The following is a 40,596-nucleotide window of genomic DNA, read 5'->3' as shown; positions in this document are numbered from 1 at the left end:
CGTCAGATGGGCGGCCCTGATGTGCGTCACGCTTGCGGGCGGTGGATGCGCGACCGCGCCGCTCGAACGCGGCGGCACGCTCAGGAGCTACGACCGGATGTCGGACGCCAACGGGCTGATCACGAAATCCCAGATACGCGTGAACAAGAAGGACGTGCTGGCGGCGAAGACGGTCCGGATTGCATCGACCGTCTTTCCCGCACGCAGCGATGTCCCTTTGAATGAAAAGGAACGGCGTCTGGTGGCGAACGCCATCAGCCGCGAACTGTGTCTGCGCTTGAGCGAACGCTTCCGCATCGTGTCCACGGACGACGACGCGGATCTCACGGTGCAGGCGACGGTCACTCATGCCACGCCGACCAGCCCGACCGCCTCCGGCGCTTCGAAAGCCCTGTCGATCGCCAAGACCGTAGCCCTTCCCGCCGTGCCTGTGCCGGTACCGAGGCTTCCGGTCGGGCTCGGCAGCCTGTCGGTCGAGGCGGAGGCGCGCGACTTCGCCGGATTTCAGAAGGCGGCCATGGTCTGGGGGCGCAGCGCCAATTCCTTCTCGAACTCTCCGCGGGTCGCCAACGAGGGCGATGCATACGATCTCGCGGCCGATTTCGGCGCCGATTTCGCCAAGCTGGTTGTGACCGGAGAATCTCCGTTCGGCGGTGTGCCCGCGCTGCCTCCCATCGAAAGCATTCCCGTGCGGTTCGGCGGCGCGCCGAAATATGTCGCGTGCGAAGCGTTCGGGCGGTTTCCGGGAATCACGGGCTTTGCGGGGCAGGGACTCGGCCTGCCGCCCGCCTGGACGGATTCCGGTGCCAAGGACAATCCGGCTCCGGCACCAGCGCCCGAGCTGAATCCAGGGCCGACGCTCACGCAATGATTTGGACGCATTACCGGCCGCGAAGGCTCGCCCTTGGCCGCCGATCCCTGCAGGTCTTGGCCGCTATCCTGACGCTGTTGCTGGCGGCGTGCGCGTCGACCCCGGATATCCCCCACACCTATCGTCCGGCACAGCCGCCCAGCGCCCAGGCCGTGAAGGAGGGCGTCAGGAAAGGCGCGACCGCAGCCAAGCTGACCGGCGGACTCGAGACATCCGCCGTCCGTCGTACCGACCACGGGCCGGGATCGTACTTTGTCTGCGTGAGGCGGAGCGACCCGTCAGCGGACGGAGCCGCTTATTCGGTGTTTTTCGACAATGACGACTTCAAGGGGATCCAGAGTTCGGTGATTTCCGAGGCCTGCGAAGCCGGACCATGGGTTCCGTTCAAGTGATGCCTCGATACGAGGGCGGTCGGAACGGACGCCTCCGCCGACGGGCGTCACCGGCCCGGTTCCGTGCCCCAAATTCCTCCCAATCGGTGGTCACTAAGCGCCTTGGGGGAGGCCTCTGCCTTCCGTGGTGGGACTGATGGTTGATTTGAGGCGACTGGTCGTGCTGGCAGCGGTGGCGCTGCTCGCCTTGAGCCCCGGCATGGCCGCGGCGTCACCTGCCAAGACGAAGCCCGCCGCGGTCGCGACCGCCGCTCCGCCGCCTCCACCGGCCGAGCCGCTGCCGCCGCCGAAAATCTACCTGTTCCGTGGCGCCATGGGGCCGATCTTCTCGACCGGCATGGACCGGCTCAGCGAGAAACTGACGCAGGCCGGATTTTCGGCCGACGTCTACGAATTCACCATCTGCCGATGGATCGGCGATCGTGCCATCTCCAGCTACAAGGAGTCGCCGGCGCCGATCGTGCTGATCGGGCATTCGATGGGCGGGCTGTGCTCGGTCGTGATCTCCGAGATGGCAGCCAAGGAGAACATCCCGATCAGCCTCGTCATCACCATCGATCCCGCGCATGCGACCGGCGACGTGCCGCTCAATGTCGAGCGCTTCATCAACATCTTCCTTTCCGACACCGTGCTCGGCGGCGGCGATGTGGTGGCGGTGCCCGGCTTTCGCGGCCACTATGCGAGCTACGACCTGAAGCAGAACTCGCGGGTCACCCACATCAACATCGAGAAGTCCGACGACATCCATCGCCAGATTATCGACATGGTGACGCAGTTGCCGCGGATTCAGGCCCAGGTCGATGCCGTGCCGCTGCGCTACCGCGTGCCCGGGGATACGCTGGTCGAATTGTGGGATAGCGGCGTGCGGCTTCCGGTGCGCCGGGGTGACACCATGGAAAGCATCGCCGCGGCCAATCGCGTGCCGCTGTGGTCGCTCGCGCAGAGCAACTCGCTGCCGGAGAACGCACCGCTCACCCCCGGCCAGTCCATCATCGTGCCGCGCCACCTGACGCCGCCCGAGCCAGCGGCCGCGATGGTGACGCCGAACCGGCGGTAGGCCGCCCGACCAAGCTCACACGATCAAATCGTGCGCAACATGGGGCTCGACTGAACCGCCGATATCGTGAGTGCCATGGTGCATTGGCGAAACCTCGGCGTCTTGCGCGGCATCACCATGTCCGCCGGCTTTTGTGGCGTGGTCGTGATGATCGAGCGGCGATGGGACATCGTCCGCGAATGCGATGGTCGATCTCTCGATCGCCGGCTTCAGGAATTTGAAGGAATCGCCCAGCCCGTGCGGATCTGCCTGCGAGTTTCCGTGTGAGCCGGGCGCGCCATCAGCCGCAGAATGCGGTTGAGAATGAGGCCCGTCGTGCGCCTCAGCTGAAGCATGACCGTGTTCGCTGGCTTGCGGAGGATTCGAATGAGCGCTGCCGCCGTTCCCGAGGCCTTTCGGGGGGGCGGCATCAAGCCCACTTCCGCTATCGGCAGCGCGCGCATGACCGGGAGCCTCCGCGGCCTTGCCATGACTGGAATGTTGGTCGGTCGCAAGAAGCGCATCCGGCACGATGAAAGAGACATCCAACACGGGATGACTTTCCTCCGCGGTGCCGCCCGCGCCAATTCCGATCAAATGGGTGCTGTGGTTGATCGCGGTGTCTTCGAACATAAATTTGAAGGAGTCCATCGATAGCGAAACGCTGGCCGGCTCCGGGCTCGTGGCTTGCGTCGTAGTTTCGTCCCGGGTGGAAGAGGTGGTCTCGTCGATCCACCTGCTCCGAGTTTGATCGGCATCGAGGCGATAGCTCACATCCACCGTTTGAGCGGTCGAGCCTCCGTCGAAGGAGAGGGGGCTGCTACTGTCCGTCGTGCTGGCGGCGACCTCCGAGGTGCTGATCGTAACGGAGGCCGTGTCGCCTTGCACTGCCACGGTTGGATCGATGGTGTCGCTCACAGCCTGCGCCGGCGCCGCGGCTTGGTCCACGACGAAATCCGATGAATCGATGGACGCGACACCCTGGAGATGAACTTCCAGCAGGCTGGAATCGCCGATCTGGAGAGTTTGATCGGTCGGATTGACATACACGATGGTTTCATTGGCTGAGCTGTCGTAGATCCAGGCGATGGTGTGAGCCGGCACGGACGTGCTTGACGCGGTCAATGCCAGGATCACGAATCCGAGCGCGCCGATGGCCGTCAGATCGATCCTGTCGGCTCCCGATCTGAAATCAGTGATCGTATCGAACCGGCCTGCACTGGAATCTGCCGCCGACAGATAAGCGAAGACATCATCGCCATTGCCGCCCGTGAGCTTGTCCGCACCGAGCCCCCCGATGATGGTGTCGCTGCCGTTGCTGCCGTCGATATTGTCCCGTCCGGAGCCGCCGTAGATGAGGTCATCCCCGTTGTTGCCCTTGATCGCATCGTTGCCCGATCCGCCAAAGATAGTGTCGTTCACGCCGGTGCCGTTGAGGGTGTCCTCACCGGCGCCTCCGTAGATCGTTTGGGGAACGTTGCCGCCGCCGGCGATGCTGTCGCCTCCAGGCGTGCCGTAGACAAACGGGGGATCGGATACGACGGTGGCTCCTGTTGCCAGATTGTCGAAGTCGTTGGGGTCGGCATCGCTGGCGCCGTGGATGGAGATCGTCACCTCCTGGGTGGTGCCGTCGATGGTCGTTACCGTGAAGTGATCGGTGAGCGTATCGCCGACATCGAGTGCGTCCACCACGCCGTTGTTGTTGTCGAGCGTATAGGTCCATACGCCGGACGCGGTCATCGTGAAGGCGCCGTAGCCGCCGTCGCTCGCAGTGCGCGATGTCACGGCCGTGAAGGTGTTGGCTGGATTGTCGACGTCGCTATCGGCGAGCGCGCCGGTCGCGAACGGGATACCAGAGGAGATGCCGCCGGCTTCGAGCACCGAGCCCGTCGTGGCTCCGGAAATGACGGCGGCGTCATTCGTGCCCTTGATCGTGATTGTCACCACCTGCGGCGTGCCGTCGACGGTCGTCACGGTGAACTGATCGGTCCGGGCATCCCCGACATTGAGGGCTTGCACCGTGCTGTTGGTGTTGTCGAGCGTGTAAGCCCAGGTGCCCAGCGCCGTCATCGTGAAGGTCCCGAAGCCGCCCGCGCTCGTCCTTGGCGTGCTCACCGGGGTGAAGGTGTTGGACGCATTGTCAGGATCGGTATCGGTCAACGTGCCGGTCGCAGTCGGCGTGCCAGGCGTCGCATTGGCCTTACCTCCGGCCTCGATCACCGATCCGGTCGCCGTTCCGGAAATGACGGCCGCATCGTTGCTGCCGTTGATGGTGATCGTCACCGCCTGTGCCGTGCCGTCCGCCGTGGTCACCGTGAAGCTGTCGGTCAGCGTGCCGCCGGTGTTGAGCGCCTGAACCGCGGCGTTGGCATTGTCGAGTGCATAGGTCCACTCGCCGGCCGCGGTGATCGTGAAGCTGCCATAGCCATGCGCGCTTGCCGTCGGCGCGCCGACCGCCACGAACGTGTTGGACGGGTTGTCGAAATCCGCGTCGACAAGCCTGCCGGTTGCGACGGGCGTGCCGGGCGAAGCGCCGCCCGCCTCGACGACTGAACCGGTCGCGGTGCCGGAGACGACGGCGGCGTCGTTGCTGCCCAGGATCGTGACCGTCACGACTTGCGGGGTGCCGTCGATGCTGGTCACCGTCAGGGTATCGGTCAGGGTATCGCCGGCGCGCAAGGCCTGTACTGTGCTGTTGCTGTCGTCGAGCGTGTAGGTCCATACGCCGCCGGCCGTCATCGTGAAACTGCCGTAGCCGCCCGTGCTCCTGGCCGGCGAGCTGATCGCCGTGAACGTGTTGGGCGGGTTGTCGACATCCGTGTCTGTGAGCGTGCCGGTCGCGGTCGGCGTGCCGGGCGCCGCATTGGCGACGCCGCCCGCTTCCACCACCGTGCCGCTGGCGTTGCCTGAGATCGTGGCAGTGTCGTTGACGCCGTTGATGGTGATGGTGAAGGCCTGGCTTGTCGAGAGCCCGCCGTCCGAGACCGTGATGACGAAGCTCGTGGTCGTCGGCGACGACAGGGCATTGATAGCAGCGCCGTTCGGARCAAAAATGTAGGCGCCGGACGTGCTATTGAGATGAAGGGTGCCAAACGGACCGGTCTGCGCGAGATCGTATGTCACGCCGTTCAGGACCGTGTTGCCGGCCGTCCCGCCGCTGAGACCGAAGGTCAATGGCGTATTGAACGGGCTGCTGGCGGTGAAGGTACCGCTTGTCGCGGTGAACTCGTCGAACCTGATCGTGTCGATCTCGACTGGCCCGGCCGTCACGCTCAGTATCGGCGGCGGCCGCTCAATAAGGGGGAGCTCGAACAGCGGCAGCGGCGGAGCCAGCTTCAACGGCGCGGTCGCGTCTTCCGACGTGAAATTGATGTGCTGCAGCGAAAGCGAATCGCCGAAAGGCGGCGTGCTCGATCCTGTTGGGCCCCGCGCAAGATTTGCGAGCACGTCGCGTTGAGCCGCCTGCAACTCCTCCATTCGCGCGGCACTGTTGGTAACCTGGTTCACGCTGACCGAGGAGCCGATCCTGTGCAGGACGATTGTCTCGCCTGGATCTTCGACGATGATGTGTCGCGGCACCGGCTCCTTGGTGATGAGTTCGAAGGCGCCGTGCTGCAGGTGCTTGTAAGTGATCTTGTCCTCATCCAGAAACGTGGCGTCCGGGTCTGCGGCGAGGGCGTCCTTCATCATGGAAAAAGTCAGCGCCGCAAGCGTCAGGATGCCGTATCCACTGGCATGGGAGCGGCTGCGAACGCTTCCAATGGGCGTGTCGACCGTCAGGGTACCGCTGTTGGCCAGCCGGCCGGTCGCGAAAGCAAAGCGTCCGCTGCTGAGCGCAACGACGGTCGAACGCGACGCGCCGTCGGACTCGCAGGCAAATTCGCGCAGCTCAATGCAAGCTCGGCTGGAGATATTGAATACGGTGTCGTCGAGAAGCCGAATTGCGACCTGCCCATCCGCGGCAGTTTCGATTACGTCACCACGACAGACAAGGTCCCCAGAGCTGACCTGAGTCGCCGCGCCGCCATCGCGCCTAAGAGCAGCGCAACCAAGCGCTGTCTGAACCATGCCGATGATCTGGAGAGGCAGAGCCGTAACAGCCCCATCCCGGGGGGCAACGCCCAGAGCGACTAACATTGTTTTGGCCTCGCATGCCGATTAACTCGGGCTCAGCGCGGTGCCGCGGTCTTCTTGTCGATTTTGCCTACGCCGCCGGGGCAGATATTGGCGTTGGCAACCCAGGCCTGCACGCCGAAAACGTCTGATGAAAAAAGATCTCTATGGGTGTAGCCAAGACTCTATGGGTGTAGAAGACGATGACAGTTCGCGCGAGATACCGCGTCTGGACGCGAACGTAGATTGTCTCTCAGGAATAGCCGACGACTGAGCCGCGCGAAATGTGGCGCAGTTCCGGTGGCGAGGCAAACGGCTTGGAGCTGACATCGAAGGCAAAAATGAGGTACCCCCTTTGGAGGGTTGGTCGGGCGCGATTCAGGTCGTAGATGCTCGCAATGCACGACGTGCGGGCCTAGCCGGGCGTCCAGGGCCAATCAAGCGGGTACGCGAGCAAGATCTTCTCGGAAAGGGCGGGTCATGTGCAGGCACAGGATTGCAGCTTTGGTGGCTGGTTTCGTTTTGGCAGGCGCGAGTGTTCTTGCCGAGCCGGTGCAGGCTCAAGTCAGTCCCTTGAAGCCCGGCCTTCAGGATGTGGCGCCGAAACCGATCGGAAAGGTCATGGCCGTCACGGGTTCGGTCACGATCGAGCACGCAGGTGCGGTCCTCGTCCAGGTGAACCTTCCCGGTCAAGCCGCTCCAGCCAAGGCCGGCGATGTCGTGTATCTGCGCGACGTAGTGCGAACCGAAGCGGACAGCCGGGTCAGCATCAACTTCAATGATGGTTCGTCGTTCAATCTGTCGAGCAACGCGCGGATGACTCTGGATGAGTATCTGTACGAGCCCGATGGCAAGTCCAACTCGACGTTTTTCAATCTCACCAGGGGGACAGCCACCTTTGTCGCCGGCCAGGTCGCGAAGACCGGCGATATGAAGGTCGACACGCCCGTTGCAACGATGGGAATCCGGGGGACCACGCCGCACGTCGAAGTGTCGGATGACGGCACGGTCAAGTTTTCGACTCTCATCGAAGAGGGCAAGAGCAAGCTGCTCAAGAGGCGCGTCACGGCCGCGGCGCGGCAGCCCGAACAGGAGGCCGGTCCGAGGCTGAATATCTGCCGGGGATGCTGAAGCGGTATTCGGGCGAGCATCGTCTCCCCTCCCTGTCGCGGCATGCGAAACATCCGAGGTGGTGTTCCGTCAACTTCAGCGAGGCCTGACACGGACATGACCATGAGGGCCGCCATCATCGATAGCGCAGCGCTTGTGCTCGTGTTGCTGCTGCTCGGCTCGCCGGCGGTGGCGCAGCAGAAAAGCAACCGTCTTGGCGGTATCGAGCAGTGCAACGGTGCGGACCGCATCCCGGCGCAAGCCCGCATCACCAGCTGTACGGCGCTGATCAATTCGGGTGATATCAGAGCGGACGCGCTGGCTCTGGCCTACAACAATCGCGGCAACGCTTATGTCGCGACAGCGGACTACGACCGTGCGATCGGCGATTTCGATCGGGCGATCGAGCTCGCATCAGGTTACGTCAAGCCGGTGAATAATCGCGGCGTGGCCTATCTGAAGAAGGGCGCATATGATGACGCGATCAAGGCCTTCGATGAGGCCATCAAGCTCAACCCCGGTTATGGCAGCGCCTTCGCCAACCGCGCGGAGGCCTACCTGAAATTGAACCAGTATGATCGGGCCGCACGGGATTTCGGCGAGGCTATCCGCCTCGATCCGGATATGACGCTGGCATGGAGCGGACGCTGCTGGACCCGGGCGGTCATCGGCGATCTGCAGGCCGGGCTCGACGACTGCGACAGGGCGATTCGGTCGGGATTGAACGATGCCGCGACATACGACTCACGTGCGCTGATCCATCTGAAGATGGGCCAACTCGCCGCCGCCATTGACGATTACAATTCGGCGTTGCGCGTGGCGCCAAACTTGGCCAGCGCGCTCTATGGGCGCGGACTGGCCAAGCTCAGGCAGGGTGACAAAGCCGGCGGCGACCGCGACGTCTCGGCAGCAAGGGTCATCGAGGCCAAGGTCGGCGACGAGTTCGCCCGCCGTGGCGTGCAGTGAACTGCAGGACTGGTCCACTGGACATCGCATCGTTGTTGGTGACTTCGAGGGGCTCGACGCTCCTCGCGCCGAGCCTCCCGGTCCGGCACCGAATGTCCCTCCGATCGCCTGCTCTTTAGCACCTGCTACACGTTCGAGCCGTGGATGGCGTCGATCACGGCGTCGGTCACCTCTTTCGTCGTCGCCTTGCCGCCGACGTCGGGCGTCAGCACGCCGGCCGCGCAGACCCGTTCGACAGCCTTCATCAGCCGCACCGCGGCGTCCTTCTCGCCGAGATGCTCGAGCATCTGCGCACCGGTCCAGAACGTCGCGACCGGGTTGGCGATGCCCTTGCCGGTGATGTCGAAGGCCGAGCCGTGGATCGGCTCGAACATCGAGGGAAAGCGGCGCTGCGGATCGATGTTGCCGGTCGGCGCCACCCCGAGGCTTCCCGCCAGCGCGCCGGCGAGGTCGGAGAGGATGTCGGCGTGCAGATTGGTCGCCACGATGGTGTCGAGGCTCTTCGGATGCAGCGTCATGCGCACGGTCATGGCATCGACCAGCATCTTGTCCCAGGTGACGTCGGGGAATTCGGTCGCGACCTCGGCCGCGATCTCGTCCCACATCACCATGCCATGGCGCTGCGCGTTCGACTTCGTCACGACGGTCAGGAATTTGCGCGGGCGCGACTGCGCGAGCTGGAACGCGTAGCGCATGATCCGGGTGACGCCGACGCGGGTGAACACCGCGACCTCGGTGCCGACCTCCTCGGGGAGGCCCTTGTGGGCGCGGCCGCCCATGCCGGCATATTCGCCTTCCGAGTTCTCGCGCACGATCACCCAGTCGAGATCGCCGACGCCGACATTGCGCAGCGGCGAGGCGACGCCGGGCAGGATCTTGGTCGGCCGCACATTGGCGTATTGGTCAAAGCCCTGGCAGATCGGCAGCCGCAGGCCCCACAGCGTGATGTGATCGGGCACGTCGGGCGCGCCGACCGCGCCGAAATAGATCGCGTCGAACTTCTTCAGCTCGGTGAGGCCGTCGGCCGGCATCATCACGCCGTGCTTCTTGTAATAGTCCGAGCCCCAGTCGAAGGTCTTGATGGTGAAGGCGAGGTCGCCGCTGCGTTTTGCAAGTGCCTCCAGCACGCGTACCCCGGCTGAGATGACCTCGGGGCCGATGCCATCGGCGGGAATGGCTGCGATCGAATGGGTGCGCATGAAGATGCTCCGTTTGGGATGTCAGTGGGATTGCGTGACGGGTTCGACGCGTGCGGTCTGCGCGCGCGACAATAGCAGGGTCAGGACCGCGGAGAGAACGAGCAGGCCGCTCACGAAATAGAGCCCGCCGACGAAGCTGCCGGTCTGGTCCTTGATCCAGCCGATCATGGCCGGCCCGACGAAGCCGCCGAGATTGCCGATCGAGTTGATGGTGGCGATGCCGGCTGCTGCCGCAGGACCGGACAGGAACAGCGTCGGCATGCTCCAGAGCGGCGGCTTTGCCGAGGAGATGCCGATATTGACGAGGGCGAGCGCGACCAGCACCGCGACCACGCCGGCGGCAAGGCCGGCATAGGCGAGGCCTGCGGCCGCGAGCAGGCAGGCCAGCACGACGTGCCAGGTGCGCTCGCCGGTGCGGTCCGAATGCCGCGCCCACAGCACCATGGCGACGACGGCGGCGGTTGCCGGCAGCGCATTGAGGAAGCCGACCTGGAGCGAGGACAGGCCGAACTGCTTGATGATCTGCGGCGCCCAGACCCCGAGCGTATAGAGGCCGGCCGAGGTGCCGAAATAGATCAGCGACAGCGCCAGCACGCGCGGATCGGCCAGCCCGCGCCAGACGCTGTGGCTCGCGGTTGCGGCCTTGCTGGTGGTCTCCGCATTCATGGTCTCGACCAGCCAGCGCCGCTCGTCGTCTGCGAGCCATTTTGCCTTCTCGGGGCGGTCGGTGAGGAATGCCAGCACGACGAAGCCGAGCAGCACCGCCGGCAGCGCCTCGAGCACGAACAGCCATTGCCAGCCCTTGAAGCCGAGCAGGCCGTCCATCTCCAGCAGCGCGCCGGAGACCGGCGAGCCCAGCACGGTCGAGAGCGGCGCCGCCGCCATGAACAGCGCGGTCACCGCGGCGCGCTGGCGCGCCGGGAACCAGTAGGAGAGATAGAGGATGATGCCGGGAAAGAAGCCGGCTTCGGCCACGCCGAGCAGGAAGCGCAGCACATAAAACGACGTCGGGCCCTGCACGAAGGCCATGGCGGCCGAGACGATGCCCCAGGTGATCATCACCCGCGCGATCCAGATCCGTGCGCCGACCTTGTGCAGGATGATATTGGAGGGCACCTCGAACAGGAAGTAGCCCCAGAAGAAGATGCCGGCGCCGAAACCGTAGACGGTCGACGACAGGCCGATGTCCTTGTTCATCGTCAGCGAGGCGAAGCCGATGTTGACGCGGTCGATGAAGGCCACGAAGTAGAGCAGCATGATGAAGGGAACGATCCGCCACGTGATCTTGCGCAGCACGCGCGTCTGAATCTCGCTCGCCACCTCGGCCTCCCTGATTCCCGGTTTTCGTTGTGTGGCAGCGAGCCTAGGCGGGGTTACGAGGCGGACTCAATTGGCGCTGGTTTATACAAAAAAATGATATAATCCTTGAAAGGTGAAGCGCACGGCCATCGCAAGAGAGATGAGTGTTGGACGCACTAAAGCCACCACAGCGTCATGGCCGGGCTTGTCCCGGCTATCCACGCTCTTCCTTGCGGCACAACGAACGTGGATGCCCGGGACAAGCCCGGGCATGACGACCTCGTGTAAATCCTAACATGCGATTGCCTAGGCGAGACGAGAGGACCTTCAATGGAATTGCATCAGCTCCGATGCTTCGTGGCGGCGGCCGAGCAGCTGCATTTCGGGCACGCGGCACAGCAGCTTCAGATGCTGCCCTCCGCGCTCGGCCGCCAGATCAGGCTGCTGGAGGAGGACCTGGGCACGCGGCTGTTCGCACGGACGACGCGCGCGGTGGCGCTCACCGAGGACGGCGCGACGCTGCTGCGCGATGCGCGTGCCATCCTCGCCCGGGTCGAGGCGGTCGAGAGCAATTTGCGCAACCGCTCGCGCGCGGGTGCCGCGCGGCGGCTGCGGGTCGGAGCCATCGACAGTGCGGCGGCTGGGCTGTTGCCGCCACTCTTGCGCGACTTCCGCGACAAGCATCCGGAGGTCGCGGTTCAGCTTCTCGAAGACAAGACGATCCGGCTGCTGCCAAAGATCCTGACAGGCGCGCTCGATCTCGCCTTCGTCCGCCCGCCGGACAGTGCGGACAAGCGGCTCGAATTCCGCGATCTGCTCCATGAGACCGCGATCGTGGCATTCCCGCAGCGCCACGCGCTCGCCGAACGCAAGTCGATCACACTGGCGCAGATCGCCGACGAGCCGATGCTGGTGCCGGACCGCCGCTCGCGACCGCACAGCCATGACCTCACGATAAAACTGTTCGAGCAGGCCGGGCTGACGCCGCGCATCGTGCAGGTCGCCGACGAGAAGCAGACCATCATCCATCTGGTGGCAACCAAGCTCGGGGTCGCGATCGTGCCGCGCTGGACGACGCGGATGGCGGTCTCCGGCGTGCGCTTCGTATCGCTGCGGCCGAAGCAGAGCGGCCCCGTCGGCCGGCTGCCTCTTGCCGCGGCATGGCTGCGCGGCTCGCGCGACCCGGCCCGCGACGCGATGCTGTCGGTGCTCGAGGCGCGCCTCAACAGCTATGCGCGGGGGGCGTGAGGAGCTATGACATGGACTGGACAGAAGGTGTGATGCGATGACCGACACGAAAGCGCCGAGCGAATTGCGGGTTGCCATTGCAGGGCTGGGGTCGATCGGCACCAAGATCGCGACCGCGCTCGATCAGGGCATCGAAGGACTGACGCTGTCGGCCGTGGCGGTGCGCGATCCCGCGAAGCATCGGGCGTTCCTCGATAGCCTGCGGCATCCGCCATCCGTGCTGCCGATCGACCAGCTCGGCGAGGCCGCCGACATCGTGGTCGAATGCGCGCCGAGCAGCCAGCTGCGCGCGATCGTCGAGCCCGCGGTGAAGCGCGGCAAGGCCGCGGTCGTCGTCAGCGTTGGCGGATTGCTCGACAATTTTGATCTCGTCGATCTTGCGCGGGCCAATGGCGGCCGCATCATGGTGCCGACCGGCGCGCTGATCGGGCTCGATGCCGTCAACGCCGCGGCCATCGGCACCATTCATTCGGTGAAGATGGTGACGCGCAAGCCGATCGACGGCCTGAAGGGCGCGCCGTTCATCGTCGAGCACAATATCGATATCGACAATCTGCGCGAGCCGCTGAAACTGTTCGAAGGCACTGCGCGCGAGGCCGCCAAGGGTTTTCCGGCCAATCTCAATGTCGCGGTCGCGCTGTCGCTCGCCGGCGTCGGACCCGACCGCACCCAGGTGCAGATCTGGGCCGACCCGACCGTGACGCGCAACGTTCACCGCATCGAGGTCGAGGCGGATTCCGCGCGCTTCTCGATGGCGATCGAGAACATCCCGTCCGAAAATCCCAAGACCGGGCTGATCACGGCACTGTCCGTGATCGCGCTGCTGCGCAAGCAGCGCGCCACGCTCTGCGTCGGGACGTGATGGGTTGAGACTGGATTAGCCCAGACGGCGGTGCGCTCCCTCTCCCGCTTGCGGGGGAGGGCTGGGGTGGGGGTGTCTCCACAATGAAGAACCCCCAAGAGGTGAGAGCCCTCACCCGGCGCTCCGCGCCGACCTCTCCCGCAAGCGGGAGAGGTGCAGGGAGCCCGTGGCGCCTATCTCGACATATTTCGTCTTACGCCCCCGTCACGCGCCAGATCACGTTGCCGACGTCGTCGGCCATCAGCAGCGACTTCTTGTCGGGGCCGATCACGACGCCGACCGGGCGGCCGTAGGATTCCTTCTCGTCCGGCGCCAGGAAGCCCGACAGGATGTCGCGCGCCGGGCCCGAAGGCTTGCCGTTCTCGAACGGGATGAACACCAGCTTGTAGCCGGAGAGCGTGCTGCGATTCCACGAGCCGTGCTGGCCAATCGCCATGCCGTCGGGGAAACCGGGCAGCGTGCCCGCGGGCACCCAGCACAGGCCGAGCGAAGCGGTGTGGCCGCCGAGCGCATAGTCGGGTTGAAGCGCCTTGGCGACCATCGCCGGATCCTGCGGCACGCGATCGTCCACCGTCTTGCCCCAGTAGCAATAGGGCCAGCCGTAGAAGCCGCCGTCGCGCACCGAGGTCAGATAGTCCGGCGGGGTCTCGTCACCGAGCCCGTCGCGCTCGTTGACGACGGTCCACAGCACGCCCGTAGTTGGCTCCCAGGCGAGGCCGACCGGATTGCGCAGGCCGGCGCCGAAGATGCGGTGCGTGCCTGCGACGAGGTCGAGCTCGTAGACCGCGGCGCGGCCTTCCTCGACCTCCATGCCCATCTCGGCGATGTTGCTGAGCGAGCCGACGCCGGCATAGAGCTTCTTGCCGTCGGGGCTTGCCAGCAGGCTGCGCGTCCAATGGCCGCTCGGCTTGAAGGTGGTGAGCCGCTTGCCCGGCGCGGTGATGTGGTCGGCATTGGCGACGTAAGGAAAGGCCATCACGCCGTCGGTGTTGCCGACATAGAAGGTGTCGCCGACCAGCGCCATGCCGAACGGCTGGTTGAGATTCTCCATGAAGGCGCCGCGATGCTCGGCAACGCCGTCGCCGTCCTTGTCGCGGAGCAGCGTGATGCGGTTGGCGGAGACGCCGAGCGCCGCGGCGCGCCGCATCGTGGCCTGCATCGCGTAGTGAAACACGCTGCGCGGGGCACCTGCGACCTGCGTCGATTCCGCGATCAGCACGTCGCCGTTGGGCAGCACGTCGATCCAGCGCGGATGGTCGAGCCCGATTGCGAACGCGTTGACCTTGAGCCCGGGCGCGGCCGTCGGCTTCTGCCCTTCGCTCCAGCCGCGCGCGGTCGGCATCTTCAGGGTCGGGATGGCGCCTTGCGGCTTGGCTTCGGGAATGGCGGGCGCCTGGCCCCAGGCGGGCGCGGGCTGGGTGCCCGTCAGCTTCCGCCATTGCAGAGCGATGCCGCCGAGGAGCGCAACGAACTGCGCAAAAATGCTGGAAAAGGTCATGAGAAGCCCCTGTCGAACCTGCGGCACAGTCCAACGCCGGATTGCTCCAGGCCCCGCGCGGGCCCAGGCCTGATCGTCGACCTCTCCAGGTCAACGATGGATGTCGTCGTGCCTCATTGCGCGCGCATCCAACTGGGTGGCGGTAAAAAGGTCAACCTGTGCGGGCTCGGATCGGGCCGTTTATGGCGCGGATGGCGGCACGCCGAATTTGCATGGCAAGGATGCAGGCGCTGATGCAGTCGCGCACGCTGCCTCCTCAACGTCGTCCTGGCGAAAGCCAGGACCCATACCGCGAGGTCTATCGATTGGGGTAGTAGGAGTACCGAACGACGAGTCGTCGCCAAACTCCTCCCTGGGGTAATGGGTCCTGGCATTCGCCAGGACGACATCGGAGGATGTGGCCGCTTGTTACGTCACCGCGGCGGCAGAAACGGGATGATCATGGGGACGCGGCGGCAATAGGCGCCGTAGGCGTCTTCGCCGAGCTCCTTGGACAGGAACACCTCTTCCATCCGCCCCTTCTGCCACATGCCGAGCGAGATCAGGATCGCGCCGAGGATCGCGGTCACGGTGCCGACCGCGATGCCGGTCGCGAGCATGCCGGCGATCAGGCCGGTATAGATCGGATGGCGCACGATGCCGTACGGGCCGGTGTCGATGACGCGGTGGTCTTCCTTGTGGGTGATGGTGTTGGACCAGAACTTCCCGAGATGCAGCCGTCCCCACCAGGTGAACGAGATGCCGGCAAGCACGATCAGGGCGACGATATAGACGCCGGCATTGCCGAACACCCAGAGCGGCTTCTCGCCCAGCACTTCCGCCGTCCACGGCGTGAACAGGATGCCGCCGATCAGGATCGGCAGGCGATAGCGCCCCGACTCCAGCGTCATCACCTGCTTCTGGGTGCGGCCCTGCCAGAACGAGGCGCCGACCCAGCTTGCAAGCCAGGCCAGCCAGATCAGGGCGAGCAGTTGCGTCGGCCAGGTCGTGGTCCAGCCACCCCAGGCGACAGAGAGAAGCTTGCTGAAATCGAAGGACATGCGGAAAGGTTCTTTGGGTTGGGCGGCAGCTCAGCTGGCGCGCGAGGAGAGCGCGCGATGCTCGATGGCGCCGGAGACGGGCTCGCCGCCGCGGGCGAGCAGATGGGTGATGGTTTCGCGCAAGACCGGCTCGATCGGGCGCGGCGAATAGCCGAGCTCGTTGCGGGCTTTGCCAATCGAAAGGTCGCTCGCGGCAAGCGCGATGCGCACGCCCTCGGCGGTGCCGTTGGGCGGCCGGCGCGTGATGCGATCGGCGACATATTCGAGCATGATGCCGGAGAGCTCGGCGATCTTGCCGGGCACGACGACCGGGAACTGGCGGCGGCCGCTCATCGCGGACATCATCCGCAGGATCTGGCCGAGCCGGACGCAATCGCCGCCGAGGATGTAGCGCTGGCCGATGCGGCCGCGCTCCATCGTCAGCACGAGGCCCATGGCGACGTCGCGGACGTCGACGAGATTGACCAGGAAGTTGAGGTGCGGCTGCACCTTCTTCTGGAGGAAGTACCACAGCATCGCCGTCGGCGGTGTCAGATTGTGGTCGGCAGCACCGATCGGCATGGTCGGCGTGCCGATGACGAGCGGGAAGCCGGCGGAAGCGGCCTTCGCCGCATGATGCTCGGCGAGCGACTTCGATCGCGTATAGGCGCCGGGCATCGCATCGGCCGGCTGGAGCGCCTCTTCGGCGGCGGCGCCGTTGAGATCCGAATAGGGGAACAGGATCGATTCCGTCGAGCAGTGCAGGAAGCGCGACACGCCGCGCTTCATCGCGGCCGCGAGCACGATTTCGGTGCCGCGGCAATTGACGTCGTGAAAGTCCTGCTTGTTGGCGACCCACATCCCGGGCAGGCCGGCGAGATGGTAGGCCTGATCGACGCCGGCAAACGCGGCATCGACCGCGGCGCCATCCAGCACCGAGCCATGGGCATATTCAACGTCCGCGTTGGCCGCGGCCGGCGGACGGACATCGAGAATGCGTACCCGCTGCCCACGGGCGCGGAGCGCTTCGACGAGATGATGTCCGATGAAGCCACTGCCACCGGTAACCAGTACGAGAGCCATGAAGAAAGTTTGCTGTTCCGCTCTTGAAGCTATCGGGTTGAAAGGGAATTGGTCGGAAGAGGCGCCAAAATCGCGGCAAGGTCGCGACGGAAGCCCAATGCAATGAATAATTTTGCCATGACAAACATCGGTCCTAGCAGGAAATGGGTGGGGTGGTCGACCATCGAGGGCTGCCGTTCCTCGAACACCCGATGGCCGACGATCTGCGCCGCGACGCCCAGGGCGATCAGCACGGCAAAAATCGACCACATCATGGCAATCGAGACCTGATTGCCGATCGCGGTTGCGACCGAAAGCAGCACAATCATCGCCGCGAGGATGCCCAGCCCAATTCCGGCATCCAGCATCAGCCAGTAGGCCAGCACCGGCAGGGCCAGAATCACCGCCAGGCTCACCTCGATCCCGAACACATTGAAATGCACGAGCGTCAGCGGCAGCACGGCGCCGATGAAGAGCAGGAGGATTCCGACCACGTGCATGGCGCAGTTCCAGGGATCGCGATGATATTCGACGTAATCGGCCAGTTGGCGTTGAAAAGAGCCAGCCATCTTGGTCTCGCGCAGCATGGGGTCGGGAAGGGACGAAAAAAGCCTATAGCATCTGACCGGGCGGTGCACAAACCGGCGCTTTTGTCGCGCGAAACACTGCTGTTGCGCTGTGAGACAGGTCACAAAACGTCAGGACTTCAAGGGGTTCCGCCCGGCGCCGAGGCGCGCGCGCTCAGTGCTTCTTGGCGGGTTTTTTCGCCGCAGGCGCAGGTGCCGCAGCCGGATGCGCGGGCGCCTCTTCCGGCACCTTGGCATAGGTCAGGATCTGCAACTGGCCGTTGACGGGCGAGGTCGGCTTGGCGCGGTCGAGGAACTGCTCCTCACCGAGGCCGATCGGGTGCAGCCGCTTGGTCGAGATCTTGAACGTGTTCACCAGGACGTCACGGATCGCGTCGGCCCGGCGCTGGCTCAGGATCGCATTGGCTTCCCGCGTCTTCGAATTGGATTCGACATGGCCGACGATCAGGAACGTGTAGGGCAGCAGCGAGGCATGAACCAGCGCGTCCGCGATGCGGCCGACGGCCTGGTAGGACGTGGGCTGGATGATCGGCGTGTCGGCGTCGAACTGGATCTGCGCGGTGAAGGTCGGCAAATTGGCGAGGTCGGGCGCGATCAGCGGCCGGTTCACCGGTCCCGGATCGTTCTTGATCCTGGCCTTGGCACGCTCCATCACCTGCTGCTTCAGCGCTGGCAAGTCGACCTCGGCGGCCTGTTCGAAATGGTTGAGCTTGCCGACGATGTCGTCGCGGGTCGGCGGCGCCGTCTGCGCGCTTGCCGCGCCCGCGAGCAGGGTAAGGCCAAGACCAATACCAAGACCAATACCAAGAGCGATGCCAAATCCGGCGGTGGTCAGCCCGGTTGCGCGCATCATCGATATCCCGCGTCGTCAACGGCCTTCAGGCAGTTGTTGCTGATGCCCTTGGGCGTCGAGACCAGGCAGGGGACCGACTTGCTGGTCTCCTTGGTCGAGCCGCCGCAGACCTTGACGATCTCGCGCTGGCAGGCGTTCGCCACCGTGACGCGCGCGGCGACGCGCTTCTGGATGGCGTCGAAGGCGCCGAGATAGTCGCTCTGGCACTGCGGCGACAGCACGTCGCGGTTGCGGGACAGGCACTCCTTCAGGCGGGTCGAGTCCGGATTGACGCCGCGGCAATTGGCGACGATTTCCGCACCGCAACTTTTCGCCAGCAGCCCGATCGAATCGCCAAAGCTCATGGTCTCCGCCGCCGCAAGCGACGGCATACCCAATGCCAGCAAGATCAGTGTGATGGAGCCCCGGACCATGAGCGCATCTGATACGGGGAAGTTCGCGGTGGTCAAGGGCTGTTCGGGCGAGAACTGTCGACAGCCCGATCGGTGCGGCGAACGGTCCTCACTCGGCGGCGTGCGCGCGGGCCGGTAGTTCGATCAGGGCGACCATGTAGTTCCTGAGGTCGTCGGCAACGTCTGGATCGGCCTTGAGCTCGGTCAGCGTCCTGGGTGGGGGAAGCTGGCGGCCATCCCCATTCAGATCTTGCGCGTAGAGCTCGAGAGCCTCGGGCGCGTTATGTAAGGCCTCGTCGATATCGTCGCCGCCGGAAATGCAGCCGGGCAGGTCGGGAAACCACACGCCAACGGCATGGTCCGGGCCAGCGTCCTCGATAATGGCAATGTAATGAGCCATGTCGACCTCAATCGGGCTTCCAACCCGCTCCTTTATAGATGGCACGGACCAAGGCCCTTTCCCAAGTCCTTCTTGGGGGGCGGAATGACAAGCGTTTCGCCCGAGATGGGACTTTTGAACACGTGGTGTGAGCCGGTCACGCGCACCAGCTTCCATCCCTCTCGCTCCAGGCGACGAATGATATCGCGGCTTGCGGTCAGCATGACGTCCCCAAAAGAATCATCTGACCAAAAAGCTAGATCATGACACGCGGCGTTAACTGGGCGAGAGGCGACCGGCTCACGCCCGCTGCACAAAGCTGTCCACGACCTTCTTCTCGCCGGCCTTGTCGAAGGCGATGGTGAGCTTGTTGCCGTCGATCTTGGTGACGCGGCCGTAGCCGAATTTCTGGTGGAAGACGCGGTCGGACAGCGTGAATTCCGAGGTCGTGCCGGTCGATTTCGCCACCAGCTCGCCCTCGATCGTCATCGGCCCGCGGCGGCGCGACGAGAAGCTGCCGAAATCGGGCGAGGACGAAGCGGTCGAAAACGACGAGGCCTCTTCCTCGAAGCCGCCGCCGCTATTGCGTCCGCCGCCCCGGTTGCGGTTGGCCTGTGAACGATTGGCCTGGGCGCGCTGCCAGCCCGGGGTCGTATAGCTCGAGCCGAAGGCTTCCATGTCGTCGAAGCGCGAGGCGCCGTAGCCACCGGCGCCGCCCCAGCCCGAACCGCCCTTGGATTCCGTGATCTCGACATTGGCGGCGGGCAATTCGTCGAGGAAACGCGACGGGATCGTGGTCGACCAGGTGCCATGGATGCGCCGGTTGGTGGCAAAATAGAGTTTTGCACGGCGGCGGGCGCGGGTCAGGCCGACATGGCCGAGCCGGCGCTCTTCCTCGAGGCCCGCGCGGCCCTGCTCGTCCAGCGTGCGCTGGCTCGGGAACAGGCCTTCCTCCCAACCCGGCAGGAACACGTTGTCGAATTCGAGCCCCTTGGCCGAATGCAGCGTCATCAGCGACACCGCGTCGTCCTCGGCGCCGCCCTCGCGGTCCATCACCAGCGAGATGTGCTCGAGGAACCCTTGCAGGTTCTCGAACTCCTCCATCGAGCGCACCAGCTCTTTCAGGTTCTCCAGCCGGCCCGCGGCGTCGGCCGAGCGGTCCTTCTGCCACATCTCGGTATAGCCGCTCTCGTCGAGCACGATCTGGGCGAGATCGGTGTGCGCGGTGACCTCGCGCTGGGCGCGCCAGCGGTCGAACTGGGCGACGAGATCGCGCAAGCTTCCGCGCGCCTTCGGCTTCAATTCGTCGGTCTCGACCACCGCGCGCGCCGCCTCGAACAGCGGAATGCGACGCTTGCGGGCATGATCGTGCAGCATCTGCACGGTGGCATCGCCAAGCCCGCGCTTGGGCGTGTTGACGATGCGCTCGAAGGCGAGATCGTCGGCCGGCGAGTTGATGACGCGCAGATAGGCCAGCGCGTCGCGGATTTCGGCGCGCTCGTAGAAGCGCGGGCCGCCGATGACACGATAGGGCAGGCCGAGGGTGACGAACCGGTCTTCGAATTCGCGCATCTGGAACGACGCGCGCACCAGGATTGCGATCTCGTTGAGCTTCTCGCCGAGCCGCTGGAGCTGCTCGATCTCCTCGCCGATGCCGCGGGCTTCCTCTTCCGAATCCCACGCGCCGGTCACGGTGACCTTCTCGCCCTCGACGTCCTCGGTGCGCAGCGTCTTGCCGAGCCGGCCTTCATTGTGTGCGATCAGATGCGAGGCGGCGGCGAGGATGTGGCCGGTCGAGCGGTAGTTGCGCTCGAGGCGAATGACCTTGGCGCCGGGAAAGTCGTGGTCGAAGCGCAGGATGTTGTCGACCTCGGCGCCGCGCCAGCCGTAGATCGACTGGTCGTCGTCGCCGACGCAGCAGATGTTTTTGACGTGGGGCGTGGCAACCGCCGGATGCTCCGTCATTCCGGGGCGATGCGCAGCATCGAACTCCGGTGCGCGATTGCGCACCTGAGAATCTCGATCGTCGGACTCATCTCCGGATTCCGGGTTCGGCTCTTCGAGCCGCCCCGGAATGACTGCCTTGGTGGCCGCCGGCGCCTGCGACAGCAGCCGCAGCCACAGGTATTGCGCGACGTTGGTGTCTTGGTACTCGTCGACCAGGATGTATTTGAAGCGCTGCTGGTACTGCCGCAGGATATCGGGGTGCTCGCGGAAGATGCGGATGTCTTCGAGCAGCAGATCGCCGAAATCGGCGGCGTTCAGGATCTTCAGCCGTTCCTGGTAGCTCGCATAAAGCTTGCCGCCCTTGCCGTTGGCGAAGACGGCGGCTTCGCCGGCAGGGACCTGCGACGGCGTCAGGCCGCGGTTCTTCCAGCCGTCGATCAGGCCGGCCAGCATGCGCGCCGGCCAGCGCTTGTCGTCGATGTTGTCGGCCTGGAGCAGCTGCTTGAGCAGCCGGACCTGGTCGTCGACGTCGAGCACGGTGAAGTTGGACTTGAGCTGCGCCAACTCGGCATGGGCGCGCAGGATGCGGCCGCCGATGGAGTGGAAGGTGCCGAGCCACGGCATGCCTTCCACCGCGTGGCCGAGCATCTGGCCGAGCCGGTGCTTCATCTCGCGGGCGGCCTTGTTGGTGAAGGTCACCGACAGGATCTCGCCCGGACGGGCACGGCCCTGGCTCAGGATGTGGGCGATGCGCGTGGTCAGCACGCGCGTCTTGCCGGTGCCGGCGCCGGCCAGCACCAGGACCGGGCCGTCCAGCGTCTCCACCGCCTCGCGCTGCTCGGGATTGAGCCCGGACAGGTATTTCGGCCCCACCGAGGCGCGCGCGCGCGCGGCGATGCCGCCGGCCGCGGGCTGGTGGTCGGAGACGTTCTGGGAGGTGATCTTGCTTGGCTCGGTCATGCGAATCATTGGCCCACGATGGCACCGCGCCGTCGCGGGAGGGAGCCTTCATAACAGGGATTGCCGCCTATATGGGGCGGCGCGGAGGGGTTTTCCACGTACGCGGACGACCGATTTGTTCCTGCCGGGCGTGCGAATTTCTGGCTTCAGCGGGCAGGAACCATCGTTCCGCGTCGGTGATTGTTTCCGCAAGTGAGGCGCGCCAGCCGCGCCGATCGCAGACAGTCATCGAAACAGAGGTTTTGACCATGCTTAGCTGGGTTGTGACGTTTCTGGTCATCGCACTGATCGCCGGTATTCTGGGCTTTGGCGGCATCGCCGGCGCGTCGATCGAAATCGCCAAGATCATCTTCTTCATCGCGATCGTGCTGTTCCTGGTCTCGGCCGTGGTCGGCCTCGTCCGCGGACGCACCAGGGTCTAGCGCCGCAAGTCCCTCATGGTGAGGAGCGCGAACGCGCGTCTCCCGGACGATGCTTCGCATCGCCTAGAGAACCATGAGGCCCGACTGTGGCCTTGCATCCTTCGAGACGCCCGCTTCGCGGGCTCCTCAGGATGAGGAGTTAGAGCACTACCGCTGCGAGGGCATCGCCACGTTTCGGCCGATGCCCTCGGGCCGGGCTAAGGCGCTGTGGGCCGTGGCGACCGCAGCGATGCGCGGCTGGATATCGGGCGGAAACGGCGCAACCCGCCGCGCATTCATGTCCATGTGCAGCGACATGTTCTCCGAAGTCGCCGACAACCATCCTTCCGTTGCGTGCCTCATCTCCTCGAACGTGTGCAGCCGCTTGTCGTCGGCTTCCAGTAGCCAGACCAAAATCCGCACGGGATCGCCGAGGTGGATTTCGCGCAGATAGCGCACATGGCATTCGGCGGTGAAGGTCGAGCCGTGGCGCTCTTTCTTGTAGACCGGACCGATCCCGAGCTCGAGCCAGAACTCGTCGATCGCCCGGTCGAACATCACGTTGTAATAGGCCATGTTGAGATGGCCGTTATAGTCGATCCATTGCGGCTCGATCTGCATGATCGAGGCGCGGAACGGCTCGGCCTTTTGCTCGCCCTTGGGCGCAGATGCAGTCTCCGGCATGTTTCCTTCCCAAGCTATGCGTCCGGTCGCTTGACTTGACCGGTGAGATGTCCTTTGCCACGGTTTGTCTGTCGGGAGGAATGTCCGTGGGTACGACCATCACCAATAATCCGCCGCGGCCGGAGCCGAAAGCCCTCGCGAGCGCACTGGAGCAGCTTGCCGCACGCTTCGGCAACCGCCTCATCACCTCGCAGGCCGTCCGCGAGCAGCACGGCCACACCACGACGTGGATCCCCAACCAGCCGCCCGATGGCGTGGTGATGGCGCAGGAAACCGCCGACATCCAGGACGTGGTGCGGATCTGCGCCAGGAATCGCGTGCCCGTCATCGCCTTCGGCACCGGCACCTCGCTCGAGGGCCAGGTCAACGCGCCCGCGGGCGGCATCTCGATCGACCTGCGCGACATGAACAAGGTGCTCGCGGTGCATGCCGAGGACCTCGACTGCGTGATCCAGCCCGGCGTCACCCGCAAGGCGCTGAACGAGCATCTGCGCGACCAGGGCTTGTTCTTCCCGATCGACCCCGGCGCGGACGCTTCGCTCGGCGGCATGGCCTCGACCCGCGCCTCCGGCACCAACGCGGTGCGCTACGGCACCATGCGCGACAGCGTGCTGGCGCTGAAAGTGGTGCGCGGCGACGGCGAGATCATCACGACCGGCACGCGCGCGAAGAAATCGTCGGCCGGCTACGACCTGACGCATCTGTTCATCGGCGCTGAAGGCACGCTCGGCATCATCTCCGAACTCACGATCCGCCTGCGCGGCATTCCGGAGACGATCGCGGCCGGCGCGGTGTCGTTCGAGACCGTGCACGGGGCGTGTCAGGCCGTGATCCTGGCGATCCAGACCGGCATTCCCGTGGCGCGCATCGAGCTGCTCAATGCCGCGCAGGTGAGGGCCTGCAATGCCTATTCGAAGCTGACGCTGCCCGAGACGCCGCTGCTGCTGATGGAATTCCACGGCAGCGAGATCGAGGTCGGCGAGCAGTCCAAGGCGTTCGGCGAGATCGCAAAGGATTGCGGCGGCGGCGACTTCTCCTGGACCACCAAGCCCGAGGATCGCACCAAGCTCTGGCAGGCGCGGCACGATGCCTATTGGTCGGTGAAGGCGCTGCGGCCCGGCGACAGCATCGGCGTGGTCGCGACCGACGTCTGCGTGCCGATCTCGCGCCTGGCCGAATGCGTCGGCGAGACCGAGGAGGATCTCAAGCGCCTCAACCTGCTGTCGCCGATCGTCGGCCATGTCGGCGACGGTAATTTCCACTGCTCGCTTGTCTGCGACACCAATGATGCCGACGAGATGGCGCGCGGCGAGGAGTTCATGCATCGCCTGGTCGAGCGTGCGCAGGCGATGGACGGCACCTGCACCGGCGAGCACGGCATCGGCCAGGGCAAGCAGAAATACCTCAAGGCGGAACTCGGCCCCGAGGCGCTCGATGCGATGCGGGCGCTGAAGACGGCGCTCGATCCGCTCAACATCTTCAATCCCGGCAAGATCGTGCCGGAGGCGTAGCGCAGCCTGCTGCATTGCGGTCGCGGAACTTTCCGCAGCCAGGCCGGTTCCAATTCCGTCAGCTTCCGATGCCTCAATGGCGCGGCTCTGCGGGAGGATGCGATGTTGCGACCGGTCATTGGAATTGCCGTGATGGCGCTTGCCTGCATGCTGGCGGGCACGGCTCTGGGAAAGGGCGGAGGCGGCGGACACGGCGGTGGGCACGGAGGCGGACACGGCGGCGGTCATGGTGGCGGTGGCCATCACGGAGGTGGCCATCATGGCGGCGGCCATTTCGGCGGTCACGGTTTCGGGCACGCGCATGGCGGTGGGCATCATGGCGGGATGCGGTTCGCAACCGGAGCTCGACGGGGTGGTCCGAACTTCGGTCAGATCCGCAATGCCGGCGTCCGTCCGGCGAATTTCCGTAATGCCCTCAACGCCCACTCCAGCGCGTTCCGCAACGGCCGGCTGATCAGCAATCCGGCGGCGCGGGCCCAGATCGCGGCTGCGGCCGCACTTGCCGGCTGGCATGGCGCCAGCAGCGGATGGTGGCAACATGCGGGGGGCGGCTATGGCTGGGTCGGACCGCTGTTCTGGCCATTCGCCTATAACGACCTCTACGACTACACGATCTGGGGCGATGGTCTCGGCTTCTGGGGCTACGGCTATCCGGACATCTATGCCGGCATGTTCGGGCCCTATGGCTATGATGGTCTCTCGGCCTATCTGCCGCAACGTCCGCAGGGACGACGGCAAGCGCGAGGCGTTGCGCTCGATCAGCTTTGCGGCAGCGACCGCCGCGAAATCGTCGGCGTGCCGATCGACCAGATCGCAGCCGCGGTGCAGCCGACGGACGCGCAAGGCGCAAGCCTCGACGAGCTCGGCAATGCCTCGATCCTGGCGGCAGGAATCATCCGCGCGTCATGTCCAACGCAAGTCGCGGCCACGGCGCCCGGTCGTCTGGCGGCGATGCAGCAGCGCGTCGAGGCGATGGTGAAGGGCGTCGAGCTGGTGCAACCGGCGCTCGACAAATTCTATGGGGCGCTCACCGACGAGCAGAAGGCCCGTTTCAATGCGTTGGCCGAGGATCAGCGCCGGGTCGCGGCCCCAAGCGACGCCAACGCATCGCTGGTCCAGAATTGCGGTGCGCCTGTCGGGCTCGATTGGCCAGGCGCCGAGATCGACGCGCGGCTCCGTCCCAGCGAGACCCAGCGTGCTGCTCTGCAAGTGCTTCAGGATACCAGCGCCAGGGTCAAGGATGCGCTCAAGGCAGCGTGCCAGCCCAGCGACGTGATGACGCCGCCGGCGCGCATGGCCGCGGTTCACAAGCGGCTCGATGTGATGCTGGACGGCGTCAAATCGGTGCGCGCCGCGCTTGAGGATTTCTATGGCACGTTGAGCGACGAGCAGAAGGCGCAGTTCGAGGCGATCGGGCCGCGTCGGACGTCGTGAGCGCGGAACAAGGTCTGGCGGAAAAACCGTCTCGCCGATCTCGTGGCGGTTCTTTATGCTGGGCGGAACTGAAGCACGACAATGCGGTGGCGGGAAGACCACGGGTGGCGAGGTGATGGAGTGGTTCGCAAGGAAGAAGGCGGGGGACGTCTGGGACGAGGCGATCGCGGCGCCGCTCGGCGACATCGAGGCCGCCGAGCGCATCCGCGCGATTTGTGAGGCTGCGGCCGCCAGTGCGGCGGCTTCCTTGCGCAACGACAAGCGTGAAAGCGAGCGTTACGAACGCGCGGCGAAAGTCGCGATGGAAATCGCGATGAAGATCGCGGACGGCCTGATGCGCGACGACGCCGTCCGTCGCATCGTCGACCTCTGCATGAAGGCCAACGACGTCAAGACCGCGCAGATCCTGTTTCGCGCGATCCACGCCAGCTGGATCCGCGAGGCGGTGCAGCGGGATTACCCGACGCTGTTGCAGTAAAGACTGATCGTCGCCACGAAGAAGGTGCGCTCCCTCCCCCGCCTGCGGGGGAGGGCTGGGGAGAGGGTGTCTCCGCAATCGAGAACCCCCAGAGGAGAAAGCCCTCACCCGGCGCTCCGCGCCGACCTCTCCCGCAAGCGGGAGAGGTTACAGCGAGTTCGCGGCGCAGCCTGCGTGAACCAAAGCTATTCCGCTTTCGCCAGTTTCCGCACGGCCTCGTCCACGCTGTGGAAGACGTGGTCCCTGGGCAGCGCATCGAACAGTCTGAAGCGCTCGAACGCGTCCTGCGCACGCACCGACTCCAGCCGTGCCAGCGCCACAAGCACGCCCTGTTCGCTGCATGCCTTGAAGATTTCGAGCAGGATCTGCGCGGCGGTGAAGTCGATCTCGACCATGCCGCTCGCCTCCAGCACCAGCAATTGCGGGGTGGACGTGCCGAGCACCTTGGTCACGTCGCTGCGAAAGCCAGGCGCGTTGAGGAACGACAGCGGCGCCTGAAGCCCGATCACGGCGACGCCGGCGATGCGTTCGCCGGTGATGTGCGGATGCGCCGGCCACCAGATCGTGGTGCCCGGCACGCGCTCGAACTCGACCAGCCGCGCGCGCGTCGTGCTCCAGATGCCGTGCAGCAGCGACAGCACGATGCCGAGGAACGCGCCCTGCTGGATCGGCAGCACGATGATCAGCGCGGCGGTCGCGACGATCAGCAGGAACTCGCTGAAGGACTGGCGATAGATCGTGACGATCTGCTTGACGCGGATGATCCGCAGCGCCACGAACAGCAAAATGCCGCCGAGCGCCGCATCAGGAACGTGCCGCAGCAACCCCGTTCCGAACGCGAGCAGCGCCAGCACGATGGCCGCGGCGGCGAGGCCCGCGAGCTGCGATTGTCCGCCGGTCTCGGCGACGATCCCGGTCCGCGGCGGGCTGGCATTGACCGGAAACGCCCCGAACAGGCCGGCCAGCACGCTGCCGGCGCCGGCGCCGAGAAAATCGCGATCGACATCGGCGGGCTTGTCGGGATCGGACGGGAACGACCGCGTGGTGGCCGCGGTCTGCACCATCACGACCACGGTGACCACGAAGGCGAGCGGCACCAGGCGAACCCATTGCTCCGGCGCAAGGTCGGGCAAGGTCGGCCGCGGCAGCGTGCCCGGCACCGCGCCGACGACGCTGACGCCCTTGCTTTCGAGACCGAGCCCGATCACGGCGAGCGTCGCGGCCACGAGCCCGATCAGCGCGCCGGGAATCTTGGCGCTGACCTGCTCGGAGATGAAGACCACGGCCAGCACACCGAAGCCGATGACAAGCGTGAAGGGATTGCTGCGTCCGAGCTCGCCGGCGAGCACGCCGATGCGATCGAGCGTCGGTCCGCTCGGCGACCCAAGTCCCAGCACGCCCGGCAATTGCGATACGATGATGTGGACGGAGATGCCGGCGAGGAAGCCGACCATCACCGGCACCGACAGCAGATTGGCGATGCCGCCGAGGCGGAAGGCGCCGCCGGCGAGCATCATCGCGCCAACCATCAGCGCCAGCGCGATGGCGAGCCCCTGATATTCGGGCGAGCCGGCGACGGCGAGCGCGGCAAGCCCGCCGGCGAAGATCGGCGTGATCGTGGAATCGGCGCCGCAGGACAGGAAGCGGTTGCCCCCGAGCATCGCAAAGCCGAGCGATCCCGCCATGAAGGCGAAGAAGCCGATCTGCGGCGCGAAGCCGCCGAGCCGCGCGGTGGCCATCTGTTCGGGGACCGCGATCGCCGCCAACGTCAGCCCCGCCAAGAGATCGCCGGGCAGGGAATAGGACGCGAGCGACCGGAACAGCGGCCATGCGCGCTCTTTCGATCCTTTGGCGTGGGCGTCATGCGGCATCGAGGTCCCCGGAAAGCCTGTATCGGTCGATCAGACTACAGCATTTCCGGATCGGAGAGTGGCGGTTGGCGCGACTTCTCCGTCATCAACAAGAATKTCCGCAAGCCATGGGCTTGCGGACATCTCTTCTCAGCGCGGGCGGAAGCTCAGTACCGGCCGCGGTCGTTGTGATAGTCGCCGCCGCGGCCGCCACCCATTCCCATGCCGAGTCCGATACCAATGCCGATGCCCTGCATGATGGCGCCGGGCGGCGGGCCGCGATCCGGCGGCGGGGCGCGCTCGTAGACCACTTCGTCAGGCGGCGGCCGGCGCTTGGGCGGCACGTCGACGACCTTGCGCTTCGGCGGGGTCTCATCGACCTTGCGCTTCGGCGGCGTGTCGTCGACGCGCTTCTTGATGATGGGCGCAACCGCCGGGTTGACCGGGGTTGCCGGCGTCGACGGGGCCGAGCACGGGCAGGTCGGAGCCATCGCGACGGCGATCGGAGCAGGGGGCGCTGCGGCCACGACCGGCAAGACGTAATTGCGGTTCTGCACGCGGAGCAGCAGCCTGCGCGCGGTTGCAGCCAGGTCGCTGTTGTCCCAGTTCGCCAGATAGGCTTCGAACGAGGCGCGGGTGTTGATCGCGGTGGCGCGCTCCCACGCCAGCATCTGGCGCCGGCGCTCAAGAACCATGCGCAGGCGCGGCGTGAAGGACGCCTGCGTGTACAGCTCGACATAGGCCTGATAGGCGGGCACGGTGTCGTCGGCAATCACCAGCTCATAGGCGGCCTTGGCGTCCTTGCCCTGGAGATCCTTGCGCCAGTCCTCGACGCTGCGCGTGACGCTGGCAAGTGCCATCGAGCCTGAGCCGGGAACAGAAGCTTGCTGGCCGCTGCTGTCGCCGAAGAACTTGAAGTCGGTCGTCAGCGACGAGCTTTCCCACGGGATCTGCCGCCCCTCGGTCGATTGCGCCACCGCGATGCGGATGCGCTTGAAGACTTCCTCGATCGGCAGATTGGGCTGCTTGGCGACGGTCAGCGCCGCGGTGGTGTAGGGGCTGTCGATGCCGGAGCCGTCCTCGGCCTCCGCGCCGGGCGAGGTCGAATAGGAGATGAAGGAGCCGGGCGCGCCGGCCTTGGTGTCGACGATCGCAAGCCCGTGGCCGGCGCCGCTGAGCGCGGGGAAGGGATTGTTGCGGCAGGCATCGAGCATGAAGATGCGCGCCCGTGTCGGCAGCGCGCCGAGCGTGTTGAGCAGGTCGTTCAGCCGCACGCCCTGGAGCGGAATGTCGGCCTCGCGCTTGGGATCGAGATCGACCGGCACCAGATAGTTCTCGCCGTCGATCTGCAAGCCGTGGCCGGCATAGAACACCAGCGCGACGGTGTCGGCGCCGCTGGCGCTGACCTTGCCGGCGAAATCCGAGATCGCCTGGCGCATCTCGTTCTGCGCCAGATTGGAGGCCGTCGTGACGTTGAAGCCGGCATTGCCGAGCAGTTCCGTCATGCCTTTGGCGTCGTTGGCGGCGTTGGGCAGCTCCGGCACGGTGCGATAGGCCGATTGGCCGATCACCAGCGCAAGCCGCGCTTCGGCCGCGGCATCGGTCGGCGTCATCAATTGCGAGAGGGCCAGAAGGCCGGAGGCAAGAAGCAAATTGCGAAAGACTGGACGGCGCATGGTGTCACCTCCATCGGCAATGCGCGCGATGATGGCACCATTTCTAGGACGCCGCCACGAGCCTGTCTGTGCACTGGATCACGCTGCGCGCTGCGTCAAAATGGGGCAGAGCGACTGTCGAAGCTGACGCGCCAGGCCGTACGCCGTCACGGCAGTCCACGATCCCAGGGCGGTTCGGGCGAAAAGCGCGCGGCGAGAAAGTCGATGAAGGCCCGCACCTTGGCCGGCGGACGGCGGTCGGGCAGGTAGACCGCATGCACGGCGGAGGTCTGGATCTCCGGCTGGTCGAGCGGAAGCGCGACGAGCGTGCCGGCGCGCAGATCGTCGGCGATGATGAAGGTCGGCTGCCGCGCCAACCCCAGGCCGGCCAGCGTCGCGGCGCGCAGCGCATCGCCATTGTTGGCGCGCAGATTGCCGCTGACCTGGACGCGGATCTCGCCGTCCGCACCGAACAGCCATTCCGCCGCGCTCGCCTGCTGCGAAAGCGTGTAGCCGAAGCAATTATGCGCGGCGAGGTCGGCCACGCGGCGCGGCGTGCCGTGTTTCGCCAGGTAAGACGGTGCGGCGCAGACCACGAGGCGGTTCGGCGCGAGCTTTCGCGCCACCATGCTGGAATCGCGCAGCTTGCCGATGCGGATCGCGAGGTCCCAGCCTTCGTCGGCGAGATCGACCAGGCGATCGTTGAGGCCGAGCTCGATCGTGACCTCGGGATGGCGGTCCGAGAATTCCGCGATGAGCGGCGCGATCTGCCTTGTGCCGAACACGACGGGCACGTTGACCCGCAGCAGACCGCGCGGCTCGACGCGCTCGCGCGCGATCGCGGCGTCGGCGGTCTCCATGTCGGCGAGGATGCGCTCGGAGGATTCAAGATAGAGGCGTCCGGCCTCGGTGATGGATAGCCGTCTCGTCGTGCGATGGAACAGCTTGATCCCGAGCCGCCCCTCCAGCGCCGCCACATGCTTGGTGACCATGGTCTGCGACAGGCCCATCGCCCTGGCCGCACCTGACAGGCTGCCGATCGCCGCCACCTTGGCGAAGACTTCCAGGCTGGTCAGGCGGTCGAGCATCGATCTCACTCCCATGGTGTGAGGTATATTTCCAAAATAGCAGATTATCGTTCGATTGAGAATAGATCATAGCTCGGCCAGCAAAAGGAGACCGCTATGATCGATTCCCGTACCGCTCCCTACGCCGCGCTGGTGCTGCGCGTGACGCTGGGTGCGCTCTTTCTGGCCCATGCCAGCCTGAAACTGTTCGTTTTCACCCCGGCCGGCACGGCAAAATTCTTCGGCAGCCTCGGCTTCCCGCCCGAGCTCGCCTATCTCATCATCACGGTCGAAGTGCTGAGCGGCATCGCCCTGATCCTCGGCGTCTGGACCCGCTATGCCGCGCTCGCCGGCATTCCGATCCTGCTCGGAGCCATCTTCACGGTGCACGGCGCCGCCGGCTTCTTCTTCACCAACCCGAAGGGCGGCTGGGAATTCCCCGCCTTCTGGGCGATCGCCTTGGCGGCGCAGGCCCTGCTCGGCGACGGCGCCTACGCGCTGCGGCCGTCGCGTGACGTCGAGGCGGCGAGCGGGCCGTTGAGCGCCGCGCATTCGCGCTGAGGTCACGGCATCGGCGTCCAAACCCGAAGCTGCGGGCGCGATCCCGCAGCTTCTGCGTTTCTGTCGCGCGCCAAATCAATCAATATGCGTTCGGCATTGATCCATACCTGAATTGGATCGATCCGCGTCTATCTTGCCCAGCGGGTCTTTCGGCGGCCGGGCCTTCCCACGGCATTTCGCCAAAACATCGGCAAACACAGGCCTTCCGCCGCGATCTCCACCGGAACGCCTGCGCCCTGCGCCCCTCGTTGCATCGCCGGCCGAACCCTTGCCTGCGCCGTCGCTTTGGCCATACAGTCGCGCCAACACGCCGTGACAACGATCGCGGCTGCAAAAAAATGACTTGGGGAGAGACAGCCATGACGATCGTGCCTGTGAGCCGTCGCGCATTCATCAAGTCGTCGACGGCGGTGACCGCCGGCCTCGTGCTCTCTCCCGCCATCATCGGCCGCGCCGAAGCCGCGACGATGAAGCTGAAATGCTCCTCCTCGCTGCCGAACGATCCGAAATACGCCAACGGCCGCGTCTACTACGACAATCTGGTCAAGAACCTGAAGGCGAACGGGCTCGGCGAGCAGATCGAGGTCGCCTTCTTCCCGGACAACCAGCTCGGTCAGGAAATCGACGTCATCAATTCGGTCAAGCTCGGCGTCATCGATCTCATGCTGTCGGGATCGTCGATCTCGGCCAATCTGGTGCCGCTGGTCGGCACCTTCGATCTCGGCTTCCTGTTCTCGAGTTTCCCGCAGCAGACCAAGGCATTCGACGCCGGCGCCGCCAAGCCGATCGAGGACGCGCTGCTCAAGGGCGGTAACATCCGCATCATCGCCTGGGCCTATAATTTCGGCTCACGCAGCGTATTTGCAAAGAAGCCGGTGAAGACGCCGGAGGATCTCGCCGGCCTCAAGATCCGGACGCTGCCAAATCCCGTCATCACGGAATGCCTGCGGCTGATGGGGGCCGCCGCAACGCCGCTGGCGTTCGGCGAAATCTACACGGCGTTGCAGGCCGGCGTGCTGGATGGGCTGGAGCACGACCCGCCGACGATCCTCGCCAGCAAGTTCTTCGAGACGGCAAAATTCTATGCGCTGACGCAGCACAATTTCTCGCCGCTCGCGATCTACTTCAGCGACATGACCTACAACCGCATGGATCCGAAGCTGCGCGACGGCTTTCTCGATGCCGCGAAGAAGGCTGCGGCCGACACGCGCATTCATGGGCTTGCGGTCGAGAAGGAGGCGCTGACGGCCTTGACCGAGAAGGGCGTGACGGTGGCCGAATGCGACCGCGAGGCGTTCAAGAAGCGCGTGGCGCCGCAGACGGAAAACTTCATGAAAGCGCGGCCGGAATCGAAGCCGGTCATCGACATCATCCGCGCGACGCAAGCCTGATGTCGGTAATGACAGGTGCCGCATCCCTCTCGGGCGGCCGCCAGGGGAGCATCACCCTTCTGCTTCGCGTGAGCGATGGGATCGCGGCCGTGCTGCTGGCGGCCGACCTCGTGGTGGTGTGCGCCTCCGTGCTGCTGCGCTTTCTCTTCAACGCGCCGGTCGAATGGTCGGACGACGTCGCGCGCGGATTGATGGTCGGCTCGGCCTTCTTCGGCGCGGCGAGCGCGCTGGCGCGCGGCGAAAATGTCGGCGTGTCCTTCTTCCGCGATCTGGCACCGGTACGGCTGCGCGTGCTGATCGATGCGGCCAGCGCGCTGCTGGTCGTGCTGATCTCGGGCTACGTCGCCTATCACGCCATCAAGCTGGGCTCGCTGACGGCGGGCCAGACCACCGGATCAGGATTGCCGCTGGAACTCACCTTCTATCCGATGGGCATCGGTGCGCTGTTCATGACGGTGTTCGCGATCGATCAGCTCTGCGCCCGGCCGCTGCCCGACATCGTCAGGGGCCTCATAGCCGTCGCCGTCGCGACCGGCCTCTACCTCGCCTGGGATTATCTGTCGCCGTCGTCGGTGCCGTCGGCGGGCACGCTGATGCTGATCGGCTTCTTCGTCACGCTGTTCGGCGGCCTGCCGATCGGCTTTGCGCTGGCGCTCGCCGCGCTGATCTTCATCTGGGTCGAAGGCGCGCTGCCCGGCGTCATCTTCGCGCAGCAGATGGCGCGCGGCATCGACAATTTCGTGCTGCTGGCGATCCCGTTCTTCATCCTCGTCGGCTACCTCATGGAAGCCAACGGCATGTCGGTGCGGCTGATCGAGCTGTTGCAGCGCGCGGTGGGGCGCATGCGCGGCGGCTTGAACGTGGTGATGGTGGCCTCGATGGTGCTGTTCTCGGGCATCTCGGGCTCGAAGATGGCCGATGTCGCCGCCGTCGGCTCCGTGCTGATCCCGGCGGCGCGCCGCTCGAAGCAGAATCCCGGCAGCGCGGTGGCGCTGCTTGCGGCCTCGGCGGTGATGGCGGAGACCATTCCGCCCTGCATCAATCTCATCATCCTCGGCTTCGTCGCCAATCTGTCGATCGGCGGCCTGTTCATCGCCGGGCTGCTGCCGTCGGCGCTGATGGCATTGGTCCTAATCGTGGTCTCCATCATCTTCGGCAAGCGCCCGGCGGCGGTCGAGGAGGTGGAGCCGCAGATTCCGGTGTCCGGCCTGTGGAGCGGCGCGCTCGCCTCGTTCGGCCTGATCTTCATGATCTTCTTCGGCTTCAAGAGCGGTTTTGCGACGGCCACGGAAATCTCGGCCTTCGCCGTGGCCTATGCGCTCGTCGTCGGCAGCCTGGTGTTCCGCGAGCTCAGCTTCAAATCGGCCGCGCACAGCTTCGTCCAGGCGGCGACGCGGGCGGGCCTGGTGCTTTTCATCGTCGCCGCCGCGCAGTCGCTCGCCTTCACGCTGACCTTGCAGCAGGTGCCGCATGCAGTCGGCGATTTCATGCTCGGATTGTCCAAGACCAGCGGCACCTGGCTGTTCATCCTGCTCGCGATCGCCGTGCTGATCGTGATGGGCTCGGTGCTGGAAGGCGCCGCTGCGCTGATCATCTTCGGGCCGCTGCTGCTGCCGGTCGCCGTGCAGCTCGGCGTCGATCCCCTGCATTTCGGCGTCGTGCTGGTGATCGCGATGGGCATCGGCCTGTTCGCGCCGCCGCTTGGGCTCGGACTCTATGGCGCCTGCCTGATCGGCAACGTGCCGATCGAGCAGACGGTGAAGCCGATCATGGGCTATCTCGGCCTCTTGTTCCTCTGCCTGCTCGTGATCGCGTTCGTGCCGTCGCTCTCCACCGCGCTGCCGCGCGCGTTCGGCTATTGAAGGAGTCTTGTCGTGAAGGTCTTGCGGTGAAGGTGCTGTTGGCTCACACGCCGGAGATGCGGCGGAACTACTACGGCGATCGCAGCCTGAACGGCCTGCGCGCGGTCGCCGAGGTGATCCTGCACGAGAGCGATGATACGCTGGGCTCATCCAGCCTCGTGCGCGCGGCGAAAGATGCCGACATCATCGTCGCCGATCGCATGACGGAAGGCCGCGGCGAGATCTTTGCGCAGCTGCCGCGCCTCCGCGCCTTCGTCCGCTGCGCCGTCGATATCCGCAACGTCGATGTCGAGGCCGCCTCGCAGGCCGGCGTGCTGGTGACCCGCGCCGGCCCCGGCTTCGTGCAGGCGGTGGCCGAGCTCGCGCTCGGCTTCATGGTCGATCTGTCGCGCGGCGTATCGCGAGCGACGGCTGATTACCAGGCCGGGCGCAAGCCCGAAGCACGAATGGGCCGCCAGCTCGCGGGCAGCCGGATCGGCATCATCGGCTATGGCAGCATCGGGCGCTACCTCGCCGAAATCGCCAAGGGGCTGCGCATGGAGGTGCTGGTCTCCGACCCCTTCGCAACCGTCAGTGACGGCGCGATCAGGCAGGTCGCACTCGACGAGCTCCTCTCCGCCTCAGACTACGTCATCTGCCTTGCGGTTGCCAACGAGCAGACCGAGAAGCTGATCGGGGAGGCGGCGCTGGCACGCATGCAGAAGCATGCCGTCTTCATCAATCTGTCGCGCGGCAATCTCGTCGACGAGGCGGCGCTGGCGCGCGCGCTATTGGAGAACCGCATCGCGGGTGCCGCGATGGATGTCGGCCGCGCGCCCGACCAGATGCCGACGCCGGAACTGGCAAGGCTCCCGAACGTGATTGCCACGCCGCATGTCGGCGGGCTGACGCCGCAGGCGATCGAATACCAGTCGTTGGAAACCGTGCGGCAGGTCGAGGCGATCGTGAAGGGCGAGATCCCGCAGGGCGCGGTGAACGCCGAGCGCTGGACGGGGCGGCCCTGACGACTCTGCCTTGAACCTCATCCCGGCCGGCGGCGTCAAAGTTCCGTGCCGTCGGGAAATGGTTCATGGGGCCCCTGAGGTTGAGGAGATGAAGTTTCTGACCACTGCGGCGTGGGCGGTCCTGGTCGGCGTGCTGCTGAGCGCCTGCGCCAGCCTCACCTTTGATGACGACAACAAGCCGCCTTACGGCCAGTCAAACGGCAAGAAGTCCGATCGCTAGGAGCCAAGCGGTTGCAGTAGGGACCGTGCGCCCCTACAGCCGGTCGACTGCCCTGAACGTCCCGTCCTTCTGGATCACCGTCAAAAACACCTTCGGGGGTGTGTCGATTGCGTGCGTGCCGACGGTGACGAGGCTACCGCTGATGTCGAAGCGGCCGATGTCGTTGATCACGCGCAGCAGCCCCGCCCGGGTCGGGTTCGGCCCGGCCTGGTCCAGCGCCGCCGCCGCGAGGCGGCCGGACAGATAGCCTTCGAGCGACACGAAGTCGGGCGCAAGCGTCGGGTCGAACGCCTGCTGCGCCGCCTGGTAGTCGGCGACGAGCTTCAACGAGCGATCCCAGGGAAACGGCACGACCTGCGAGACGATGACGCCTTCGCCCTCGGGGCCGAGTTCGCGGGCCAGCGCGTTTGCGCCGACGAAGGAGACGTTGACGAAGGTCGGATGGAAGCCGCTGCGGTGCGCGAGCTTGATGAATTCGGCGCAGGGACCGTAGGTCCCGACCATGACGATGGCCTCCGGCTCGGCGCGCCTGAGCATCCGCCAGGCCGAGCCGACCGCGCGGGTGTTGCGCTCGAAGGTGCCTTCGGCGGCAAGCTCGAGGCCGCGCCTGGCCAGCGCGGTCTTCACGCCCGCAAGACCGTCGCGGCCGAAGGAATCGTCCTGGTAGAAGATGCCGATGCGGGTGAACCGGCGATCCTCGGTGAGGTGCTTGATCCACGCTTCGGCCTCCGCGCCGTAACTCGCGCGAATGTTGACGACGTTCGAGAGCTCGAGGTCGCGCAGGAATTCGGCGCCGGTGAACGGGCCGATGAAGGGGACGTTCCGGGCGCTGGTGATCGGGATGGTCGCCATCGCGGTCGGCGTGCCCACCGCGCCGATCAGCGCGAACACCTTGTCGTTCTCGATCAGCCGCAGCGTCTGCGCCACCGAACGGTCGGGATCGTAGCCGTCGTCGCGGCTGATCAATTGCAGCTTGCGGCCGTGGACGCCGCCCTTCGCATTGATCTCGGTGAACGCCGCGACGATGCCTTGCCGCATGCGCTGTCCGAGCGCCGAGGAAGGACCTTCGAGCGCGGCGGCCTGACCGAACAGGATTGCATCGTCGCTGACGCCGGTCTCCTCGCCTCTGGCCGCGAACGGAACCGTGGCCAGCAGTGCGAAGGCCAGCACGATGCGTATCGCGGATCGAGATCGTCTCATGAGCGCTTGCCGAATGCAGAAGGAACGTCGGAAATGATAGTCGGGCGGGCTGAACGGCTCGCTAACCCGCGACGCGTCGACGGTCCGTAGGACTTCGGGGAAAACCGGCAACTTACTGTCAGAGTGCCGCCATTCGCGCGGCACTTCGTTAACTAAGCAGCACAATGCGGAGCAGCCCGGTTGCGAAGTTGGGCAGTTCTTAACCGCGATCCTGTTCCGATAGTCACTCCGGCGGCTCAACCAGAGGTTCGGTCTGTCGCGGAGAGGGGGCGGTGGTTTCAGGATGGGCGATCGCGATCAGAATGATCAGGATCGGAGACGTATGACCGGACGGTGGCGGCTTGCGCCGCTGTTCGGACTGTATCGTCCCGCGCTGGTCGCGGCCGGCGTCGGACTCCTGTTCTCGCTGGTCGGCGCCGCCGCGGTGGGGCGATGGGAGGACCGCGTCAACAAGATCGAGTTCGAGAACGCGGCCGAGACGGAAGCCATCGTCATGCAGCATGGCATGAACGAGTACATCAGCAGGCTCGTCGCGCTGCGCACCCTGTTCGAATCGAGCAACGAGGAAATCACCCGCAGCGAGTTCGAGACCTTCAGCGCACGGCTGTTCGAACGCCATCCCGGCATGCTGCGCATCGCCTGGTTGCCGCGGATCAACCGCAAGGAGCGCGCCGAATACGAGGCCGCCGCGATCGCGGACGGCGTCTCCGGCTATCGCATCAAGTCGCTCCAGGGCGATGGCTTCGACGTCGCGCCGCAGAGCGACGAATATTTTCCGGTGTTCTATTCGACCCAGCCCAAGACGTCGCTCGTCTACGGCATGGACTACGCGACCGTTCCGGACCGCCGTGCCGCGCTCGAGCGGGCACGGGACAATGACCGGATCGCGTCGCTGCGGGCGGAGCTCTACGGTCCCCGGGAGAACGGCCAGCTGCCGAACGTCCTGGTCATGGTGCCGGTCTATGCCAAGGGCACCTCGCGCGATGCACTCGCCGACCGGCGCCGTAACCTGGCGGGATTCGTCGTCGGCATCTTCGACCTGCCGCTGCTGATGCAGTCCATTCGCGTGACGACCGGAGCGAGCCCCGCCGTCAGCGTGAACGTCTATCCGCCCTTCACGGGGCAAATCGTCAGCCTGGAGCAGGCGCTGCCGGATTATTCGTCGGCCGCCACGGCCCCGCAGTCGATGCGCGACGTCGCGCGCGCCCTGCACTGGTCCGGCCATCTCAAGATCGGGGACACCGACTGGCAGGTGCGCGCGATGCCGACGGCCGGCGGGTCGCTTGCGACCAGCTACGACCGTGCCATCGCGGTGCTGATCGTCGGCATGCTCCTGACCGTGTCGCTTGCGACCTATCTCATGCTCGCAAGCCGCAATTCGCGGCGGCTGTCGCTGGCGAACCGGCGGGTGCTCGAGCTTGCCCAGACCGACATCCTGACCGGGCTGCCGAACCGCGCCTTCTTCCTCGCCCGCCTCGACGAGCTCAACGATCAGTTGGAGGACAGCGGTCCGACGTTCTCGATCCTGATGCTCGATCTCGACCGCTTCAAGAACGTCAACGATTCGCTCGGTCACGGCGCCGGCGACGCGCTGCTGCGCCAGGTGGCACAGCGCCTGAAATCCGCGTTGCGGGCGAACGACGTGCTGGCGCGGCTCGGCGGCGATGAGTTCGCGATCATCCAGGAAGGCTACGAGGATCAGCTTGTGTGCCCGACCGAGCTGGCGGCGCGGATCGCCAAGCTGGTGGCCGAGCCTTTCCTGTTGCCCGGGCATCGCGTGGAGATCGGCACCAGTATCGGCATTGCGATCGCGCCGGATCACGGCCGCGACCAGGAGCAGTTGCTGAAGAAGGCGGACCTCGCGCTCTACCGCTCGAAATCGGCCGGCCGCAATTGCTTCACCATCTATGACGAGGCGATGTCGGCCGAGCTCGAGGCCCGCAACACGCTGGAGGGCGATCTGCGCGACGCCATCGCGCGCTGCCAGCTCGAAGTTCACTACCAGCCGTTCGTCGATGCCGACAGCGGCGCGCGCCGCGGCTTCGAGGCGCTGGTGCGCTGGCGGCATCCGGGCCGGGGTCTGATCCCGCCGGACCAGTTCATTGCGCTGGCCGAGGAGACCGGGCTGATCGTGCCGCTCGGCGAATTCGTGCTGCGGCGCGCCTGCGCCGACGCGGCGTCGTGGCCGTCGGGGCTCAGGGTGGCCGTCAACCTGTCCCCGGTGCAGTTCAAGGAAGCCGATCTGTTCGAGGTGATCCGTGCGGCGCTCAGGGATTCCGGACTGCCGCCGCAACGGCTCGAGATCGAGGTGACTGAGTCGGTCCTGCTGGAGCGCGGCGTCGAAAATCACGCCTTCATCGAGCGGCTCAAGGGCATCGGCATCGAACTCGCGCTCGACGATTTCGGCACCGGCTATTCGTCGCTGAGCTATCTGACCGCGTTCCCCTTCGACAAGATCAAGATCGACAAGTCGTTCATCCGCAACCTCACCCATCAGCCGCGCAGTTCCGCCATCATCTCCTCGATCGTGACGCTGGCGCGCGGCCTCGACATGTCGGTCACCGCCGAGGGGGTCGAGACCCGCGAGGAGTTCGAGCGGTTGAAGGCGCTCGGCGTCAACTTCGCGCAGGGCTATCTGTTCGGCCGACCGCAGCCGATCGAGCGGATTCTATTCGACGCGCCCGCCGAACGCTCGCGGCTCGACGCCGCCTGATCTCGCCGCTCGGCCGGCATGCGCGGAAAGCGCTTGACCCGGATATCCCGAGATGGTCCCAAGGATCGTCCAGGGATGAAATGCACAAAATGCGGCTTCCGTTCTTCTACGGCTGGGTCGTGGTCGCGGTGACCTTCGTCACGATGGCCATCGGCGTCAACGCGCGCACCGCCTTCTCACTGTTCTTTCCTCCCATCATCTCCGAATTCGGCTGGGAGCGCGGCGTCACCGCCGGCGCATTCTCCTTTGGCTTCGTGGTGTCGGGCGTGGTCAGCCCGCTGATCGGGCGGCTGATGGATCGCGCCGGGCCCCGCGCGGTGATGGAGCTCGGCGTCGTGCTGATGGGCGGCGGGCTGCTGCTGGCGCCGCTCACCAGCGCGCCCTGGCATCTCTATTTGACCATCGGCGTCATGGTCGGCGCCGGCAGCGTCTGTCTCGGCTATTCCGGCCAGTCGCTATTCCTGCCGAACTGGTTCATCCGCAGCCGCGGCTTTGCCATCGGCATCGCCTTCGCCGGCGTTGGCATCGGCTCGGTGACGCTGCTGCCTTGGGTGCAGCACATGATCGAACAGACCGGCTGGCGTACCGCCTGCACCGCGATGGGCCTGATCGTCCTGGTCGTGCTGGCGCCGATCAACCTGTTGCTGCGCAAGCGGCCCGAAGACATCGGCCTTCAGCCGGACGGCGACGCAGCGCCGTCCGCGGGTGCCGCAAGGCCCGTCTCCAACATCGTCGATCCGGTCTGGGTCGGCACCGACTGGACGCTGCGGCG

Annotated in this window: 35 protein-coding genes; 18 read left to right on the top strand and 17 right to left on the bottom strand. The window is 65.7% G+C overall.

Features of this window, described 5'->3' with window-relative positions; translation table 11 throughout:
• Positions 1-19: 19 nt before the first annotated feature.
• The 3 genes from ACXJMY_RS33260 to ACXJMY_RS33250 all read left to right on the top strand — a co-directional run bounded on the left by ACXJMY_RS33260 (position 20) and on the right by ACXJMY_RS33250 (position 2,320).
• Positions 20-871: a DUF3313 domain-containing protein gene (locus ACXJMY_RS33260; RefSeq protein WP_456623580.1), complete on the top strand. Its 852-nt coding sequence runs from the start codon at positions 20-22 to the stop codon at positions 869-871.
• A gap of 56 nt (positions 872-927) precedes the next feature.
• Positions 928-1,263, top strand: coding sequence for a hypothetical protein (locus tag ACXJMY_RS33255; protein WP_456623576.1), 336 nt, complete (start codon positions 928-930; stop codon positions 1,261-1,263).
• Positions 1,264-1,399: 136 nt separating this feature from the next.
• The gene (locus ACXJMY_RS33250) at positions 1,400-2,320 is read left to right on the top strand and encodes a LysM peptidoglycan-binding domain-containing protein (RefSeq protein WP_456623575.1); all 921 of its coding nucleotides are present in this window, start codon (positions 1,400-1,402) and stop codon (positions 2,318-2,320) included.
• A 15-nt stretch (positions 2,321-2,335) separates the two neighbouring features.
• Here the strand turns inward: ACXJMY_RS33250 and ACXJMY_RS33245 are convergent, their stop codons facing one another.
• On the bottom strand, positions 2,336-6,367 hold the full coding sequence (locus ACXJMY_RS33245) for a VCBS domain-containing protein (protein ID WP_456623574.1): 4,032 nt from the start codon (positions 6,365-6,367) through the stop codon (positions 2,336-2,338).
• 552 nt (positions 6,368-6,919) lie between these two features.
• Between ACXJMY_RS33245 and ACXJMY_RS33240 the strand changes: the two genes are divergently transcribed.
• Together ACXJMY_RS33240 and ACXJMY_RS33235 are read left to right on the top strand one after the other, a co-directional pair.
• On the top strand, positions 6,920-7,543 hold the full coding sequence (locus tag ACXJMY_RS33240; protein ID WP_456623573.1) for a FecR family protein: 624 nt from the start codon (positions 6,920-6,922) through the stop codon (positions 7,541-7,543).
• Positions 7,544-7,645: 102 nt separating this feature from the next.
• Positions 7,646-8,488: a tetratricopeptide repeat protein gene (locus ACXJMY_RS33235; protein ID WP_456623572.1), complete on the top strand. Its 843-nt coding sequence runs from the start codon at positions 7,646-7,648 to the stop codon at positions 8,486-8,488.
• 125 nt (positions 8,489-8,613) lie between these two features.
• Here ACXJMY_RS33235 and ACXJMY_RS33230 read toward each other — a convergent pair whose 3' ends face one another.
• Positions 8,614-9,687, bottom strand: coding sequence for a tartrate dehydrogenase (locus ACXJMY_RS33230; protein ID WP_456623571.1), 1,074 nt, complete (start codon positions 9,685-9,687; stop codon positions 8,614-8,616).
• Between the two features lie 21 nt (positions 9,688-9,708).
• Positions 9,709-11,007, bottom strand: a complete 1,299-nt coding sequence (locus ACXJMY_RS33225; RefSeq protein ID WP_456623570.1) for an MFS transporter — start codon at positions 11,005-11,007, stop codon at positions 9,709-9,711.
• A gap of 309 nt (positions 11,008-11,316) precedes the next feature.
• Here ACXJMY_RS33225 and ACXJMY_RS33220 point away from each other — a divergent pair, with 309 nt between their 5' ends.
• Positions 11,317-12,234 (top strand): LysR substrate-binding domain-containing protein, encoded by a 918-nt coding sequence (locus tag ACXJMY_RS33220; RefSeq protein ID WP_456623569.1) that lies wholly within the window; start codon positions 11,317-11,319, stop codon positions 12,232-12,234.
• Positions 12,235-12,271: 37 nt separating this feature from the next.
• Positions 12,272-13,096, top strand: coding sequence for an aspartate dehydrogenase (locus ACXJMY_RS33215; RefSeq protein WP_456623568.1), 825 nt, complete (start codon positions 12,272-12,274; stop codon positions 13,094-13,096).
• Positions 13,097-13,289: 193 nt separating this feature from the next.
• Here the strand turns inward: ACXJMY_RS33215 and ACXJMY_RS33210 are convergent, their stop codons facing one another.
• From ACXJMY_RS33210 to ACXJMY_RS33170, 9 genes are all read right to left on the bottom strand, one after another.
• Positions 13,290-14,594: a PQQ-dependent sugar dehydrogenase gene (locus tag ACXJMY_RS33210; RefSeq protein WP_456623567.1), complete on the bottom strand. Its 1,305-nt coding sequence runs from the start codon at positions 14,592-14,594 to the stop codon at positions 13,290-13,292.
• Between the two features lie 413 nt (positions 14,595-15,007).
• Entirely contained in the window at positions 15,008-15,634 is a 627-nt protein-coding gene (locus tag ACXJMY_RS33205) for a methyltransferase family protein (RefSeq protein WP_456623566.1), read from the bottom strand.
• 30 nt (positions 15,635-15,664) lie between these two features.
• The gene (locus tag ACXJMY_RS33200) at positions 15,665-16,696 is read right to left on the bottom strand and encodes an NAD-dependent epimerase/dehydratase family protein (protein ID WP_456623565.1); all 1,032 of its coding nucleotides are present in this window, start codon (positions 16,694-16,696) and stop codon (positions 15,665-15,667) included.
• Positions 16,697-16,725: 29 nt separating this feature from the next.
• On the bottom strand, positions 16,726-17,262 hold the full coding sequence (locus ACXJMY_RS33195) for an Mpo1 family 2-hydroxy fatty acid dioxygenase (RefSeq protein ID WP_456623564.1): 537 nt from the start codon (positions 17,260-17,262) through the stop codon (positions 16,726-16,728).
• 154 nt (positions 17,263-17,416) lie between these two features.
• Positions 17,417-18,112 carry an OmpA family protein gene (locus ACXJMY_RS33190; protein WP_456623579.1) on the bottom strand — a complete coding sequence of 232 codons (696 nt, stop codon included), beginning with the start codon at positions 18,110-18,112 and terminating at the stop codon, positions 17,417-17,419.
• On the bottom strand, positions 18,112-18,528 hold the full coding sequence (locus ACXJMY_RS33185; RefSeq protein WP_456623563.1) for a hypothetical protein: 417 nt from the start codon (positions 18,526-18,528) through the stop codon (positions 18,112-18,114). The genes ACXJMY_RS33190 and ACXJMY_RS33185 overlap by 1 nt, the downstream gene beginning before the upstream one ends.
• Before the next feature lie 88 nt (positions 18,529-18,616).
• Positions 18,617-18,907 (bottom strand): type II toxin-antitoxin system HicB family antitoxin, encoded by a 291-nt coding sequence (locus tag ACXJMY_RS33180; protein WP_456623562.1) that lies wholly within the window; start codon positions 18,905-18,907, stop codon positions 18,617-18,619.
• A 32-nt stretch (positions 18,908-18,939) separates the two neighbouring features.
• On the bottom strand, positions 18,940-19,110 hold the full coding sequence (locus tag ACXJMY_RS33175; protein WP_456623561.1) for a type II toxin-antitoxin system HicA family toxin: 171 nt from the start codon (positions 19,108-19,110) through the stop codon (positions 18,940-18,942).
• A gap of 76 nt (positions 19,111-19,186) precedes the next feature.
• The gene (locus ACXJMY_RS33170; RefSeq protein WP_456623560.1) at positions 19,187-21,802 is read right to left on the bottom strand and encodes an ATP-dependent helicase; all 2,616 of its coding nucleotides are present in this window, start codon (positions 21,800-21,802) and stop codon (positions 19,187-19,189) included.
• A 239-nt stretch (positions 21,803-22,041) separates the two neighbouring features.
• Between ACXJMY_RS33170 and ACXJMY_RS33165 the strand changes: the two genes are divergently transcribed.
• On the top strand, positions 22,042-22,215 hold the full coding sequence (locus ACXJMY_RS33165) for a DUF1328 domain-containing protein (protein ID WP_456623559.1): 174 nt from the start codon (positions 22,042-22,044) through the stop codon (positions 22,213-22,215).
• 147 nt (positions 22,216-22,362) lie between these two features.
• On the opposite strand, the gene ACXJMY_RS33160 is transcribed toward ACXJMY_RS33165, so the two are convergent.
• Positions 22,363-22,878 carry a thioesterase family protein gene (locus tag ACXJMY_RS33160; protein WP_456623558.1) on the bottom strand — a complete coding sequence of 172 codons (516 nt, stop codon included), beginning with the start codon at positions 22,876-22,878 and terminating at the stop codon, positions 22,363-22,365.
• Positions 22,879-22,964: 86 nt separating this feature from the next.
• On the opposite strand from ACXJMY_RS33160, the gene ACXJMY_RS33155 reads away from it, so the two are divergent.
• The 3 genes from ACXJMY_RS33155 (at position 22,965) to ACXJMY_RS33145 (ending at position 26,301) form a co-directional block, all read left to right on the top strand.
• A complete protein-coding gene (locus ACXJMY_RS33155; RefSeq protein ID WP_456623557.1) occupies positions 22,965-24,389 on the top strand; it encodes an FAD-binding oxidoreductase in 1,425 nt (474 codons plus the stop codon).
• A 102-nt stretch (positions 24,390-24,491) separates the two neighbouring features.
• The gene (locus tag ACXJMY_RS33150; protein ID WP_456623556.1) at positions 24,492-25,823 is read left to right on the top strand and encodes a Spy/CpxP family protein refolding chaperone; all 1,332 of its coding nucleotides are present in this window, start codon (positions 24,492-24,494) and stop codon (positions 25,821-25,823) included.
• Between the two features lie 115 nt (positions 25,824-25,938).
• Positions 25,939-26,301, top strand: a complete 363-nt coding sequence (locus tag ACXJMY_RS33145) for a hypothetical protein (protein ID WP_456623578.1) — start codon at positions 25,939-25,941, stop codon at positions 26,299-26,301.
• 185 nt (positions 26,302-26,486) lie between these two features.
• Here ACXJMY_RS33145 and ACXJMY_RS33140 read toward each other — a convergent pair whose 3' ends face one another.
• The 3 genes from ACXJMY_RS33140 to ACXJMY_RS33130 all read right to left on the bottom strand — a co-directional run bounded on the left by ACXJMY_RS33140 (position 26,487) and on the right by ACXJMY_RS33130 (position 30,894).
• Entirely contained in the window at positions 26,487-28,172 is a 1,686-nt protein-coding gene (locus tag ACXJMY_RS33140) for a SulP family inorganic anion transporter (RefSeq protein ID WP_456623555.1), read from the bottom strand.
• A gap of 146 nt (positions 28,173-28,318) precedes the next feature.
• The gene (locus tag ACXJMY_RS33135) at positions 28,319-29,827 is read right to left on the bottom strand and encodes a caspase family protein (RefSeq protein WP_456623554.1); all 1,509 of its coding nucleotides are present in this window, start codon (positions 29,825-29,827) and stop codon (positions 28,319-28,321) included.
• A 146-nt stretch (positions 29,828-29,973) separates the two neighbouring features.
• Complete coding sequence (locus ACXJMY_RS33130; RefSeq protein WP_456623553.1) at positions 29,974-30,894, bottom strand: LysR family transcriptional regulator; 921 nt, start codon at positions 30,892-30,894, stop codon at positions 29,974-29,976.
• A gap of 96 nt (positions 30,895-30,990) precedes the next feature.
• On the opposite strand from ACXJMY_RS33130, the gene ACXJMY_RS33125 reads away from it, so the two are divergent.
• The 5 genes from ACXJMY_RS33125 (at position 30,991) to ACXJMY_RS33105 (ending at position 35,911) form a co-directional block, all read left to right on the top strand.
• Positions 30,991-31,434, top strand: a complete 444-nt coding sequence (locus tag ACXJMY_RS33125; RefSeq protein ID WP_456623552.1) for a DoxX family protein — start codon at positions 30,991-30,993, stop codon at positions 31,432-31,434.
• 359 nt (positions 31,435-31,793) lie between these two features.
• Entirely contained in the window at positions 31,794-32,825 is a 1,032-nt protein-coding gene (locus tag ACXJMY_RS33120) for a TRAP transporter substrate-binding protein (RefSeq protein ID WP_456623551.1), read from the top strand.
• An 8-nt stretch (positions 32,826-32,833) separates the two neighbouring features.
• Positions 32,834-34,687: a TRAP transporter large permease gene (locus ACXJMY_RS33115; protein ID WP_456623577.1), complete on the top strand. Its 1,854-nt coding sequence runs from the start codon at positions 32,834-32,836 to the stop codon at positions 34,685-34,687.
• 26 nt (positions 34,688-34,713) lie between these two features.
• Positions 34,714-35,691, top strand: a complete 978-nt coding sequence (locus ACXJMY_RS33110) for a hydroxyacid dehydrogenase (RefSeq protein ID WP_456623550.1) — start codon at positions 34,714-34,716, stop codon at positions 35,689-35,691.
• 88 nt (positions 35,692-35,779) lie between these two features.
• Positions 35,780-35,911 carry a hypothetical protein gene (locus ACXJMY_RS33105; protein ID WP_456623549.1) on the top strand — a complete coding sequence of 44 codons (132 nt, stop codon included), beginning with the start codon at positions 35,780-35,782 and terminating at the stop codon, positions 35,909-35,911.
• 33 nt (positions 35,912-35,944) lie between these two features.
• On the opposite strand, the gene ACXJMY_RS33100 is transcribed toward ACXJMY_RS33105, so the two are convergent.
• Positions 35,945-37,111 carry an ABC transporter substrate-binding protein gene (locus ACXJMY_RS33100; RefSeq protein ID WP_456623548.1) on the bottom strand — a complete coding sequence of 389 codons (1,167 nt, stop codon included), beginning with the start codon at positions 37,109-37,111 and terminating at the stop codon, positions 35,945-35,947.
• 322 nt (positions 37,112-37,433) lie between these two features.
• Between ACXJMY_RS33100 and ACXJMY_RS33095 the strand changes: the two genes are divergently transcribed.
• Both ACXJMY_RS33095 and ACXJMY_RS33090 read left to right on the top strand, forming a co-directional pair.
• Positions 37,434-39,824, top strand: coding sequence for a bifunctional diguanylate cyclase/phosphodiesterase (locus tag ACXJMY_RS33095; RefSeq protein ID WP_456623547.1), 2,391 nt, complete (start codon positions 37,434-37,436; stop codon positions 39,822-39,824).
• An 89-nt stretch (positions 39,825-39,913) separates the two neighbouring features.
• Positions 39,914-40,596: MFS transporter (locus ACXJMY_RS33090; protein ID WP_456623546.1), on the top strand; the 683-nt coding region annotated here is incomplete at its 3' end.

Source organism: Bradyrhizobium sp. P5_C12 (genome assembly GCF_054049735.1).
Note: the sequence above shows the minus strand (reverse complement) of the source record. Positions and strands in the feature narration are given on the sequence as shown.

Excerpts from the sequence above, each read along its gene's own strand:
- ACXJMY_RS33210 (WP_456623567.1), bottom strand. The coding sequence starts at position 14,594 with ATGACCTTTTCCAGCATTTTTGCGCAGTTCGTTGCGCTCCTCGGCGGC.
- ACXJMY_RS33220 (WP_456623569.1), top strand. The coding sequence starts at position 11,317 with ATGGAATTGCATCAGCTCCGATGCTTCGTGGCGGCGGCCGAGCAGCTG.
- ACXJMY_RS33175 (WP_456623561.1), bottom strand. The coding sequence starts at position 19,110 with ATGCTGACCGCAAGCCGCGATATCATTCGTCGCCTGGAGCGAGAGGGA.
- ACXJMY_RS33190 (WP_456623579.1), bottom strand. The coding sequence starts at position 18,112 with ATGCGCGCAACCGGGCTGACCACCGCCGGATTTGGCATCGCTCTTGGT.
- ACXJMY_RS33250 (WP_456623575.1), top strand. The coding sequence starts at position 1,400 with ATGGTTGATTTGAGGCGACTGGTCGTGCTGGCAGCGGTGGCGCTGCTC.
- ACXJMY_RS33120 (WP_456623551.1), top strand. The coding sequence starts at position 31,794 with ATGACGATCGTGCCTGTGAGCCGTCGCGCATTCATCAAGTCGTCGACG.
- ACXJMY_RS33185 (WP_456623563.1), bottom strand. The coding sequence starts at position 18,528 with ATGGTCCGGGGCTCCATCACACTGATCTTGCTGGCATTGGGTATGCCG.
- ACXJMY_RS33170 (WP_456623560.1), bottom strand. The coding sequence starts at position 21,802 with ATGATTCGCATGACCGAGCCAAGCAAGATCACCTCCCAGAACGTCTCC.
- ACXJMY_RS33115 (WP_456623577.1), top strand. The coding sequence starts at position 32,834 with ATGACAGGTGCCGCATCCCTCTCGGGCGGCCGCCAGGGGAGCATCACC.
- ACXJMY_RS33195 (WP_456623564.1), bottom strand. The coding sequence starts at position 17,262 with ATGCTGCGCGAGACCAAGATGGCTGGCTCTTTTCAACGCCAACTGGCC.
- ACXJMY_RS33095 (WP_456623547.1), top strand. The coding sequence starts at position 37,434 with ATGACCGGACGGTGGCGGCTTGCGCCGCTGTTCGGACTGTATCGTCCC.
- ACXJMY_RS33140 (WP_456623555.1), bottom strand. The coding sequence starts at position 28,172 with ATGCCGCATGACGCCCACGCCAAAGGATCGAAAGAGCGCGCATGGCCG.
- ACXJMY_RS33260 (WP_456623580.1), top strand. The coding sequence starts at position 20 with ATGTGCGTCACGCTTGCGGGCGGTGGATGCGCGACCGCGCCGCTCGAA.
- ACXJMY_RS33100 (WP_456623548.1), bottom strand. The coding sequence starts at position 37,111 with ATGAGACGATCTCGATCCGCGATACGCATCGTGCTGGCCTTCGCACTG.
- ACXJMY_RS33205 (WP_456623566.1), bottom strand. The coding sequence starts at position 15,634 with ATGTCCTTCGATTTCAGCAAGCTTCTCTCTGTCGCCTGGGGTGGCTGG.
- ACXJMY_RS33180 (WP_456623562.1), bottom strand. The coding sequence starts at position 18,907 with ATGGCTCATTACATTGCCATTATCGAGGACGCTGGCCCGGACCATGCC.
- ACXJMY_RS33200 (WP_456623565.1), bottom strand. The coding sequence starts at position 16,696 with ATGGCTCTCGTACTGGTTACCGGTGGCAGTGGCTTCATCGGACATCAT.
- ACXJMY_RS33125 (WP_456623552.1), top strand. The coding sequence starts at position 30,991 with ATGATCGATTCCCGTACCGCTCCCTACGCCGCGCTGGTGCTGCGCGTG.
- ACXJMY_RS33215 (WP_456623568.1), top strand. The coding sequence starts at position 12,272 with ATGACCGACACGAAAGCGCCGAGCGAATTGCGGGTTGCCATTGCAGGG.
- ACXJMY_RS33105 (WP_456623549.1), top strand. The coding sequence starts at position 35,780 with ATGAAGTTTCTGACCACTGCGGCGTGGGCGGTCCTGGTCGGCGTGCTG.
- ACXJMY_RS33145 (WP_456623578.1), top strand. The coding sequence starts at position 25,939 with ATGGAGTGGTTCGCAAGGAAGAAGGCGGGGGACGTCTGGGACGAGGCG.
- ACXJMY_RS33150 (WP_456623556.1), top strand. The coding sequence starts at position 24,492 with ATGTTGCGACCGGTCATTGGAATTGCCGTGATGGCGCTTGCCTGCATG.
- ACXJMY_RS33135 (WP_456623554.1), bottom strand. The coding sequence starts at position 29,827 with ATGCGCCGTCCAGTCTTTCGCAATTTGCTTCTTGCCTCCGGCCTTCTG.
- ACXJMY_RS33235 (WP_456623572.1), top strand. The coding sequence starts at position 7,646 with ATGAGGGCCGCCATCATCGATAGCGCAGCGCTTGTGCTCGTGTTGCTG.
- ACXJMY_RS33160 (WP_456623558.1), bottom strand. The coding sequence starts at position 22,878 with ATGCCGGAGACTGCATCTGCGCCCAAGGGCGAGCAAAAGGCCGAGCCG.
- ACXJMY_RS33230 (WP_456623571.1), bottom strand. The coding sequence starts at position 9,687 with ATGCGCACCCATTCGATCGCAGCCATTCCCGCCGATGGCATCGGCCCC.
- ACXJMY_RS33165 (WP_456623559.1), top strand. The coding sequence starts at position 22,042 with ATGCTTAGCTGGGTTGTGACGTTTCTGGTCATCGCACTGATCGCCGGT.
- ACXJMY_RS33130 (WP_456623553.1), bottom strand. The coding sequence starts at position 30,894 with ATGCTCGACCGCCTGACCAGCCTGGAAGTCTTCGCCAAGGTGGCGGCG.